The sequence below is a fragment of the Anaerobacillus alkalilacustris genome (assembly GCF_001866005.1).
GTDB lineage: Bacteria > Bacillota > Bacilli > Bacillales > Anaerobacillaceae > Anaerobacillus > Anaerobacillus alkalilacustris.
In genome coordinates, this window is record NZ_MLQR01000029.1 from 115,344 (window position 1) to 173,014 (window position 57,671).

At 35.3% G+C, this 57,671-nt stretch carries 44 protein-coding genes and 3 pseudogenes (2 of these 47 cut by a window edge); 1 reads left to right on the forward strand and 46 read right to left on the reverse strand.

Annotated features, from left to right (window positions below):
- The 19 genes from miaB to BKP37_RS11345 form a co-directional block, all read right to left on the reverse strand.
- Positions 1–305 carry the 5' portion of a tRNA (N6-isopentenyl adenosine(37)-C2)-methylthiotransferase MiaB gene (gene miaB / locus BKP37_RS11250; RefSeq protein ID WP_071309689.1) on the reverse strand. It extends 1,243 nt beyond the left edge of the window, so only the first 305 of its 1,548 coding nucleotides appear in the window; the start codon lies at positions 303–305; its stop codon lies off the left edge, out of view.
- 505 nt (positions 306–810) lie between these two features.
- The gene (locus BKP37_RS11255) at positions 811–1,677 is read right to left on the reverse strand and encodes a 2-oxoacid:ferredoxin oxidoreductase subunit beta (RefSeq protein WP_071309690.1); all 867 of its coding nucleotides are present in this window, start codon (positions 1,675–1,677) and stop codon (positions 811–813) included.
- The gene (locus tag BKP37_RS11260) at positions 1,678–3,417 is read right to left on the reverse strand and encodes a 2-oxoacid:acceptor oxidoreductase subunit alpha (RefSeq protein WP_139193112.1); all 1,740 of its coding nucleotides are present in this window, start codon (positions 3,415–3,417) and stop codon (positions 1,678–1,680) included.
- 840 nt (positions 3,418–4,257) lie between these two features.
- A complete protein-coding gene (locus tag BKP37_RS11265; protein ID WP_071309691.1) occupies positions 4,258–4,518 on the reverse strand; it encodes a stage V sporulation protein S in 261 nt (86 codons plus the stop codon).
- Positions 4,519–4,746: 228 nt separating this feature from the next.
- On the reverse strand, positions 4,747–5,541 hold the full coding sequence (locus BKP37_RS11270) for a TIGR00282 family metallophosphoesterase (protein WP_071309692.1): 795 nt from the start codon (positions 5,539–5,541) through the stop codon (positions 4,747–4,749).
- Positions 5,542–5,989: 448 nt separating this feature from the next.
- On the reverse strand, positions 5,990–7,555 hold the full coding sequence (gene rny, locus BKP37_RS11275; protein ID WP_071309693.1) for a ribonuclease Y: 1,566 nt from the start codon (positions 7,553–7,555) through the stop codon (positions 5,990–5,992).
- Between the two features lie 658 nt (positions 7,556–8,213).
- Positions 8,214–9,263, reverse strand: a complete 1,050-nt coding sequence (recA, locus tag BKP37_RS11285; RefSeq protein ID WP_071309695.1) for a recombinase RecA — start codon at positions 9,261–9,263, stop codon at positions 8,214–8,216.
- A 598-nt stretch (positions 9,264–9,861) separates the two neighbouring features.
- Positions 9,862–11,451 (reverse strand): DEAD/DEAH box helicase, encoded by a 1,590-nt coding sequence (locus BKP37_RS11290; RefSeq protein ID WP_071309696.1) that lies wholly within the window; start codon positions 11,449–11,451, stop codon positions 9,862–9,864.
- Positions 11,448–12,701, reverse strand: coding sequence for a competence/damage-inducible protein A (locus tag BKP37_RS11295; RefSeq protein ID WP_071309697.1), 1,254 nt, complete (start codon positions 12,699–12,701; stop codon positions 11,448–11,450). Before BKP37_RS11295 ends, BKP37_RS11290 begins: the two co-directional genes overlap by 4 nt.
- A gap of 14 nt (positions 12,702–12,715) precedes the next feature.
- Positions 12,716–13,294, reverse strand: a complete 579-nt coding sequence (pgsA, locus tag BKP37_RS11300) for a CDP-diacylglycerol--glycerol-3-phosphate 3-phosphatidyltransferase (RefSeq protein ID WP_071309698.1) — start codon at positions 13,292–13,294, stop codon at positions 12,716–12,718.
- 247 nt (positions 13,295–13,541) lie between these two features.
- On the reverse strand, positions 13,542–14,036 hold the full coding sequence (locus BKP37_RS11305; RefSeq protein ID WP_071309699.1) for a YajQ family cyclic di-GMP-binding protein: 495 nt from the start codon (positions 14,034–14,036) through the stop codon (positions 13,542–13,544).
- 430 nt (positions 14,037–14,466) lie between these two features.
- Entirely contained in the window at positions 14,467–15,351 is an 885-nt protein-coding gene (locus tag BKP37_RS20125; RefSeq protein ID WP_071309700.1) for a helix-turn-helix domain-containing protein, read from the reverse strand.
- 20 nt (positions 15,352–15,371) lie between these two features.
- On the reverse strand, positions 15,372–16,145 hold the full coding sequence (locus tag BKP37_RS11315; RefSeq protein ID WP_071309701.1) for a DUF3388 domain-containing protein: 774 nt from the start codon (positions 16,143–16,145) through the stop codon (positions 15,372–15,374).
- Between the two features lie 248 nt (positions 16,146–16,393).
- Positions 16,394–16,639 carry a DUF3243 domain-containing protein gene (locus BKP37_RS11320; protein WP_071309702.1) on the reverse strand — a complete coding sequence of 82 codons (246 nt, stop codon included), beginning with the start codon at positions 16,637–16,639 and terminating at the stop codon, positions 16,394–16,396.
- A gap of 94 nt (positions 16,640–16,733) precedes the next feature.
- Positions 16,734–17,447 carry an elongation factor P 5-aminopentanone reductase gene (ymfI, locus tag BKP37_RS11325; protein ID WP_071309703.1) on the reverse strand — a complete coding sequence of 238 codons (714 nt, stop codon included), beginning with the start codon at positions 17,445–17,447 and terminating at the stop codon, positions 16,734–16,736.
- Positions 17,448–17,472: 25 nt separating this feature from the next.
- Positions 17,473–18,756: an EF-P 5-aminopentanol modification-associated protein YfmH gene (gene yfmH, locus BKP37_RS11330; RefSeq protein WP_071309704.1), complete on the reverse strand. Its 1,284-nt coding sequence runs from the start codon at positions 18,754–18,756 to the stop codon at positions 17,473–17,475.
- Positions 18,757–20,046: an EF-P 5-aminopentanol modification-associated protein YfmF gene (yfmF, locus tag BKP37_RS11335; RefSeq protein WP_342707787.1), complete on the reverse strand. Its 1,290-nt coding sequence runs from the start codon at positions 20,044–20,046 to the stop codon at positions 18,757–18,759.
- Positions 20,047–20,241: 195 nt separating this feature from the next.
- Positions 20,242–20,958, reverse strand: a complete 717-nt coding sequence (locus BKP37_RS11340) for a GntR family transcriptional regulator (protein WP_071309705.1) — start codon at positions 20,956–20,958, stop codon at positions 20,242–20,244.
- 119 nt (positions 20,959–21,077) lie between these two features.
- Entirely contained in the window at positions 21,078–23,420 is a 2,343-nt protein-coding gene (locus tag BKP37_RS11345; protein ID WP_071309706.1) for a DNA translocase FtsK, read from the reverse strand.
- A gap of 47 nt (positions 23,421–23,467) precedes the next feature.
- On the opposite strand from BKP37_RS11345, the gene BKP37_RS20775 reads away from it, so the two are divergent.
- Positions 23,468–23,602 (forward strand): hypothetical protein, encoded by a 135-nt coding sequence (locus BKP37_RS20775; RefSeq protein WP_281243050.1) that lies wholly within the window; start codon positions 23,468–23,470, stop codon positions 23,600–23,602.
- Here BKP37_RS20775 and BKP37_RS11350 read toward each other — a convergent pair.
- The 27 genes and pseudogenes from BKP37_RS11350 to rseP form a co-directional block, all read right to left on the reverse strand.
- Positions 23,594–23,806 carry a YlzJ-like family protein gene (locus BKP37_RS11350; RefSeq protein WP_071309707.1) on the reverse strand — a complete coding sequence of 71 codons (213 nt, stop codon included), beginning with the start codon at positions 23,804–23,806 and terminating at the stop codon, positions 23,594–23,596. The genes BKP37_RS20775 and BKP37_RS11350 overlap by 9 nt on opposite strands.
- Positions 23,803–24,537 carry a ClpP family protease gene (locus BKP37_RS11355; protein WP_071309708.1) on the reverse strand — a complete coding sequence of 245 codons (735 nt, stop codon included), beginning with the start codon at positions 24,535–24,537 and terminating at the stop codon, positions 23,803–23,805. The genes BKP37_RS11350 and BKP37_RS11355 overlap by 4 nt, the downstream gene beginning before the upstream one ends.
- Before the next feature lie 909 nt (positions 24,538–25,446).
- Complete coding sequence (locus BKP37_RS11360; RefSeq protein WP_071309709.1) at positions 25,447–27,132, reverse strand: ribonuclease J; 1,686 nt, start codon at positions 27,130–27,132, stop codon at positions 25,447–25,449.
- A 284-nt stretch (positions 27,133–27,416) separates the two neighbouring features.
- The gene (dapA, locus tag BKP37_RS11365) at positions 27,417–28,301 is read right to left on the reverse strand and encodes a 4-hydroxy-tetrahydrodipicolinate synthase (RefSeq protein WP_071309710.1); all 885 of its coding nucleotides are present in this window, start codon (positions 28,299–28,301) and stop codon (positions 27,417–27,419) included.
- A 632-nt stretch (positions 28,302–28,933) separates the two neighbouring features.
- Positions 28,934–30,154: an aspartate kinase gene (dapG, locus tag BKP37_RS11370; protein WP_071309711.1), complete on the reverse strand. Its 1,221-nt coding sequence runs from the start codon at positions 30,152–30,154 to the stop codon at positions 28,934–28,936.
- A 211-nt stretch (positions 30,155–30,365) separates the two neighbouring features.
- Positions 30,366–31,409: an aspartate-semialdehyde dehydrogenase gene (asd, locus tag BKP37_RS11375; protein ID WP_071309936.1), complete on the reverse strand. Its 1,044-nt coding sequence runs from the start codon at positions 31,407–31,409 to the stop codon at positions 30,366–30,368.
- A gap of 323 nt (positions 31,410–31,732) precedes the next feature.
- Positions 31,733–32,329 carry a dipicolinate synthase subunit B gene (locus BKP37_RS11380; protein ID WP_071309712.1) on the reverse strand — a complete coding sequence of 199 codons (597 nt, stop codon included), beginning with the start codon at positions 32,327–32,329 and terminating at the stop codon, positions 31,733–31,735.
- Complete coding sequence (dpaA, locus tag BKP37_RS11385) at positions 32,326–33,228, reverse strand: dipicolinic acid synthetase subunit A (protein WP_071309713.1); 903 nt, start codon at positions 33,226–33,228, stop codon at positions 32,326–32,328. Before dpaA ends, BKP37_RS11380 begins: the two co-directional genes overlap by 4 nt.
- A 763-nt stretch (positions 33,229–33,991) precedes the next feature.
- The gene (locus tag BKP37_RS11390; protein WP_071309714.1) at positions 33,992–34,231 is read right to left on the reverse strand and encodes a YlmC/YmxH family sporulation protein; all 240 of its coding nucleotides are present in this window, start codon (positions 34,229–34,231) and stop codon (positions 33,992–33,994) included.
- A 189-nt stretch (positions 34,232–34,420) separates the two neighbouring features.
- Positions 34,421–35,656, reverse strand: a complete 1,236-nt coding sequence (locus tag BKP37_RS11395; RefSeq protein WP_071309715.1) for a M16 family metallopeptidase — start codon at positions 35,654–35,656, stop codon at positions 34,421–34,423.
- A 23-nt stretch (positions 35,657–35,679) separates the two neighbouring features.
- A complete protein-coding gene (locus BKP37_RS11400; protein ID WP_071309716.1) occupies positions 35,680–36,663 on the reverse strand; it encodes a polysaccharide deacetylase family protein in 984 nt (327 codons plus the stop codon).
- Positions 36,664–36,761: 98 nt separating this feature from the next.
- Positions 36,762–38,864: a polyribonucleotide nucleotidyltransferase gene (locus BKP37_RS11405; RefSeq protein WP_071309717.1), complete on the reverse strand. Its 2,103-nt coding sequence runs from the start codon at positions 38,862–38,864 to the stop codon at positions 36,762–36,764.
- 176 nt (positions 38,865–39,040) lie between these two features.
- Entirely contained in the window at positions 39,041–39,310 is a 270-nt protein-coding gene (gene rpsO / locus BKP37_RS11410; RefSeq protein WP_071309718.1) for a 30S ribosomal protein S15, read from the reverse strand.
- Between the two features lie 112 nt (positions 39,311–39,422).
- The gene (gene ribF / locus BKP37_RS11415) at positions 39,423–40,385 is read right to left on the reverse strand and encodes a bifunctional riboflavin kinase/FAD synthetase (protein ID WP_071309719.1); all 963 of its coding nucleotides are present in this window, start codon (positions 40,383–40,385) and stop codon (positions 39,423–39,425) included.
- A gap of 75 nt (positions 40,386–40,460) precedes the next feature.
- Entirely contained in the window at positions 40,461–41,381 is a 921-nt protein-coding gene (truB, locus tag BKP37_RS11420; RefSeq protein WP_071309720.1) for a tRNA pseudouridine(55) synthase TruB, read from the reverse strand.
- 81 nt (positions 41,382–41,462) lie between these two features.
- Complete coding sequence (gene rbfA / locus BKP37_RS11425; RefSeq protein ID WP_071309721.1) at positions 41,463–41,813, reverse strand: 30S ribosome-binding factor RbfA; 351 nt, start codon at positions 41,811–41,813, stop codon at positions 41,463–41,465.
- A gap of 188 nt (positions 41,814–42,001) precedes the next feature.
- Positions 42,002–42,280: a DUF503 domain-containing protein gene (locus BKP37_RS11430; RefSeq protein ID WP_071309722.1), complete on the reverse strand. Its 279-nt coding sequence runs from the start codon at positions 42,278–42,280 to the stop codon at positions 42,002–42,004.
- Complete coding sequence (gene infB / locus BKP37_RS11435) at positions 42,277–44,385, reverse strand: translation initiation factor IF-2 (protein ID WP_071309723.1); 2,109 nt, start codon at positions 44,383–44,385, stop codon at positions 42,277–42,279. The genes BKP37_RS11430 and infB overlap by 4 nt, the downstream gene beginning before the upstream one ends.
- A 56-nt stretch (positions 44,386–44,441) precedes the next feature.
- Complete coding sequence (locus BKP37_RS11440) at positions 44,442–44,741, reverse strand: YlxQ family RNA-binding protein (RefSeq protein ID WP_071309724.1); 300 nt, start codon at positions 44,739–44,741, stop codon at positions 44,442–44,444.
- Positions 44,738–45,013 carry an RNase P modulator RnpM gene (gene rnpM, locus BKP37_RS11445; protein ID WP_071309725.1) on the reverse strand — a complete coding sequence of 92 codons (276 nt, stop codon included), beginning with the start codon at positions 45,011–45,013 and terminating at the stop codon, positions 44,738–44,740. Before rnpM ends, BKP37_RS11440 begins: the two co-directional genes overlap by 4 nt.
- Positions 45,014–45,028: 15 nt before the next feature.
- Positions 45,029–46,135 carry a transcription termination factor NusA gene (nusA, locus tag BKP37_RS11450; RefSeq protein WP_071309726.1) on the reverse strand — a complete coding sequence of 369 codons (1,107 nt, stop codon included), beginning with the start codon at positions 46,133–46,135 and terminating at the stop codon, positions 45,029–45,031.
- Positions 46,136–46,202: 67 nt separating this feature from the next.
- Positions 46,203–46,673 (reverse strand): ribosome maturation factor RimP, encoded by a 471-nt coding sequence (gene rimP, locus BKP37_RS11455; RefSeq protein WP_071309727.1) that lies wholly within the window; start codon positions 46,671–46,673, stop codon positions 46,203–46,205.
- A gap of 347 nt (positions 46,674–47,020) precedes the next feature.
- Positions 47,021–48,424: pseudogene (locus BKP37_RS11460) on the reverse strand (PolC-type DNA polymerase III); the annotation flags it as partial.
- A gap of 112 nt (positions 48,425–48,536) precedes the next feature.
- A pseudogene (gene ltrA, locus BKP37_RS21025) lies at positions 48,537–50,348 on the reverse strand (group II intron reverse transcriptase/maturase).
- A 738-nt stretch (positions 50,349–51,086) separates the two neighbouring features.
- Positions 51,087–53,993, reverse strand: a pseudogene (locus tag BKP37_RS11470) (PolC-type DNA polymerase III); the annotation flags it as partial.
- A gap of 85 nt (positions 53,994–54,078) precedes the next feature.
- Positions 54,079–55,788 carry a proline--tRNA ligase gene (locus BKP37_RS11475; protein ID WP_071309728.1) on the reverse strand — a complete coding sequence of 570 codons (1,710 nt, stop codon included), beginning with the start codon at positions 55,786–55,788 and terminating at the stop codon, positions 54,079–54,081.
- A 643-nt stretch (positions 55,789–56,431) separates the two neighbouring features.
- Positions 56,432–57,671 carry the 3' portion of an RIP metalloprotease RseP gene (gene rseP, locus BKP37_RS11480; protein WP_071309729.1) on the reverse strand. The gene runs 17 nt beyond the window's last position, so 1,240 of the gene's 1,257 nt are visible here — the last part of the coding sequence; the start codon falls outside the window, past its right edge; it ends in the stop codon at positions 56,432–56,434.

Sequence of the window (57,671 nt, forward strand, 5' to 3'; positions counted from 1 at the left end):
GTTGGTTCGAATCCCATTTCAAGTAATATCCCCGCCATATTTTCCGAATCATGTTCATTCATTTGGCATCCATACGTACGAATGAGGAACTTTCTTCCTTCCCCTAGATTACGCATCTCTTCTGGAATATCAAAATCATAATGAACCTTCACATCTTCTTTTCCACGACGCTTAGCCTCTTTCAAATTAGGCTGTGTGAAAGTAGTTTGAAAATATTGACCGTAGTCTTTTTTCTGTCCGGATTTTTTGTCCGCAGAAGAAAGGTCTAGGTTAATTGTCATTTGCTTTTTCTGTTGTTCATTCATCGTACATTCTCCTCTTTTCTTAATTGATAGTAACAATATTCTAGTATAACGGGTTAAAACTTTAAACTCAATAGTTTTTGAAAACTGATAAAGCTGAACTTCAATCATTGGAGGAAGATGCCCTTCACTGATTATTAGTTTACTAAAACCACAGGCATAAGAATACTTCATTGATAAAAGTTATTTTACTTCGGACCTTTAGGGGCAGTTAATCCCCTACCTCACGTTTGGATTTTCTTACGTTTTGAGTTTGGTGTCCTACACTTAAGAGTGGGATAAATAACACCTTAAAGTGCTGTTCACTTTTTCACTCTACTAACACTATTGACTTTTGACAATGTGAATAAACATTAAAACCACTCCCATTTAGCTGAGCTCCCCTTCATCAATGTTATACACAGCAGACTTTTGGATTGACAAAATACAAACACTTAATTTTAATAAAGATACATAATAAAACACGCAAGAAAATAAATTTCTTTGCGTGTTTTATAGTAATATGACTTCACATAAATTCTGTTAGCAAATGATCGAACGTTTCTTTTTTTAGAGAAATATCTTGCTTGGCTAACGCACCCTCTCTAAAACCTGGAACTAACTCTTCGTAAGATGGTTTTTGTTTGTTTTGATATATTAGCCCAGTTACTAGTCCATTATATTCCATTAATGTATTTACTGCTTGAACGCGATTTGTTGGATCATAACCTTCAATTGTATCTAACTTTTTAATGTTCTGTTTGAACCATTCATACGTATTAATTTTATTAAATGTCACGCATGGGCTAAATACATTAATAAATGAAAAGCCTTTATGTTTTATACCTTGTTCAATAATTGATGTTAACTCCTTTAAATCACTTGAAAAGCTTTGGGCAACAAAACTTGCACCTGCAGAGATCGCTAGTTCCATTATTCCAATAGCAGATTCAATTGACCCTTCTGGTGTACTTTTTGTTTTAAATCCCATCTCACTTCTTGGTGATGTTTGCCCTTTAGTTAATCCATAGATTTGATTATCCATTACTATATACGTTATATCAATGTTTCTTCTAATTGCGTGAACCGTGTGGCCCATTCCAATAGCAAAGCCATCTCCATCTCCACCTGAAGCAATAACAGTTAATTCACGATTAGCCATCTTTACTCCTTGAGCAATCGGTAATGAACGACCATGAATACCATGGAACCCATATGAATTAATATAACCTGAAATACGACCAGAGCATCCAATCCCCGAAACTATTGCAAGATCTTCTGGTTGTAAGCCCACATTAGCTGCCGCTCTTTGAATTGAAGCTTGAACGGAAAAATCTCCACATCCAGGACACCAGTTTGGCTTTATATTATTGCGGAAGTCTTTAAATGTAGCCATTTATAACAACTCCTTGCATTGATTATAAATATCAGATGGTAAGAATGGATTTCCGTCATATTTTAATATATTTTCTAGATTACAATTACACATATTCATCTTAATGATGTTAGAAAGTTGTCCAGTAGCATTATTTTCAACTACAACAACTTTTTTTGCATTATTTATCAAAGGCCTAAGTTCATCAACTGGAAACGGATGAACTAATCGAATTTGTGCATGATTTACTTTTAATCCGTCAGCTTCTAATCGTGGCATAATTTCCTCGATCGTCCCTCTAGTAGAATTAAACCCAATAATTAACAAATCACATTCTTCATGTGAAGCATTTGAATAGATCGGCATATTGAATTTTTCATGAAGGGTATTGAGTTTAGACAATCGTTTATTCATTTGATAAGTTCGATTTTTAGGGTCTTCAGATGGTTTTCCTTGCTCATTATGTTCAACACCTGTTACATGATGAATTCCATTTTTCATACCAGGGATAACACGTGTTGAAATACCATCCTTAGTTACCTCATACCGCTTGAAATACTCACCATTTGTATCTGGTAATTCTGCATTTATGTCAAGTTTTCCCCTTCGAATTTTTAATCGACTATGATCTAGCGGTTCTACGGTTTGCTTACCTAAGGATAAAGCCAAATCTGTAAGAAGGATAACTGGACACTGATATTCTTCAGCAATGTTGAAAGCTTCTGCACTATCATAGAAAGCTTCTTCAACCGTACTAGGAGCAATAACGACCTTTGGAATTTCCCCGTGTGTCCCGAAAATCATCGCCATTAGATCTGATTGCTCCTGTTTGGTTGGAAGTCCTGTGCTTGGACCACCACGTTGGGTATTAATAATTACAAGCGGAGTTTCGGTTATTCCCGCCAAACCAATTGCTTCCATCATTAGTGACAAACCAGGTCCTGCAGATGCAGTCAAAGTTCGAACACCAGCATAGTTTGCTCCTATAGCCATCGTACAAGCTGCAATTTCATCTTCAGTTTGGATTACAGCCCCACCAAAAGTTGGTAATTTCTTTGTTAAGTATTCCATAATTTCAGATGCTGGCGTTATTGGATAGGCAGGCATAAATCTAGCTCCACCTGCTAACGCACCTAACGCAATAGCATGGTTACCTATCATAAACATGCGTTTTTTCCCATCAGCTTTAGCCATATGAAATGAATCAGTCTGACCGCTTATACCATTTACTAAAAATTCAGCTCCTCGTTTAATTGCTTCCATATTTCTCTCTACAACCGAACTACCTTTTCGAGAAAATATTTCTTCTACTACCTCACGGTAAGCTTCATATGAAAAGCCAAGTAATGCACTCGATGCCCCTACCGCTACCATATTTTTCATTAATGAAGTACCTAAATCACTAGCAATTTCAGTAAAAGGAACTGCATGCAATATTACTTTTGAACTATCCGGTACAGTTGGGTTAAATTTAGAATCAGCTATAACTATTCCACCATGTCTTAATTCGTGAAAATTTACGTCGATTGTCTCTTGATCAAACGCAACTAGTATATCTAATTCATCAGAAATAGAGTTAATGGCTTTCGTACTTACACGAATCTTATTGTTTGTATGTCCACCTTTAATACGGGAAGAAAAGTGACGATATCCATAAAGATAATATCCAAGTCTATTTAAAGCTATCGAAAAAATTTCACCTGTACTTTCAATACCTTCCCCTTGTTGCCCTCCAACTTTCCAAGAAAGTTGATTGATCATGTTCTCCACCCCTTTTGGTCAACGACAATGTCATGATACGGAAATGAATTGTGACAATTTTGTTAAAGTTCTGAACGATTACAATGATAGACCTAAAACAAGGAAAAATCAAGAAATTTCTCCCTTTAATTTCTCAGCTAAACAACGTTCAAAAATACGTTTATCACCAATATTTTGTACCCATCTAATTTTTAGTATATAGGGCTATTATCCGTTTATTACAACACAAAATATGTAAAGAAATATAAATTCCAATTTAACATTTAAGATTACTATGCAACAAACGTTATATATAGTCATGATAATCATTTTTATAACCTATAGAGCTTATTTAGAGTAGGTTTAGTGTTTTCTCCCCGTTATTGTGAACTTTACGAAACATCTTTACTAATACTTAAACTTTACTTTTTACTTTTGGATACACAATAAGATGATAAAATTCATTTAAAACACAAAGTGAACGCTCACACTATTTTTTAGTACATTTTAAGAGCCTTTACAAGAAAAGCGCAAGCGCCTCGGTCACGAGCGAAAGGCACTGGAAGGCCTTTGACAGAAGCCGCTCTTTGGCTTCCGAAAAGGACAGAAGTGACAGAGCTCGTAGGCTGCTTGCGCTAGACAGTTTCCAAGTTAGAAATTTATAAATTTTGAAACTGTAAAAAATATGAACTTTATTTATTCTTAACATAGTTAATATAGTTCACCTTTTTATATTTCAAATCCTACTAAAAAAGAAAAGTTTTAAAAACGAATTAACAACTCATTCCGACAATTATCACTAATTTTTGAAAATGATAACAAAAAGCCTGCTTGTTCAATAGAACAAACAGGATGATTGTTTTACCTAGGTTCTACAATTAACTTTATCGCTGTTCTTTCTTCTCCATCAATTTTAATGTCTGTAAAGGCCGGAATACAAATTAAGTCAATACCACTAGGTGCAACAAATCCTCTTGCTATAGCAATTGCCTTAACAGACTGGTTCAGTGCCCCTGCACCAATGGCTTGAATTTCTGCAGCGCCCCGTTCACGAATGACACCCGCAAGTGCACCCGCTACTGAATTTGGATTAGATTTTGCTGAAACTTTTAATACTTCCATTCCTTCGAACCTCCTTAATGATGCGAAACTGTGTTTTATCATTATTGGAATGATAATAGATCTGCTTCTTCAATTTTTAAATAGTTTCTGAAAACAAATAATGCCTTGTTTTGTATATATTCAAAAAACAGCATGATATTCCACATATTAAGAAGTTTAAATTAAAAGTTAGTGTTTTTATCAAAAAATTAAGTAAAAGTAAAACTGATATTGCTTATTAAGTGAGCTTTAATCAAAAAAAGGATGGTCTTCATTTATGATAATTGGTGTAATTGATTTTGCACCACCGGTATTTTGATCAACATCGATAATAACACCATTTAACTGTTCTCTACCTTTTGCCACTTCAAATCTTACTGGTAAGTTTGTTAAAAATTTATTCAAAACAGCTGTACGTTCCATCCCTAAAATGCCATCATAAGGACCTGTCATACCTACATCAGTCATATATGCTGTCTTATTTGGTAATATGCGATAATCGCCAGTTTGTACATGTGTATGAGTTCCGATTACCGCAGTTACTTTTCCATCCAAGTACCAACCCATCGCTTGTTTTTCACTAGTAGCTTCAGCGTGAAAGTCGACAAATATGATCGGTGTTTTCTTTTTTATTATACTAACTAACTCGTCTGCTTTTTTAAATGGGCAATCCAACGGAGGTAAAAATGTTCTCCCTTGTAGGCTTATGACTCCTACTTCTATTTGATTTACCTTTATAATTGTATAGCCATTTCCTGGGACTTCCTCTGGGAAATTCGCTGGTCGAACTAGGGTTGGGCAATGATCAATTACCTCAATTAATTCTCGTTGATCCCATGTATGGTTCCCTAGTGTTACAACTTGAGCTCCTAATCCTAATATTTGTTTATAAATTTTTTCTGTTATACCTTTTCCCGCTGCTGAATTTTCACCGTTTACGATGGTAACTGTTGGTTTATATTTTGATTTTAATTTTGGTAAGTAAGTTGTTAGCACTTCTCTTCCTGATGAACCAACTACGTCACCTATAAATAATATCCTCATTTTTTGCACCTCTATATGTATGTTTGTCTGAATTCTACCATAATGTCGTTTTAATGCCAATTAATGATGTGTATTTGATTATCTCGTTATCTCATTCAATCCCCATCGAATGAGATAGAGATTTTTGTTAGTGAGCTCATAATGCTCTTTTTCATTCACTGAAAGCTACTTACGTAGTGAATTGCTACTGAATTTCAACCAATCCAATATATATAATATCTTCGCTCGTTTCTTTTAATGAAAGACACAGGCTGTTTTTTTCAGTACCAGATTTTATAAAATTCTAACTTGGAAACTGTCTAGCTCCTGGCGTCTTGCGTTTTTCTTATTTGAATTTGCTATTAAATTATTACACAAGAATGAATTGATTTACAGATAACAAGTAAGATATTGTTTTATTATTATAATGTACTAATACGTAAAAAAATAAAGTGGCTGGTGGGCCACTTTATTTTGCATACTCAACTGCTCGCGTTTCACGAATAACGGTAACTTTAATGTGTCCTGGATAGTCGAGTTCTTCTTCAATTTTCTTCGTAATATCTCTTGCTAAACGATATGCTTCACTATCATCAACCATTTCTGGTTTAACCATAATTCTGACTTCACGTCCAGCTTGGATTGCATACGTTTTTTCAACACCATCAAAGGACTCAGAAATTTCTTCAAGTTTTTCTAAGCGACGAATATACGTCTCAAGTGTTTCACGTCTTGCTCCTGGGCGAGCCGCTGATAAAGCGTCTGCAGCTGCAACAAGGGTTGCAATAATAGATGTTGCTTCTGTGTCACCATGATGTGAAGCGATACTATTTATAACAACAGGATGCTCCTTATATTTAACTGCTAATTCGACTCCAATTTCCACATGACTTCCTTCTACTTCATGGTCAATTGCTTTACCTATATCATGGAGAAGACCTGCTCTTTTTGCCAGTTGAACATCTTCACCTAATTCAGCCGCCATAATACCTGCCAATTGAGCAACCTCTATAGAATGCTTAAGAACATTTTGTCCATAACTAGTTCTAAACTTAAGTCGTCCTAAAATCTTAATTAGATCAGGGTGTAGACCGTGTATCCCTATTTCAAACGTTGTTTGCTCCCCATAATCTCTAATCATTTCATCTACTTCACGTCTAGACTTATCTACCATCTCTTCTATACGCGCAGGGTGGATTCGACCATCTTGAACTAACTTCTCAAGAGCTGTACGGGCAATTTCCCTTCTTATCGGATCAAATCCTGATAAAATAACCGCTTCTGGTGTATCATCAATAATAAGATCAATACCAGTTAATGTTTCAAGAGCACGAATATTTCGACCTTCACGTCCAATAATTCTTCCTTTCATTTCATCATTTGGAAGATTTACAACTGACACTGTAGTCTCAGCAACGTGGTCAGCCGAACAACGTTGTATTGCAAGTGATACAATCTCTTTCGCTTTCTTGTCAGCTTCTTCTTTAGCCTTAGTAACTAAATCTTTTACCATTAAGGCCGTTTCGTGAGTTAACTCATCTTTTACGTCTTTCATAATGATTTCCCTAGCTTCTTCTCTAGTAAATCCAGAAATACGCTCAAGTTCAGCTTGCTGTTCCTGTAAGAGTCCCTCCACTTTGCTTTCCATCTCTTCAATCTGTCGTTGTTTTTTGGTGAGAGCTTCCTCTCTCTTTTCCAATGATTCCTCTTTTTTATCTAAGGTTTCACTCTTACGGTCAAGGATCTCTTCTTTTTGTACCAAACGATTCTCTTGTTTTTGAATCTCATTTCTTCGTTCACGAACATCTCGCTCAGCGTCTTGACGAAGTTTATGAATCTCATCCTTACCTTCAAGGACGGCTTCCTTCTTTACTCTTTCAGCCTCGCGCTTACTTTCTTCAATAATTTGTTTTGCTGCATGTTCCGCACTAGAAATTTTAGCTTCTGCAATGGATTTTCGAACAAGATATCCAACAACTGCACCAATGGCCACAGAGACAAGCAAAATGAAGATGAGTACAATAATGTTATCCAATACTTTCACCTCCTCTTGCTATCTAATTGTTGGTTTCATCATCATACATTATTTTCAGATCATTCTAATTGGTGTGCACATCCAGCACAGGATACTCTTCTTATACTTAATAAAGAGAAAAATTTCATAAAGTATAAAAAAAATAACCAATAATTAAATGTAAAATGCGGTATTCTCCACAATTGTATAATTGGATAATGTTATTGTCAAGCTTTGTCAATAATGGACTGTTCTATACATTATAATTTTTGTCTGTTTCATTGTGATTTACGAGATCAGAAAAAATACTTTTCTGTAAAATAGTATTAACAAAAAGTTAATTCGCCCAAATCTAGATGAGTAAGGAGACTCTATTGATTTTAGAAAAGTTTTATTATTTTTTTGAAATAAGAAAAGCGCAAGGCGCCCGCCTATCGGTGACAAACACTGGAAGACCTGCTCGTAGCGGTCGGTTTTTGACCGAAAGAGAAGGTCTGAAGTTATCGAGCCGATGGCGCCTGGAGCTAGAGAGTTTCCAAGTTAGAAATTTATAAATTCTGATTATATAAAAAATGACTTAAAAACTGAATCGCCGTTTTTTGAAAGTTTGTAACTTTAGGTGACAAAAAATTTACAACTTCCTCAATAAAACGATTCAATTTAAGTCATTTTTCAATCATCATTTTAAATCTAGTGGAAGATCAGCAAATTCATCATCTGTTGGCGCATCAACTTTGATCTCACCATTTAGTCCGTAGTGTTCACGAATTTTTGTTTCAATAGTTAGTGTAATGTCACTATTTTCTTTTAAGAATTGCTTGGCATTTTCTCTACCTTGTCCTAAGCGTTCGTCATTAAACGAGTACCAAGCACCACTTTTTTGGACAATATCAAGATCAGAACCAATATCTAAGATAGACCCTTCTCTAGATATCCCTTCACCATACATAATGTCAACGTCTGCTTGCTTAAATGGTGGGGCAACTTTATTTTTAACTACTTTTATTTTTGTTTTGTTACCAACCATATCGTTACCTTGCTTTAATACTTCAGCTCTACGTACTTCCAGTCGAACAGATGAATAGAATTTAAGGGCTCTTCCGCCAGGAGTTATTTCTGGATTACCAAACATTACTCCAACTTTTTCACGAATTTGGTTTATAAAGATAGCGATAGTCTTAGATTTATTAATAGCTCCAGAAAGCTTTCTTAGTGCTTGAGACATCAAACGCGCTTGAAGTCCTACGTGGCTATCTCCCATTTCCCCTTCAATCTCAGCCTTAGGGACAAGGGCTGCTACCGAGTCAATAATAAGAATATCAACAGCACCACTACGAACTAAAGCTTCTGCAATTTCTAATGCTTGCTCACCTGTGTCAGGTTGTGATAACAGTAGTTCATCTATATTAACACCTAAATTCTGAGCATATATTGGATCAAGAGCATGCTCTGCATCAATAAAAGCTGCTTGTCCGCCTTGTCGTTGCACTTCTGCAATCGCGTGTAGAGCTACAGTTGTTTTACCAGAAGATTCCGGACCATAAATTTCAATAATTCGGCCCTTTGGATAACCACCTACCCCAAGGGCGATGTCAACTGCTAATGAACCAGTAGAAATTGTAGACACTCTTTTTTCTGCTTGTTCCCCTAGTTTCATAATTGAACCTTTTCCGAATTGCTTTTCAATTTGTCGTAATGCCATATCTAAGGCCGCTCTACGATCACTCATGTTTCATCTCTCCTTATATGTAAATAAATTACAATTGTCTTTATTTGTTTATGGTGCATGTAAAAGCTATACCATTATCATAACTTGTTTTTTGAGATTTGCCAATAGTTTTAACGAACATTTATTCGGTTTTCTTAGTGTTTTTTGTTTCCACTAAATTTAGTTCAAATTTTGGTTACTTACTCAATAATGGTAACACTCAAGATAAACAATAGGGCTAACTCAATCTATCATAAAGTAATTTTTATGAAAAACACAAATGAAATGTTTGGATTTCATAATCTTTACGAAGCGAGTTAGCCCTATTAATTTTATTCATCGATAAACAAAGCTTCCACTCATGTTGGTATGAAGGAACCAACTCAATGATTAAAGTTAAGCTTATTTACCCCACTCTTAAGGGGCAGCAAGCCCCCCACTAGAAAACGTAAGAAAATCGGAAAGTGTAGGTGGGATTAACTGCCCCTTAAGGTCCGATATAGAAATAACTTTCATCAGTGAAAGCTGATGATTAGTTATTCTTATGCCTGTGGTATATGTTAAACTAACAAGCAGTGGGGGATGAAGGCCCCCCACTGCTTGTTAGTTCAGCTTTATATTAAAATTTCTTTTCTCTTTTTGGACGTGGTTTTGCAGGCTCAAGATTAACTCGAATTCCATTTAATCTCGAATAGCGAAGTGCTTCATAAACAAACGGTGCACTATCTTCTGGGACCTCTACAAAGGTGAAATTTTCAAAGATATCAATTCTTCCTATTGATTTTGGTAAAATTCCTACTAGTTCAGCAATTTCATCGACAATAATTTTAGGTGTTAGTTGAACATTTCTACCTACATTAATAAAAAAGCGAACCATGCCTTTTGCTGCACCTGTATCACCAAAATTATAACTATCATCTTCTACATTAAATTCACGATGGAAAGCTATATTCATAAGCGCGTTAACAACTTTTTCAGCTGGATATTCAGAAAGCATATCCTTAACTAAAGAATCAAAAAATGTAGGCTGATCATTTGTCTCAATGATTTTAACTACTTGTTGTTTCCATGATTCTTGTTGCTTTTCTACAACATCCTCAATCGTAGGAATTTCTTGAGAAGGTAATGTCATTTTAATTTCCATTTCAATAGAGCGCAAATGTTTCATTTCCCTTGGAGTGACTAAAGTTAATGCTAGACCTTTCCTCCCTGCACGACCGGTACGTCCAATACGATGCACGTAACTTTCAGGATCTTGCGGAATGTCATAGTTAATAACATGAGTCACATTATCCACATCAATACCACGAGCCGCAACATCTGTAGCAATTAAAAACTCAATGGTAGAATCACGGAATTTCTTCATGACACTATCTCGTTGCATTTGAGTTAAATCGCCATGAAGACCGTCCGCCATATATCCGCGTGCTTGTAAAGCTTCTGCAAGTTCAGCAACACCTTTTTTTGTACGACAAAAAATAATCCCAAGATCAATTTCTTCACTATCAATAATTCGACAAAGAGACTCTAATTTATTCTTTTCTAATACTTTAAAATAAACTTGGTTAATAGATGGTGCCGTCACGTCTCCTTTGCTAATAGAAACAACTTTAGGTTGATTCATATACTTACGAGACAATTTCATAATCTCATTTGGCATTGTTGCTGAAAAAAGCAACGTTTGACGTTCGTGATTCACTTCTTTTAAAATTGATTCAATATCCTCAACAAAGCCCATATCTAGCATTTCATCTGCTTCATCTAAAACGACAGTATGAACTCTCTCAAGTTTTAACGTTTTACGACGTAGATGGTCTAAAACTCGGCCAGGAGTCCCAATTACAACATGTACGCCTTGCTTTAAAGCACGAATTTGGTGACCAATCGATTGTCCACCGTAGATTGGTAATGTTCGTGTACGTTTAAACTTAGATAATTTTTGAAGTTCACCAGCAACCTGGATGGCCAATTCTCGTGTTGGAGTTAAAATAATTGCTTGCACATATGGTGCACTCGTAACTTTGTCTAATAACGGGATCCCAAATGCTGCTGTCTTTCCTGTGCCTGTTTGTGCTTGTCCAATGACATCCCCACCTTCTAATATGACAGGAATTACTTTTTCTTGAATTGGAGAAGGAGCTTCAAAGCCCATTTCCTTAATTGCTTTTTTTATATCAACTGAAATTTGAAAATCGTCAAAATACATCATTTTATATTGCCACCTTTAGAAAAATGTTTCATTAATGAATATAAACCATATTTAACAGACCTACTCTGAATTTGCTCTCTAGAGCCAGCAAGCTTTAATGGATAAGCAATTGTTTTTTTACCTATCACCGAAATACCTATATAAACTGTCCCTACCTCTTTATTTTCAAGTTTGTTAGGACCTGCTACACCGGTAAAGCTAATTCCTATAGTTGCGCCTGTAAGATCCCTTACATTATCAGCTAGAGCTTTCGCACACTCACTACTCACTGCACCAAATTCTTCCATAATTTCATCTGGCACCTTGAGAATAGATTGTTTACTATCATTGCTATAACAAACAATCCCCCCCTTAAAAATGGTTGAAGCTCCGCTTACTTTAGTTATTTCAGAAGAAAAAAGACCACCAGTTAAGCTTTCAGCAGCAGCAATCGTTATCCCCTCGTCTTTGAGCTGTTTTATTACTTCTTTTAATAAGGAGGTGTCATCATAACCGTAAAAAAACTCACCTACTTTAGCTAATATTTTTCCTTCTATTTCATCTAAAAGGACTGCACCTTCTTTTTCATTCTCATACTTCACTGTTAAGCGAATCGTCACTTCTCCATCCTTAGCTAGAGGTGCAATTGTAGGATTGGTTTGATTATCAATTAAATCTAAAAGTTCAGTTTCAAGTTGAGATTCACCGATATCAAAAAAATTTAACACGCGCGAACTAATTTTCGTAGTTTTTTCGAGTTGTGAAACAAGAAAAGAAAGCCCATAATTTATAAACATCGGCTCCATTTCCTTAGGCGGTCCAGGTAAAAGAACATAAGAAACGCCATTTTCTTTAAAAGCCATTCCTGGGGCCATTCCATAATCATTTGGCAGGATGGTACATCCTGAAATAACTAAAGCCTGTTTTCGATTATTTTCTGACATTACTCGGTTACGCCGTTTAAAATATTCTTCAATATTAAATAAAGCTTCTTTATCAGTTACTAAAGAACGTCCAACACACTCAGCAATCGTTTCTTTTGTAAGGTCATCTTTTGTTGGACCAAGTCCACCAGTAACTACAATTAAATTGGAGCGTTTTTGAGCTTGAGTAATAATTTCTATTAATCGAGCACGATTATCGCCAACAACACTATGATGATAAACATTCACTCCAATATTAGCTAATTGTTTAGAGAGAAATTGTGCATTGGTATTTGTAATTTGCCCTAACAAGAGTTCCGAACCAATAGCTATGATTTCTGCATTCAAAGCCAACACCCCAATTACTTAGATTTAAGGACAATGTGTTTATTTTTAACAAAATAATCCCAGCCCGAAATAATAGTTAAGATAGTAGCAATCCATACAACAATTGTCGTAAAAGGAAAACCAATCAACTCAAAAGGTAAGTTGTGAAGCATTAACGCTGAAACAGCAATAATCTGAAACACCGTTTTCCATTTCCCTAAATTGCTTGCAGCTATTACTTGTCCTTCAGCTGCTGCAACAAGCCTGATCCCAGTAACAGCAAACTCACGGCTAATAATAACTATTGCAATCCAAGCTGGTAATAACAATAATTCCACTAACGCAATTAGTGCTGCAGTCATTAACAATTTGTCAGCTAATGGATCTAAAAACTTCCCGAAATTTGTAACTAAGTTATATTTCCTTGCATAATACCCGTCTAACCAATCTGTACTAGCTGCAATAATGAAAAGTAAAGCACCAATGAAATGTGCTATAGGCAATTCAAAGCTCATGATAAGAAAGTGGCCTAGATCGATAGGAGCCAGGAAAAAAATCATAAATAAGGGAATAAGAATTATTCTTGAAATAGTAATTTTATTTGGTATGTTCACAAGTACCCTCCCTATTAGAAAAGCGTAAGTGCCAATCAACTATTGAATCGGCGTGTGCTAGCAACATCCATTCACACAACTCGAATCAGTTAAGTAAAACTTCGATAATACATGAAGCTCTATACGACACTTAGCGTCTTAATAAACGCATCACAAAGTGGAAGGCAATCTGCCTTCGCTTTTGTGAATGTTTTCGTCTGTAACTTTCCTAATTAAAATAATAATTAATCTTTATATGTAGTAAAAATCATCTCATATTCACAAATTGTACAGGAAAATCCAAGTCCAATTGTTTTATTAGTTGGATAATGGATTGAAGATCATCAATGCTTTTTGCAGTTACTCGAATCTGCTCATTTTGTATTTGAGCTTTAACTTTTAATTTAGAATCACGAATTGCTAGTGTAATTTTCTTTGCTCTGTCTGAACTAATTCCTGCTACAAGGGATATTACTTGTCTTACTGTTCCTCCAGAAGCTTTTTCAATTTTACCAAAGTCCATTGCTTTTTGAGATATGTCTCGTTTTATAAATTTTGTTTTTAAGATATCGATGACACTTTCTAATTTATAATCATCGTCTGAAATAATTGTTATTTGATTATCTCCTGTTCGTTCAATATTACTTTTAGAGCCTTTAAAATCATAACGGTTTTTGATTTCTTTTAACGCTTGTACAATTGCATTATCAACTTCTTGCATATTTACCTCTGATACAATGTCAAAAGAATGTTCCTTTGCCATATACATCATCCTTTCTCTAAAAAAACTCAAATTTTATTAACAGATAGTGTAAGCTAATTGTTTTGTTACTATTATTGTGTTTCTTCTCGTAGCGATAGAATTGCTTAATTCTAATAATCCTTCTACCCATTGACGTTAAAAAATTAGATTAATCATCCTATATTCAACTAAACATTTGTACAATTTTAAAACTAAATGTTTACACCGGAAGAAAAGTATTGTTTTAAACGATTCTTTTTTGTACAAGCATAGAATTAATTTTAACATATTACACCACCAATGTGTAATCTTACTCTAAAAACTATTATGTGGAATTTAACAGATTACTTAGGGTTCATTTACTCCTATAGTATCAAATTAATATTTTCTACTCTAAATTCGTTTGGTCAATACAAAAAGAGTCATATTTGATGACTCTTTTTACACGTCACTATTGTTCATTTTCTTCTTGAAAATGAAAGGTTACTTTCTGATGAGCGATATTGAGTGGGAACTCAAAAGGTTCATCGTTAATAAATAGTCTTACATTGTTGGATGCACCAAAGTTAAAATGAATAGAATCCTCTTCTGAAAAGTCAAATGATAACACTTTACCACTATCTTCAATAGAAGCATGAAATTTCTTCCCTTTAAGATTATCAATTTCTATATAACTTTTTCCATCAAGTTCAATATTAAACGTGAATTCATCTGCATTAAGTAACTGATAAACGGTTTCTTTTCCCTTTGTTTCAACGAAAACAAGCTCTTGCTCTGGTAAATCTTCTTCTATTTCTTCTATTTCTTCTATTTCTTCTATTTCTTCTTCTTCAAATAATTGAGTTTCTTCTTCCTCTTCTTCCGGCTTAAGTGCTTCTTCATCTTTTCCACCATCAACAGTTTCCTGACCTATATCCTTAGGAACCCCTTCATCAATTGCTGTATTCTTTTGAAGGAAATACCAGAAGCCAATTAATATTGAAATAATGAAAACTACAGCTACAACAGAAGGTAATACAGCTAAAAATCTACGAGCTTTTTTGTTACTTTTTGTTTTTTTAGATTGAACTCTTGGCGGAATTTCAGTTACTTGCTTATTGGAGGCTGGGAGTTCATTTGCATGCTCTTCAAAAAGCATTTCAGGGTCAATTCCAACAGCTTCTGAATAGCTTTTCACGAAGGCTCTGGCATAAAAATTCCCTGGCAACAAATGTAAGTTACCTTCCTCAATAGCTTGTAAGTAACGTTTTTGAATTTTTGTCATCTCTTGGAGCTGTTCCAACGTTAAATTCTTTTCTACCCTTGCATTCTTAAGTCGCATTCCTAATTCTGACAATGCTAACACCTACCAACTCTTTAACTTATATCAAATGAAGAAAAACCTGGGTCAATAGCTTCATATGTTATTTTTTCTTCGTGATTGTTCCTTAACTCTATTATGTAGTCAAAATCATCTAGTGTATACTCTGTCTCTCTAACAAAAATATCTGGATGCTCAATGACCTTGATTGAACATAAGCGCATTACTTCATTAACTAATAATCGATGTCTTTCTGTCGCACGCATTGTTGTAACGATCCCATCAATAATATAAATATTATTCTCTGAAAGTTCGTCATCAGCTAATTGACTCCTAATGGTCTGCCTAAGTAAGGTCGATGAAATAAATGACCACCGCTTATTAGCACAAACACTTGCTGCAACAATGGATTCTGTCTTACCGACTCGAGGCATTCCTCTAATACCTATTAGTTTATGACCTTCCATCTTAAAAAGTTCAGCCATAAAATCAACTAGTATTCCTAGTTCATCACGAACAAAGCGAAATATCTTCTTTTCATCTCCATCTCTTTCTATATATCGACCGTGTCTTACCGCTAACCTATCCCTAAGTTTAGGCTCTCTTACTTTCGTTATTGAAATATTATCCATCGTATTTAAAATTTTAGTAAGCCGTTCAATTTGATCATTATCTTCGCTCCGAATTAACATCCCTCGTCTCATATGATCCACACCATTAATCGTAATGATATTTATCGATAACATTCCAAGTAATGATGCGATATCACCTAATAATCCTGGACGATTTTTATGTATTTGGTATTCTAAGTACCATTCTTTTTTTGACATAGTTCAACTCCTTTCCCAAAAGTAATGGAAAATAAATAGTAAGAACTGATAATTTACTACATAAATATTTAATCAAATACACAAAGAATCTGCAGAGTATCTTTTTTATATCATAATTCATTTTTTTGCTGAATGAAAGTCATATTTATATGTTTATTGACTTAAATATAAAAGTAGCTCATTTATTTGCCATTTTTTATGAAAATAGGTGTTGCATTCAAGCAACACCTAACTCTTTTACACATATATTAACTTTTAACTAATTTAACCATCATATTTGCAATTGCGTGCTGTTCTTCTTCTGAAGCAACATTCCAAAGATCTGCTAACACTCGTTCTTGATCGTTTTTAGGTTCAACTTGCTTTGCTAAGTATTCTCCAACTTGATAAGCAACATCATTAATTACTCGATCATTCATGCCTTCGTGTTGAGCTTGTTGCAAACGATCTCCTAAGAAATCTTTCCATTGCTCCCAATTATCTAATACAGACATTTTTGTCCCTCCTTAGTTTGTATTCAATGTTATTTTGTCAAAAGAGAAACAAAAATATACAAGTCTCATTGTGTAATGTCCGGGATAAATAAAGCTAGTGCCAAGCGCCATTTATTCCAATTATTTGACCATTTATATACGAGGCTTTTTCTGAACTTAGGAATGTAACTAGATCAGCCACTTCCGTTGCATTACCTAACCTGCCCATAGGTATTTCATTACAAAGTTCGTCTATATCTTCCTTACTAAACTCATCTAGCATTTTTGTTGAAACAGCTCCCGGAGCAACCCCATTTACTCTTATTCCACTAGGAGCCACTTCTTTAGCGAGAGCTTTTACAAACGTATTTAATCCACCTTTAACTGTCGAATATAACACTTCGCATGAAGCACCAGTTATACCCCAGATAGAAGAAATAGCAACTATATTTCCACTTTTATTATTTATCATAGAAGGTAATAGAGCTTTAGTAAGTAAGAAAGGGCTCGTTATATTAAGAAATATCATAGCTTCGACCTCTTGATCTGTCATATCCGTCATTAAACCAACATAACTTTTTCCACTGTTTAACACAAGACAATCTATTGGAGTGTGAATGGCATCCACTATTTGCATTACTCCTTCTTTCGTGGATAAATCAGCTTTTACTTTCCAGACCTTTACGTTTTTTATCTCCGTTAATAATTCATCAATACTTTGTTCATTTTCATGATAATGTAAGTATAATTGATACCCTTCCTTGGCGAAACTGCGAGCTATTTCTCTACCGATTCCACCACTAGCACCTGTTATTAAAGCAAATTTCACTGTTCTCCTCAAACCTTTTTAATTTTTATTTTGGAAGCACTTGGCAAACCGTAAACATTTCTAAATCAAAATGCTCTTTCATTGTCTGTTCAAGTTGTTGAATAGATAATCCTTCTAATGTTTCAACGACATTAAACAAGTTCATGTTATTAAATTGATACCTTGTAAATTGATTAGCTATAAATTCTGGTGAATTTAGTGATCTCATGAATGCACCTATTTTTTTCTTTATACTCCGACGAAAAACTTCTTCATCTAAAGGCGTAGATAAAAATGATTGTATCATTTGTTGGAGGCGACTCACTAACATATCTGGATCTTTTGTATCACCACCAATAATTGAAAACCCAAAACCTTTTTCTGCTGAATAGTCAAATGAAAAAGAATCGTCAATTAATCCTTCATTATAAAGTTCCTCATAATTATTGGAACTCTGCCCTAGCATAATATCCAAAATTATATTAATAGAAAGTTCATGCTTTAACAATTCTTCCCCTTGTCTGTTAGGATTCTTTTCTTTAAAGCCAACTAGACATTTTGGCGTATGAACTGACATCTTCAAAGTTTCTTTCTTTTTTGCTACTGCAGCTGGTTCATCTTCAAAAATTCTCTTTATATTTTCCATTTCTTTAAAGGTTTTTTTCGATTGATTAGCTTGAACTAATTCAAATGTTTCATTTGGGTCAATAGGCCCAATTACAAATAAAACCATGTTCTTTGGATGATAGAACGTTTCGTAAGATTGATATAATAGATCTTTCGTAATTTTATCAATCGATGGTATTGTTCCGGCTATGTCAATTTTTACTGGGTGATTTTTGTACATATTTTCAATGATACCAAAATAAACCCTCCAGTCCGGGTTATCATCGTACATCGTTATTTCTTGGCCGATAATTCCCTTCTCCTTTTCTACACTTTCTTCAGTAAAGTACGGGTGTTGTACAAAATCAAGGAGTGTTTCAATATTTTTATCTACATCTGATGTACTAGAAAACAAATAGGCAGTTCTTGTAAAGCTTGTAAATGCATTTGCAGATGCTCCTTGTTTACTGAACAGTTGAAAGACATCCCCTTCTTCGTCCTCAAACATCTTGTGCTCTAAAAAGTGAGCGATACCATCAGGTACTTTTATTGGCACACTCTCACCAAGAGGAATAAAGTGGTTATCAATTGAACCATACTTCGTAGTAAACGTAGCATATGTTTTATTAAAGCCTTGTTTTGGTACAATATACACTTCTAGTCCGTTTTCTAATGTTTCGTGATATAACGTTTCATTTAGTTGTTCAAAAACAATTTTTTCCATCTAACTAGCCCCCTTTCCTTTTAGGAAATAAATTGTATCTAGCTGTATTTTTTTTCCTACATTTATAATGTCATCTCTCGTAACATTTTCAATACCGTTTAACCATTCATCAATGGTTCTTGATTTAGCCCCTACAGCATTGTGATATAGTAATTCAACAAAGCCTTTTGCTACATCAACAGTCTCAAGCAGTTGATTTTTAATTACTGCCTTAGTTTGTTTTATTTCTTCATCAGTAAAGTCACCACTTTGCATACTTTTAAGTTGCTCTTTTATTATTGTGACTGCTTGGTCATAGTTCTTAAATTCAATTCCAGACATAACCATTAATATTCCTTTATGACTTTCAAACCTAGAAGAAGCATAATAAGCAAGACTTGCTTTTTCACGTACGTTAATAAAAAGTTTCGAATGAGAAAATCCACCAAATAATCCGTTAAACATTTGCATTGCAAAATAATCATCGTCTTGATAAGTGGTATTTGTGCGAAAGCCAATATGTAGCTTTCCTTGCTTAACATCTTGTTCCTCTATTACTACATGTTCTTTTTTTATTTCTTCTTTGCTATTAGCAACCTTATTTTGTCCTTGTTTACCATTATTGGTAAATGTAAAATATTTACTTACCAACTCTTGAATGCTTTCACTTTTTACATCACCAACAACATATAAATCAAACCCATCGTTTGAAAGCATGGTAGTGTACTGGTGATAAAGATCCTCAGGAATTACATTGTCTATTTCATCTTCATAGCCCCACACATTTATACCATAAGGTTCTTCTTTACACATCTCTTCAGTTACACGCATATTTGCATAGCGAATTTTATCATCAAAAATAGACTGTATCCTCTGTTTTAAATTTCTCTTTTCATTTGTAACAATTGTACTTTGAAATACCCCTGACTCTTTAACTGGTTTAAGAAGAATTTCAGCCAATAACTTAAGAGCTTCCTCTAATAGCGGGGTTTTATCTTTTAAATAGTTCTCATTGACCACATCCATACGAAACGATAATATATGATTTTCTCCCTTTTTACTTACATCTACTGTAAGGGTAGCTCCATAAAGTTCATCTAAATAACTTCTAATTTCTTGTCTAGAAGAAAAGTTTTCTGTACCACTTTGTAGTACATATGGAAGTAACGTTCGTTTCGTAACTGTTTCTTTTGTAAGCGGTGACTTAATATGTAATACAATTGTATTCGTTTTATATTGCTTTGTTTCAATTACATGAAGGTCTAGGCCATTAGCTTTCATATCTTTCACCTTTGAAGTCGTCTCCAACAATTTCTCACTCCTTGTATTCCAGCTTATTAGTAAATCTACTTCATATTATAACCGATAAAAAAAAGAAAAATGTTAAAAAGAGATCCATGTAGGATCTCTTTTTTATAGTTTATCCTTCTTGAAGAGGTGATATGACCCAACTAGAAGGTTTTCTACTAATTTTATGTTAGTATCTTAAGAAATATAAAGTAAATGTTAAACTCGCTTTCTTAGCACATGAAATTTAAATTGATCTGCTCGAAAATAGTTAATAGAGTAAAGGATTGGTCGTTCTTGATCATCGTAGTGCATTTGTCTTAAGACGAGTAGTGCAGTTTGGGGCCCACGTAAAATTTCTGAAACTTCTTCATGGTACCCTATTGGTTCGATTTGTGTTATAGCGTAGGAAATTGATGTTCCTTCTTTTTCTAACCTTTCAAAAATGGATTGTTCATAAGAAAATTCGCGATTTCGTAAGTAAACTTTAGGAATTTTATCTAAACAATAAACCACAGGATCGTCATTTGCTGTACGAACCCGTTTGACTATCATGACTTCATCAAGATCTTCTATCTGGAACTTTTCAATATCATCTTCGGTCGCGGTAACTAATTCGGACGATACGAATATAGTACCTGGTTTTTTATTTCCACGTTTTATCATATCAGTAATACTAAATAACTCCTCTATACCGGATGAAAATATTGGCTTACTACAAATAAACGTTCCAACTCCATGACGCCTAGTAATAACATTTTCATCCTCAAGGATTCTTAGCGCTTCACGTAAAGTAGCTCTACTTACACCTAACTGTTTTGATAATTCAAACTCAGACGGTAAACGTTCACCAGCTTCATAGATCCCTTCTTCTATATCATTTTTAATTTTATCGATAACCTGTAAATATAATGGTCGATGATCAGACTTAATCACATACTTCCCTCCACTACCTATTTCAATTCCATATTCGTGTAAACTTATTTTGTGTTAAGAATTTTCATTTTTTAGGCTTCGAGATTCTAAACTATCAAGCTTAGATCTAAAGTTATGCTTTACCCCGATGATACATCACTCTCAGTTCTTTTAGAGACAAGAACCTCTCTAGGCTTACTTCCTTCATACGGACCAACAATGCCACGAGCTTCCATTTCGTCAATTAGTCTTGCAGCTCTAGTGTACCCGATTCTAAATCTACGTTGTAACATAGAAACAGAAGCTGTGTTCATTTCAGTAACTAAATCAACAGCAGACTCGTATAAATCATCGGCCACATCCTCTGAAGCTTGATCTTCTTCTTTTGGCATCATATCCTCTTGATATTGAGCTTTTTGTTGGGCGATCACAAAATTAACAATTTTTTCAACTTCATCATCAGAAAGAAAAGCTCCCTGCACACGAACAGGTTTTGATGCTCCAACAGGTAAAAAGAGCATGTCCCCTCTACCTAATAATTTTTCCGCACCACCCATATCAAGGATTGTCCTTGAATCAGTTTGTGAAGAAACCCCAAACGCAATTCTAGATGGGATATTTGCTTTAATAACACCAGTAATAACATCAACCGAAGGTCTTTGTGTCGCAATAATTAAGTGGATACCTGCAGCTCTAGCCATTTGTGCTAGCCTTGTTATACTATCTTCTACATCACTTGAAGCGACCATCATTAGATCAGCTAGCTCGTCTACAATGACAACAATGTACGGCAAAGTAGCTTGCTTAGCATCACTAGTTTCATTTTGATTTTTTATTAATGTATTATAGCCTTCAATATTTCTTGTGCCTGTATGAGCAAACAACTCATAACGGCGTTCCATTTCATTTACTACTTTTTTCAATGCTTGTGAAGCCTTTTTAGGTTCCGTAACAACAGGTGCTAATAAGTGGGGAATACCATTATAAACATTTAATTCTACCATTTTAGGGTCTATCATCATTAGTTTTACTTCGTGAGGTTTTGCTCTCATGAGAATACTTACAATAATCCCATTAATACAAACACTTTTCCCGCTCCCTGTGGCCCCTGCTACAAGAAGGTGAGGCATTTTATTAAGTTCTGCTAGAACTGGATCACCAGAAATATCTCTCCCAAGACCAATTAGTAGTTTTGATGCTTCAATTAATGTGGTTGTAGCATCTAAAACTTCTTTCAGTGTTACAATAGCCACTTCTTGGTTTGGTACTTCAATACCAATTGCAGATTTACCTGGAATTGGAGCTTCAATACGTATATCTTTAGCTGCTAAGGCTAATGCCAAATCGTCAGCAAGATTTACAATTTTACTTACCTTTACACCTATATTAGGATAGACTTCATACTTCGTAACTGCAGGTCCTAAATGAACTTTAGAAACTTTCGCCTTAACACCAAAGCTTTCTAACGTTTGTTCAAGTTTTTTTGCATTTGCAGAAATATGTTGTCTTTCCAAGAATTGATTATTTTTCTTTGGATTTTGTAATAACTCCAAAGATGGCACCAAGTAATTTTCATTTGTCTCTACAGATACAATAAGTGGTTCTTTAGATACACCAGTATTATGTACTTCAACCTCTTTTTCGTCAATTTCTGCTTCTGATCTCATTGGATGACTATCATTCTCTCTTTTATCTGAGTCAGTTTCATATGCTCTTTTTGAAAAGTCATAAATGATCGGTTCAGGTTGTAGATTTTGATCATTTCCTTCCCCTTGATTACTTATTCCTGTAACAATCACTGGTGATTTTTCCGATTGTTTCTGCTTTTTTTCTTGCCATTTATTATGAAATTGCTGCTTTACATTTATTAAATATGCCTTTATTTTATTAGTAACTGTCGAAAAAGTCGTCCCAAAATAAGTAAGAAAATTTAATATTAAATCAGTAAATGATTTTCCAGTTATTAATATTATCCCTGTAATAATAATAAATAAAGAAAAGACTACAGTACCACTAGCCGCAAATAAAAAGTGAGTGATGGCAAATCCAATAGCACCTACCATACCACCACCAAGGTCAGTAATAGATGTATCTCCCTTTACTTGTAACCAATATAATTCCCATGTATTTCGAATAACAGATCCATCAATAAATTCACCTTGTTTTGAAAAAAGGTCAAACAAGCGAATATGACTTAATAAAACGAATGAAAAAACTAATAAATAAATACCAACTAACCTCCTTGACATAAAGTTAGGAGACTTTCTTTTTATCATTAAATATAATGATATGAAAAATAAACCAATTGTTAATACCACATGCCATTCACCTAGAAAAAACCTAAATAGGTGAGTAAGTCCTTCCCCGACACTTCCTAAACTAGCAAAGGAAACAGAAGCTAATACTATTAGGAATAGACCAATTAGTTCAAATGTGAGTTGCTTTTTCCACTCTACTTTTTTTTGTTTTTTTCTTGTAGCCATTGTTTCACCTCTTAATTAACACTTTCTAAAAATTAGGATCAACTAGAATGAAAATCCTACCATTGTCTTGTATGAATGAAGAAGCAGCCGATGATACGGCTGCTTCTATGAAATCATTTCTTGAATATGATTATTATACCATAATCTCAAAAGTAAAAACTAGAGAAATGGAGTTAATATAGTGCAACCATCTTCCCAGGTGAATAATTTTCATTCAAAAACGCCATAGGATCTGTACTAAGTAAGCGAACGATCCTAAATTCATGGTTAGAAACTTGTTCAATTATTAACTGCCCTTCTTTAATATCTACGGTGATTTGTTTCGAAAACACTTCATCCTGATGAGGAAAAATTAATTCTTCTGGCATTGTCGTATAAAGAATCATTGCATAATCTCCCCTCCATCAACATTCCGATTTTTTTCAATTAGTTCGTTAAGCTTCGCTATCGCTTGACCAATACCACCAACCTCATTTATAATTCCATACTTGACCGCATCTGGGCCTACTACATTTGTTCCAATATCTCTTGTTAAGTTCCCTTTGGAAAACATCAATTCTTTAAATTTTTCTTCGGTAATTGTAGAATTATTCGTTACAAACTTAATAACTCGTTCTTGCATTTTATCCAAATACTCAAATGTCTGAGGTACACCTATCACTAAGCCAGTTAAACGAACCGGGTGAATCGTCATTGTAGCTGTTTCAGCAATATAGCTATAGTTCGAAGCCACTGCTATCGGAACACCAATGGAATGGCCCCCTCCTAATACTAATGTGACTGTAGGTTTTGACATCGTTGAGATCATTTCAGCAATCGCAAGTCCTGCTTCAACGTCCCCACCAACTGTATTTAATATAACCAACATACCTTCTAGTTTAGGATTTTGTTCAGCTGCAACAAGCTGTGGAATTATATGTTCGTACTTGGTTGTTTTATTTTGTGGTGGTAATTGCATATGACCTTCAATCTGACCAATAATTGTAACTACATGTATATTTGATTGTTCCATTTGGGCAACATTCGTTTGTCCTAATTGTTGAATTTTCTCTACAATACCTGATGGTTTTTGTTCCTTTTGTTCGTCTTGCTGAGTATCTGACATGCGTTCATTCATTTATTATCCTCCTCTAAATAAGCCTACTAATAGTATGAGATTATTTAGGTTATTTATGAATCTGTTTTCTTTTGGCAAGAAAAGCGCAAGCGCCTTGGTCACGAGCGATAGGCACTGGAAGGCCTTTGACAGAAGCCGCTCTTTGGCTTCCGAAAAGGTCTGAAGTGACCGAGCTCGTAGGCGCTGAAGCTAGACAGTTTTCAAGTTAGAAATTTTATACTTTCTTACCTTGTAAAAAAAAGATAAAATTCCTTTGGTCACCTATACAAGTAATTTTGCGCTCCCATTACATGAAGTCCGTTCTTTTAGTTTCATGTAGTAGAGCGAAATGACCTGGAGCAAGTAACACCGAAAAAAGAAACAGCTTTGTAACTTCAGATTTTTTCTTACTCTAGTTAGAAATTAAAATTGCTTTAAAAAAAATAAAAACTTGGCATAATCGCCAAGTTTTTATTTTTTTCAACTGAGTAAATTCCATCATTAGCAAGAAAAGCGCAAGCGCCTTGGTCACGAGCGAAAGGCACTGGAAGGGCTTTGACAGAAGCCGCTCTTTGGCTTCCTACGTGCTTTTAGCGTCTTCTAGTATGCTTCGTAGTAAGCTTCCTCGAAGCAGTGTTTTGTGCGACGAGTAACCGCAGGAGCAATTGTTTTCCGTGCGACGAGTAACCGCAGGAGCAAAGCTGCATGAAGCTATTCAGAGACGTTATTCATGTAGTTATTGCAGTCAATAGCTTGACTGAAGTGACCGAGCTCGTAGGCGCTGAAGCTAGACAGTTTTCAAGTTAGAAATAAATTTATAAATTCTGATACTGTAAAAAAAACGACCCACATAATTATACGAACGTTTCAATATAACTAAATATGAAATCTTATGGGCCTAGATCATAAATCATTAAACTAACGATTAATTTATACTTCCATAATAATAGGTAAAATCATTGGTCTGCGGCGAGTTTTCTCATACAGATATCGACTCAAGACATCTCGAACATTACTTTTTAAAGAGGACCATTCATTTACATTTTCATTCATGCATTTTGCTAATGTTTCTCCGACGAGCTTATTCGCTTCTTCAAGTAACTTTTCACTTTCCCTCACATATACAAATCCTCGTGAAATAATATCAGGACCAGAAATAATTCCATTATTTTCTTTGTTTAAGGTAACAACAACTACTAAAATTCCATCATTAGATAAGAGGCGTCGGTCTCTTAAAACGATATTTCCTACATCACCCACTCCGATGCCATCAATCAAAACATTTCCAGAGGTTACTTTCCCACTTGTTTTTCCTTCACCATTAATAAATTCGACAACCTCTCCTTTATCAATTAAAAAGATGTTATCATTTTTCACACCACAAGACTTCGCAAGACCCCGATGTGCATACTGCATTTTAAATTCTCCATGAATTGGAATGAAGTACTTTGGTTTCATTAGATTTAACATCAGCTTTAATTCTTCCTGACAACCATGCCCAGTTGTGTGAACATTTTTCTCACCAAAAACAACCTCAGCACCAGTACGATATAATAAATCAACAACTTTTGTTACCGCTTTTTCATTCCCTGGGATTGGTGTTGCAGAAATAATGATTGTATCGGTTGACTTTATACCGATTTGTTTATGAGCGCCTTTAGCCATCCTCGTAAGCGCAGACATTGGCTCGCCTTGACTTCCAGTCGTTAAGATTGTGATTTTGCTATCATCATATTTATTGATATCTTCTTCTTTTATTAGAATATCTTTGTCGATGTGTAAATACCCTAATTCCGTTGCTATAGAAACGATTTTTACCATACTTCGACCCGAGACTATTACTTTACGTTCCATGGCCTTTGATACATTAAATATTTGTTGAATTCTATGAACGTTTGATGCGAATGTTGCGACAATAATTCTACCGTTTGACTGATAAAAAACATCTGCAATTCCTTGTCCAACTACACTTTCAGAAATAGATACCCCTGGCCTTTCAGCATTGGTACTGTCAGAAAGAAGGCATAATACCCCTTTTTCACCAATACTAGCCATTTTCCCAATTTCTGCAATTACTCCATCTACTGGGTTTTGATCAAACTTAAAGTCACCCGTATGAACGATTGAGCCTTGTTTTGTTTCGATGCATACGCCAACAGAATCTGGAATACTGTGATTAGTCCTAAAGAATGTTACTGTTGTCGTACCAACTATTAGTTTCGAATTATTGTCAATAAGTCTCAAATCAGCGGATTTTTCTAAACCATTTTCGGACAGCTTTGCTTTAACGATACCTAGAGTCAATTTCGTGCCATAAATCGGGACACTAATCTTCTGTAGTATATACGGAAGAGCACCAATGTGATCTTCATGACCATGTGTCAACATAATTCCTCTTACACGATCCTCGTTTTCTAACAAATAGGAAATATCAGGTATAACAACATCAATACCTAACATATCATCGTCAGGAAACATTAATCCTGCATCAACAACTATTAGGTCATTGTCTACCTCAACTACATACATGTTTTTTCCAATTTCCCCTACGCCGCCCAGAGAAAAAACACGTATTTTATCTAAATCTTGCTTTATCAATGTTCTTGTTCCTCCCATATTAAATTTCCATCAATATTCAAAATACACTTATTATTTTTAAGACCCGAACTAATCACTTGTTTGTAGTATAACTTATCTTATAATTGGAACACAAGAATATTTATGTAATACTGGAAAAATAATTATATAAATCAAATTAGGAATTATATGCAGCAATTGAATAGCCACAAAAATTATGAAGAAAAAAGAGGAAGGTAAAACGAGAAAAGGAACCATTATATCTATAAAATAATACGGTTCCTTTTTGGAGATGAATTGATGAAAGATTTTTGAAAAGATTTTTATTTCAATACTTTTGCTAAATCTTCTCGCTCAATTTCAGAGAGCGGAACAAGTGGTAAGCGAACACCACCAACATCTATTCCTTTAAGCGCTAGTGCTGCTTTAACTGGGCATGGATTTGGAGCTTTGAACAATGCTTTAACTATTGGGAGAAGCTGTTGATGTAGTTTAGCTGCCTCTTTCAGATGGCCAGAATTAAATGCTGTTATCATTTGCTTAAACTCTTTTCCCACCACATGTGAAGCAACTGAAACGACACCATTTCCCCCTACAGCAAGTAAAGGAAGAGTTAGGCTATCATCTCCACTATATACGAGAAAATCATCAGGTGTTTCTGATATGATGGCAGTAACTTGATCTAAATTTCCACTCGCCTCTTTAATAGCGACAATATTATCTATTTTTGATAATTCTACAACTAATTCAGACGTCATGTTTACAACTGAACGGCTAGGTATATTGTAGAGCATGACTGGTAAAGTAGTGGCATTTGCGATTGTTTTAAAATGTTCATACATACCTTTTTGAGATGGCTTGTTATAATATGGAGCTACAAGCATAACACCATCAACTCCAACACTCTCAGCCTTTTTTGTAAGCTCTATAGAAGTAAAGGTATTATTACTCCCTGTCCCTGCAATCACAGGTATTCGACCTGCTACAACTTTAACTGTATGCTCAAATAATGAAACCTTCTCATCAAAACTAAGAGTTGGCGATTCACCAGTCGTACCTGCAACCACTAAACAATCTGTCCCAGTATTGATTAAGTGTTCAATTAACTTAGTCGTTTTTGAAAAATCAACTCGGTTATTATGATCAAAAGGTGTTACCATAGCAGTAATTACTTGCCCAAAATTCACGTTATTCAACCCCTTTGTCATTCACATAATTCAAGACTCATTTAAGAAAAGCGCAAGGCGCCCGCCTATCGGCGACAAACACTGGAAGGTCGGCAAGTAGCGGTCTGCTCTTTGACCGCAACTATGTGCTTCTGCGTCTTCTAGCATAGCTTCGTAGCAAGCTTCCTCGAAGCAAAGCTGCATGAAGCTATTCAGAGACGTTATTCAAGTAGTTATTGAAGTCAGTAGCTTGACTGAAGTGACCGAGCTCGTAGGCTGCTGGAGCTAGACAGTTTCCAAGTTAGTAATTTATAAATTCTGATACTGCAAGAAAAGCGCAAGCGCCTTGGTCACGAGCAGCTGCTCCTGTGCCACTCCGTTTGCTCAAGAGCAAAGCCCCTCTATGGCTTCCGCGTGCTTCTGCGTCTAACTGCACTGCTTCGAAGTAGGCTTCCTCGAAGCAGTGTTTTGTGCGACGAGTAATCCCAGGAACAAAGTAGCATGAAGTATCTTCGGAGAAGGATCCAAGAAGTCATTGAAGCGACTGAGATCGTAGGCGCTGAAGCTAGACAGTTTCCAAGTTAGAAATTTTATACTTTCTTACCTTGGCACAAAAACTTCACTACGACGTAGTATTATTCAAATTTTTTTTGATTATCTAAAAATATTTCAGATTAATTTTGATCTAGTTTAAATATTCGGTGCAGCGCATTAACAGCTTTTACCTTATCTTCTTCTTTTACTAATACCCAGATTGTTGTATGTGAGTCTGCCGATTGTAAAATACTGATATTTTCTTCTGCGAGACTGCCGACTATTTTAGCCGTAACCCCAGGAACACCTGTCATCCCAGCACCAATCACAGAAACTTTAGCAAGTTTTCTTGTTACGATAGGTTCATATCCCATACCTCTAAGAAGTTCAATTGCTTTATCTGTATTTTCATCCATAACAGTGTAAACTACACCCATAAGATTAATATTTATAAAATCAACACTAATTCCTTCGTTCGCCATCGCTTTAAAAACTTGCGATTGAAGATTGTAATCTCCTTCTTTTGCTAAAACTTTGATTTGTGAAACATTTGAAACATAGGCGATACCAGTAACTAGTCTTTCTTCAACATCCATTCCACCACGTTGCTTATTCTCTGCAGTAACTAACGTCCCTTCTAAATCGGAAAAAGTAGAACGAATTTTAATTGGTAGCTTGGCATTCATTGCAATTTCCACCGCACGTGGATGGATAACCTTCGCACCTTGGTAGGCCATATTACAAACCTCATTGTATGTTACAGTATGAATAGATTTTGCTTCAGATACAATCCTAGGGTCTGCAGTCATTAATCCTTCAACATCTGTAAAAATATCAACCCATTCCGCTTGTACTGCAGCGCCCAGTGCGGTTGCTGAAGTATCACTTCCACCACGCCCTAACGTTGTTAACTCACCGTTAGGAGACATACCTTGAAATCCTGTTACAACAACACAATCATGATTTTCAAGTTTTTCTAATAAATATTCACATTTCATTTCAATAATTTTAGCGTTTGAGAAATCTTCATTAGTTCTAAAGCCTGCTTGCGCTCCAGTCATAGCCATTGTTTTTAATTTTAGACTTCCTAGTAAGTTACAAAAGACGACAGATGATATCAATTCTCCACAAGACATCAATAGATCTTTCTCACGTTTCTTCACAAATGTTCCGGTCTCATTAGTAATTAAATTAAGGAGTGTATCTGTTGCATATGGATCACCTTTTCGCCCAATGGCTGAGACAACCACTACTACTTTGTATCCTTCTTTAACAGCGGTAAGAACGTGTTTTGCAGCTAATGACCTTGTTTCTTCATTTTTCAATGATGTTCCACCGAATTTTTGAACAATAATTTTCATTTCATAGTACACCTCTTTATAAGAGTATTATCTTTTATGAAAATAGCTTTAAAACTCTATTCAACGTATTTTATTGGCTTATTGTGTAATAAAAGTAAAGGCTGACTAAAAAGATGAAAGCTCCTAAAGATAAACTACGTTTATCAATCATTGTACTTGATGATGGGCTATCTCACTTTTTACGTCAGCCTTCATGATTTTTTGATTACATTTATTTTAGTAAACCAAGCTTAACTAAGCTTTCAGCAATTTGAACTGAATTCCAAGCTGCTCCTTTTAATAAGTTATCCGAGACAACCCACATATGGAATCCTTTTTGATTATCTAAATCTTGGCGAATTCTCCCTATAAATACATCATTTTTTCCAACAGAATTAATAGCCATTGGATAAACTTGGTTTTCTGGGTCATCTTCTAAGACTACACCTGGCGCTCCTTTTAATAAGGCTTTTATTTCGGCAACCGTTAAACCTTCTTTTTCAACTTCTATAAATAGAGATTCAGAATGTCCTGTTTCTACCGGAATTCTTACACATGTAGCCGCTACATGTAAATCTGGCATATCCATGATTTTTTTCGTTTCATTAATCATTTTCATTTCTTCAAATGTAAATCCGTTATCTTCGAATTTATCAATTTGTGGAATAGCATTAAATGCAATTTGATAATGTTTTTTATCACTACCACACGGTAAAATTTCCGGAGTAAATTCTTTTTCTTCTAAAATAGATGCTGTTTGGTCCTTCATTTCCTTAATTGCGTTTGCACCAGCACCACTAACTGCTTGATACGTTGATACAATAACTTTTTTCAGACCATATTTTTTACGAATTGGTTCTAATCCAACAACCATCTGAATAGTTGAGCAATTTGGATTAGCAATAATGCCATTATGGTTATGCAAAGCCTCTTCGTTTACTTCAGGAACAACTAGCGGTGTATTAGGGTCCATACGGAATGCACTTGTATTGTCTACACAAATCGCTCCTCTTTTAACTGCTTCTGGTGCTAATGCTTTTGAAACCGAACCTCCAGCACTAAATAAGGCGATTTGTACACCTTCGAAACTTTCAGGAGTAGCTTCTTGAATAACTACTTCTTCACCTTTAAAAATAACTTTTTTCCCTGCTGATCGTTTTGATGAAAGTAATGTTAGTTTTGAGATAGGATAGTTACGTTCTTCCAATGTTTTTAACATTTGTTGCCCTACTGCACCAGTTGCTCCTACTACTGCTACGTGAAAACCTGTTTTCATTGCCATGATGATAGACTCCCTTCTAAATTTAAAAGTGATTTTTTAATTGTTTAAACCTTAGAGCAATACTTTTTTGTTTACCTATACTATCATTTAAATATATTAATAATAGTATAGGATAGGCCTTCTTTTTAATATTTTTTCACTACTAATGAAAAAATGTGGATATAGAATAGCGTACTTCAAGAAAAAATACGATATTATATATCAACTAAAGCCTTAGTATTAAATCTAACATCCATACATATGGGTTATATCTTATCATACTCTTTAGCAATTGAAAACGGGTCAACGACCTTACACTAAGACTCTCGTAAGGTAGATTAAGAATCTTTGTATCTCTCAACAAGGACTGGTTGTACTTGCTTTCCTTTAAGTGCTGCTTCTATAGTATCTTGCAGTGAACTCATTCTAGCTACTAATGAATTCGGCTTTTTAAAAGGATCGTCTTGCCCATATGGTATAAAATAAATATTTTTAGTAGCCATTAATTTCATGATATTCATCCCGTTTAATCCTAGGGCATCATTAGTAGATATACCTAAAACTACAGGTTTTAAGTTTCTTAATGTCGCTTTAGCAGCCATTAGAACTGGTGAATCTGTAAGAGCGTTAGCTAGCTTACTTGCGGAGTTCCCAGTTAACGGCGCGATTACCATACAATCTAATGGAGTTTTTGGACCAAAAGGTTCTGCTTTTACAATGGTATCTACAATTTCCTCATTTGTAATTTGTTTTATTTGTGCCAACCAATCTGCGCTGTCTCCAAATTTCGTATCCGTTGTCTTTACTACATGCGTAACAAATGGCGTTACCTTTGCGCCGGCATCAACCAATTTTTTCATCTCGGGAAGAACAGCACTATACGTACAGTGTGATCCTGTTAATCCAAAACCTATATGCTTGCCTTTTAATGTCATGATTGATCCTCCTCAATATTGTTTTGTTCTTCAATGAGCAACTTTGAAAGAACATTTGCGATAATTTGCCCTGCTGTTTTTGGGGCAACAATACCTGGCAGACCTGGTGCAAGCATTGCTTTAATACCTCTTTTTTCTGCATAACGAAAATCTGTACCACCCGGTTTAGAAGCTAAATCTATAATGAGTGATCGTGTAGGCATTTTCGAAATTATCTTGGCTGTTAATACCATAGCAGGAATTGTATTAATACATACATCAATATTCTCTACTTTCGATTCAAGCTTTGATAACTCTATTGGCTCAAACCCCATTTCATAAATACGAGCTAATAGATTACTTTGGTTTGCAGCCACTTTCACATTTGCACCAAGAGCATGAAATGCCCTTGCGACTGTCATGCCTACTCTACCAAAGCCTAATACAACAACGTTAGAACGATGAATAGTAATATCAGTGTTTTGAATTACCATCATTAACGTTCCTTCCATCGTTGGGATGGAATTGTAAATAGCTACATCATTTCTCTCAAATAGTTCTAACAGCTTTCTATCCGCGTCTTTAACAATTTTTTTTAGATATTGATTACTTATTCCAGAAAATACAGTACAATACTCAGGCGTTGCTTTTAAATGATCTACTTTTAATACAATTTTTTCGTTTGAAAAAATTGTTTCAATTTCACCTTCTATGCTAGTTCCACTAACTGGTAAGACAATTGCTCCAACTGTACGAAAGTCAACATGTTCTAGTTGAACTTTTGTAGCTCCAACAAAACCTTCGTCTAACTGATCAAAACCTATTAGTGAAATTTTTGCATCAAGCTCAATCAATTTGCGAATCACTTCAAGCTGTCTAGCATCGCCACCAATAACCGCAACATGTTTCCCTGTTAACATTGTTTCTCCCCTTTCTCACTGTTGTGCGTTTTAAATCGTTACACAGGGGAATACTTCCTTATAATTAATTCAAAATCATATTATGTAACATTCACCTATTTGGTGAATAGGAAGGTACTTAACTATTCATTTTATTTTGGACTGTTTAATCGCGACGATAAAATACAAAAAGAGTATAACTTCTTCTCTAAAGGCGCAGTATGTGTCATACATTAATAAAGCCGAACTTCCATCAGTAGGTCTTACTGCCCATTATGAGTGGGATAAATAGGCTCACTAATATAACAAGCAAGAAGAGCGCAAGCGCCTTGGTCACGAGCGAAAGGCACTGGAAGGCCTTTGACAGAAGCCGCTCTTTGGCTTCCGCGTGCTTCTGCGTCTAACAGCACTGCTTCGAAGTAGTCTTCCTCGAAGCAAAGTAGCATGGAGTATATTCAAGAAGTAATCCAAGAAGACAGAAGTCAGTAACTTGACTGAAGTGACCGAGATCGTAGGCTGCTTGCGCTAGACAGTTTCAAGTTAGAAATTTATAAATTCTGATTATAACAAAAAGGGTGTGAAATCATCATCGATTTCACACCCTTTTGTTGCCATTTCATTTTCAATCTTAATTAATCAAACTGATTTGTACTTAAGGGTCATAGACCCACCTCTAAGCGTAGCGTAGGTGGGAACTTCCATTCAGGTGGAGTTGAGACTCCATCTGAATTTCCGATGTTTTAGCGAAGCTAGAACGAGCTCTCTACTTAGTTTATAGTTACCTTTATTTCTTATCAACATCAATTATTATCATATCGGTACCAATTTTTATGATTTGGCGCCAGTGAACAGTTACTTCTTTTTCTTTTTTCCCTAAACCAAACCACTTCATAGAAGGGATAATAAAAGATTCAATTTTACCAGTTTCCTCATCAATTACAAGATCAGTCTGCCCTAAGATACCAAGCCTCTCACCTTTATCATAATCAATAATCTCTTTCCCACTTATCTCACTTAATCTCATAATAATCTCATCCTTCCTTTACTAATAATTCCTTCTATATTATTATCATATTCAAGATATTATTAGAGATAGTACTATTAAAAAACCTTTAGACAGGAATTGTCTAAAGGTTTTTAAGATAAACTCCAACCAGTGTAGAATTCCTTCTCCTTCGGTGGTTGTTCTCTAAAATGACTATTTAAAAATAATTTAAACCCCTGTCGGTAGTTTCCCTTGTGGGCTTATTAAAGATAACGAATACGGCTGGCTAAAAAGGTTTTTGCTTAGTTTATTTACGTTAGTTATCGATACTCGATTTATTTCATCAATAATTTCATCTAGAGATCGATGCCTTTTAAGCAGTAACTCATTTTTCCCATTTCTGCTCATACGGCTATTCGTGCTTTCTAAACTAAGCATTAAATTCCCTTTTAATTGTTCTTTACCTTTGGTTAATTCTTTTTCAGTAATACCTTGATTCTTGATACTGTTTAACGTCTCCATCATCGTGTCAAATAGCTCATCTAATTGATTAGGGGCCGTCCCACTATATACTGTTAACATTCCGTTATCATGGTAAGAAGAATGGTAAGAAAATACAGAATATGCTAATCCTTTTTTCTCCCTTACTTCCTGAAATAATCTGCTACTCATACTTCCACCTAAAATATTATTTAATAGCACAAGGCTATAAATATCCTGATGTCCAATCGGAAGACCATCGAACCCTAAGCAAAGGTGCGCTTGTTCTGTTTCTTTTTTCCTAACTAGTTTTTCTGCTAAGAAACTAGGTGTAACGTACTCACGCTCTACACCACTTTTCTTAACATCTTTAAAAATCGCTTCGACTTTTCCAATAAAATCTTCATCAACATTTCCAGCAATAGAAATTACAACATTTTCAGCGGTGTACTGCTGGGCCATATAATCTCTTAATGTACGTTCAGAAAAGGATTTTAACGTTTGTTGAGTACCTAATATTGGATAGCCCAAAGAGTGAGTTCCAAAACTTGCTTGCGCTAACAAATCGTGTACAATATCGTCTGGAGCGTCCTCGTACATCTTAATTTCTTCAAGTACTACATTTTTTTCTTTTTCTAATTCTTTCTCCTCAAAAAGAGAATGAAAGTACATATCAGAAAGTACATCGAGAGCAATACTAGCATGATCGTCTAAAACTTTTGCATAGTAACAAGTATATTCCTTAGATGTAAATGCATTTACTTGACCACCAATTCCATCAAATGCCTCGGCAATTTCTTTGGCAGAACGTGTTTTTGTACCTTTAAAAAACATATGCTCTAAAAAATGGGATACACCATTATCTTCTGTTGTTTCAAAACGAGAGCCTGTTCCAATCCAAATACCTATTGAAACGGACCTAACCGTTGGTATTTTTTCTAGAACTATTCTTACACCATTGGGAGTTTCAAACTTTTGTATCAATCTTTTTTCCTCCTAAAATTGTTTCAATATCCCTCAGTAAAGCCTCCATTAGAAATTCGTTCTTCACTAAGTAGATTTGAAACAGTACTAATTTGATATCCTTTTGCTTTTAACCCAGTAATTAATTGTTCTAACCCACCTGTAGCACTTGCTGTTGGATGCATTAAAATCATAGAGCCAGGCTCTACTTTTTGTATTACACGTTGTGCCATGGCACTTGGTTCAGGGTTACGCCAATCGACTGTATCAACTGTCCATAATATGGTATACATATCCATACTTCTTGCTATGTCAACTACATCTTGTCGGTAGCTCCCACTGGGAGGGGCAAACCATTTCGGCTTTACTTCTAATGTGGCATAAATAACTTCGTTTGTCTTTTTTATTTCTTCTCTAATTCTTGCATTAGTCATTTTTTTCATATCAGGATGTGAATATGCATGATTCCCTATTTCATGCCCCTCATCAATAATCATTTTAGCTAATGTTGGATTTTTTTTCGTCCATGATCCATCTAGGAAAAAGGTAGATTTAACATTATGTGCATTCATAATTTTTAGCATTTGTGGTAAATAGTCATTTCCCCATGCTACATTAACTAATAGAGTGACCATTTTTTTTTCAGGATTTCCGCGGTAAATTGGAGCTGAAGGTAGATCACTCAAATGAATAGTTGGAGGAACTTGTTTATAAACTAACCTATTTTCTAAAAATTCTCCGTCCTTTCTCATTTTCTCATAAGAAGCCTCAATATCAATCTCTAACCCATTAAGTCCAGGAATTGCTTTCCACACCCTATCAACGACCGCATCAATAGGTGGTACGTTTCTTTCATCGGCGTACTGTTTTAATTCTATAAATAGTGGATCATTAAATGTAGCAACCGATCGACTATCCGCTTTGATTTCTTTTATGTAATTCGTTGAATATGGATTTTGAATGGAGCCAATTGATAAAACAATTATAATAAAAAATGTACAAATTTGTAAAATAAACTTCTTTACCATTAAATGTCCCCCCCTGTACTAAAAAATATGCACTGTTTGGACGAGGTAGAACAAATGGAATAGAGAAAAGAGACTGGTTTATTTCCCAGCCTCTAATGTTAACTTTCTTGCTTTTGTTCTTTTAATATTGCCTTACGTGACAAATTCACTCTGCCTTGGTTATCAACTTCTGTTACTTTTACAAGAATTTCATCACCTATTTGAACAACATCTTCAACTTTATTCACTCGCTCTTCAGCAAGTTGAGAAATGTGAACAAGTCCATCTTTGCCTTTAAACAACTCAACAAACGCTCCAAATTTTTCGATACGTTTTACAGTACCTAAATAAGTTTGGCCGACTTCTACTTCACGTACAATATCTTCAATGATTTGTTTTGCTTTTGCATTCATATCCTGATTTGTCGATGCAATAAATACTGTACCATCTTGTTCAATGTCAATTTTCACGCCAGTTTCTTCAATAATCTTATTAATGACTTTACCACTTGGCCCGATCACATCTCTAATTTTATCTGGGTTAATACTCATCATTAATATTTTTGGTGCGTATTCAGAAAGCTCAGCCTTCGGTTCATTAATTGCCTCAAGCATATTATCAAGAATTTGAAGACGACCTTGCCTTGCTTGTTCTAAAGCTTCTTGTAAAATTTCACGATTAATACCGGAAATCTTTATATCCATCTGTATAGCAGTAACCCCTTCATTTGTTCCGGCTACTTTAAAGTCCATATCACCTAAGTGATCTTCCATACCTTGAATATCCGTTAATACTGTATAGTCTTCACCATCAGAAATTAATCCCATTGCAATCCCAGCTACTGGTGATTTAATCGGGACTCCCGCAGCCATCATTGCCAATGTGCTAGCACATATACTTGCTTGTGAAGTAGAACCATTTGATTCTAAGACTTCAGAAACAAGACGAATGGTATAAGGGAAAGTTTTTTCAGAAGGAATGATTGGTTCTAGAGCTCGCTCACCAAGGGCGCCATGTCCAATCTCTCTTCGTCCTGGGCCTCTAATAGGACCAGTTTCACCAACACTAAATAATGGGAAGTTATAGTGATGCATAAAACGTTTAGTTTCCTCAATTCCTAACCCATCAAGAATTTGGACATCTCCTAATGCTCCAAGTGTACAAATGCTTAAGGCTTGTGTTTGACCTCGCGTAAAAAGTCCAGAACCATGTGTTCTAGGTAAAATATCAATTTTAGAAGATAAAGGACGAATTTCATCTTTAGCTCTACCATCAGGTCGAATCTTTTCTTTCGTGATTAATCGTCTCACTTCTTCTTTTACTATTTTGTGAAGAACTTCTTTTACTTCTTCTAAATTTATATTTTCATTTTCTTCAAAATGAGCGACTGCTTTTTCCATAACTACATCAATAGCAGCTTGTCTCGCATGTTTCTCCTGAACTTGAACGGCCTCTCTTAATTCCGATTCAGCTAATTCACGGACAGATGTATTTAAATCTGCATCAATTTCATGAAGGATGACATCCATTTTTTCAATGTTGCCTAGTTTTGCAACTATTTCTTCTTGGAAAGCAACAAGACGCTTAATCTCCTCATGCCCATACATAATCGCTTCTAACATAACTTCTTCCGATACTTCTTCTGCCCCAGCTTCAACCATGTTAATAGCATCTTTTGTACCCGCAACAACAAGGTGGATGTCACTTTTTTCCAATTGTTCAGTGGTAGGGTTAACCATAAACTCACCGTCAATACGACCTACTGTTACCCCAGCAATTGGACCATCAAAAGGAATGTCTGAAATACATAATGCTAGTGATGATCCGACCATAGCTGCCATTTCAGAAGAACAGTTTTGATCAATACTCATAACAATACTAACTACTTGTACCTCATTACGGAATCCCTCTGGGAAGAGTGGTCGGATCGGACGATCAATTAAGCGGCTTGTTAAAATTGCATTTTCACTTGGACGGCCTTCTCGTTTTATAAAACCTCCAGGAATTTTACCAGCAGCATAAAGCCGTTCTTCATAGTTCACTGTAAGTGGAAAGAAATTTAGTGGCTTAGGTGATTTAGAAGCAGTAACAGTACAAAGTACTGCTGTTTCACCATATCTAACCATTACTGCACCATTTGCCTGTTTGGCAAACTCGCCAATTTCAAACGATAATTCGCGACCTGCCCAATTCATCGAAAACTTTTGTGTTTCTTGTCCCATTTTTACGAGTAACTCCTCTCGTTTTCAAAAATTTAATTATTAATTACTTAGCCCTTATTATTTCCTTAAATATGTAAATTCAAAAGCCTTTTAACAAAGATTTATTATGCAGTAATTAAGAACTTTTTCCAATAAATAAAACTAAGAAAAAAGCGGGACGAATCCCGCTTTCTCTACTATCGGCGTAAACCGAGCTTATCAACTAAGTTACGATAACGCGATACATCCTTATTACGTAAATACGTAAGTAAGTTACGACGTTGTCCAACCATTTTTAAAAGACCACGACGTGAGTGATGATCCTTTTTGTGAGTACGTAAATGACCGTTTAACGTATTGATTTGCTCCGTTAGGATAGCGATCTGAACCTCTGGAGAACCAGTGTCAGTATCGTGAACTTTAAACGTTTCAATGATTTCATTTTTACGCTCTTGAGTTAATGCCATCCTAATTCACCTCCTTATTATTTATCCCCTAATCCCTAGCAAACGTCGGTGACTCGATTTTGCCAAGGAAAGGTTTTGTACAAACGTACATATATTAGAATACATTGTTTTGTCATGAATTGCAAGAACACAAATTTAATTTGGTTAAAATATGCTTAGCTACTGCTTTATCTGTTTCAATTTGGTTAATAAGGTCTTGAATTGTTGGAAACTTTAGCTCACTCCTGATCCGTTTTATCCATTTAATACGTACATCCTTATCGTAAATCATGTCATTAAAATCAAATAAATGAATTTCAACAGCAAGGTACGTTTTTTTATTTCCATGGAATGTTGGTTTATATCCTATATTACAAACTCCTTCATAATTACGACCGTCTACTTTCATACATACAGCGTAAACACCTGTTGCAGGTAATAGGTACCCGTCTGTTTCAACATTTGCTGTTGGAAAACCAATGAGGCGTCCGCGCTTTTCACCATGGACAACCTTACCTAAAACTTCATAATACCTCCCTAAATATTCAGGAACCTGAGAAACTTCTCCATTAGCTAATAATTTTCTAATATAAGTAGAACTCACCTTTTCTAAATCTTTTTCTACCTTCTGAATTGTTGTTTGAGAAAAAGATTTTCTAGAATGAAAAGGAAGAGTTTCCATCGTTCCTTTTCCTAGCTTGCCATAAGAATAGTCGAATCCAGCCACAACATGCTTTACATTTAATTCTATTAAATACTTATCTACAAACTGTTGTGGTGTTAGATTAGCAAATTCTTTGGTGAAATCTACTATGTATAAAACATCTACACCTAATTTTCTTATAAGCTCAATTTTCTCTGGCAATGGACTTAAGTAAAGCATTTCTCCCTCTTGTTTCCTAAGTACTTCTTTCGGGTGAGGGCTAAATGTCATAACTGCACTTTGCATTTGCTTTTCATGAGCAATTTCTTTTGCTGTAAGAATTACTCTTTGATGCCCTAGATGAACACCATCAAAAAAACCTAATGCTATGACTGTTGGTTTACAATTTTCCATTTTTAATTGATGAGGATGTGACAGTACAATTGTTTCCAACATTTCCACCTCAATATAGTAATATGTTAATTGATCAAACTCTTACATTTATAACTTTTTTATGCAACAATTATCTTATACTTGATCGTTTTTCAATACCTTTTCTGGCTTCATTAACCCTTGTTTAGTGGGATGCTTTATATAGATGGCTAAGCATTCTCCATTTTTATTATAAATGGTAAAACGATTTTCATCTATCTCTATAGGAATAGGTAATACCATTCCATTCATGACTTTTAGTGCTGTTGCATCATTTATAACGATCCGTTTTAAAAATGAAAGTGCATCATCAATTTTCAGTAGTGAAGCTTGAAGTTCATTATTTGTAAATTTATTTTCTATTTCTTCAAAAGTAAGGCAGTGCTCTAATTGAAAGGGACCTGATGCAGTCCGAACAAGTGCCGACATATGAGCAGGATAACCAAGTTTTTTTCCTATATCCACTGCTAGTGTTCGCACGTACGTTCCTTTACTACAATGGACGCGAAAAGAAAATTTTACTTTATTTCCATCAATAAGTAACGGTTCTGTTAACAAAGTTAATTCATGTATGTTTACATGTCGTACTGGACGCTCAACTGTCTTTCCCTCTCGTGCGTATTCATAGAGCTTTTTCCCCTTAACCTTTACCGCAGAATACATTGGAGGAATCTGTTCTATTTCACCCGTAAAAGATTGTAATACTTCGTTTATTTCTTGGCAAGAAAATAACCTTTCAACAACTTTTTCCTCAAGCTTTTCACCTGTAAAATCTTCTGTAGTTGTCGAAAAGCCAATGGTAACCTCACCCTCATATGTTTTCGAATAATCAGACATATATTGTGCAACTTTAGTGGCTCTCCCAATACAAATAGGAAGTACCCCAGTAACCTCTGGATCTAATGTTCCGGTATGACCGATTTTTCTCGTCTTTAATATTCTTCTTAATTTAGCTACACAATCGTGAGAGGTCATCCCTTTCGGTTTATGTAAAGCTAATATTCCTTGTAGTTCCATATTTTTCACCACTTCAATCAATTTTATATAATTATATACAGAGGAAAGAGGATAGCAAACTACTATCCCCTTTGTCCATTATTATTGATCGTTCTGACGATTAATTTCTCCAAGTAAAGATTCGATCTTATTGCCATAATCGATTGACTCGTCAAACTTGAAAAGAAGTTCAGGTGTTTTTCTTAGCCTAATTCTCTTCCCAATTTCCGAACGAATAAAACCAGTTGCTTTAGAAAGACCTTGTAAAGTAGCTTCTTTTTGCTCATCATTCCCAAGAACTGTAATATAGATTTTTGCTTGTTGTAGATCTCCGGTAACTTCCACTCCTGTAACAGTAACAAATCCAATTCTTGGATCCTTTAGTTCCCTTTGAAGAATGTCAGTCATTTCCTTTTTAATTTGCTCTGCAACACGATTCGGACGAACACTCATTTATATCACCTCAATAGAACACCTTGTGCTTTTCGCATTATATAACCAAAGCTTTAGTTTATCTTAAAAGATAAGAATTTATAAAATTCTGAGATTGAAAAATTGTCTGGATCCAGCTACTTGCGCTCGTGACCGGGTCGCTTTCGCCTTATTAACAATCCTCTAGCATAATTAGACTTCTTGAACTATTAAAACCATTCAAAGTTTGTGATGGTTCGCTCAATTTCAGGAGTTGAATCAATCATAGCTAAAGCTTTATTTAATTCTTTTTCAGCTACTACCTTATCACTTGCAACAGTAACGATAGAAATTTCTGCACGTTGCCATAAGTTTTGATAACCAGTTTCTGATACTGCTATATTTAGCCTTTGCTTTAAACGGCTTATTATACTTTTAAGTACGGATCGTTTCTGTTTCAGTGACTGCACATCATAAATGACACATTCACATGTTACAGATCCAATCATGAACGTTTAATTTCCTCCATGACATATGCCTCAATAATATCGCCTTCTTTAATATCATTGAATCTTTCAAGAGTAATTCCACACTCATAGTTAGTTGCAACTTCTTTAACATCATCTTTAAAGCGTTTAAGTGCATCAATTTTCCCTTCATAAATAACAATACCATCACGAATTAGACGAACTGTTGAATCACGAGTAACTTTTCCTTCAGTAACATAACAACCGGCAATCGTTCCTACTTTTGAGACTTTAAACGTTGTACGAACTTCAACCTGCCCAATTACTTTTTCTTCAAATTCTGGATCAAGCATACCCTTCATTGCAGCTTCAATTTCGTCAATCGCATTATAAATAACCCGATGTAATCTAATATCTACTTTTTCACTATCAGCTGTACGTTTTGCATTTACGTCAGGACGTACATTAAAGCCAATTACAATTGCATTTGAAGCACTTGCTAAAATAATATCGGATTCAGTAATAGCACCTACACCCGTATGGATAATGTTAACTTTTACACCTTCAACATCAATTTTCTCTAGTGAACCTTTCATTGCTTCTACAGAACCTTGAACGTCGCCTTTAATAATGACATTAATTTCTTTGATGTCACCTTGTTGGATCTGGTTAAATAAGTCATCTAAGCTTACTCTACTATTTTCAGAACGCTCAGCTTCACGCTGTTTCACCGCACGAGCTTCACCAACTGAACGAGCTGTTTTCTCGTCTTTAAAAACTAAAAATTGATCTCCAGCTCGCGGAACATCACTAAGACCTGTAATTTCTACAGGTGCTGAAGGTCCTGCTGTTTTAACACGTCGTCCAATATCATTTACCATTGCACGGACACGTCCAAACGTGTTTCCAACAACAATAGGATCACCCACGTGCAATGTTCCTGATTGAACAAGTAATGTTGCTACGGCTCCTCGACCTTTGTCCAATTCTGCTTCAACTACAGTTCCACGTGCGTAAGCTTTTGGATTCGCTTTATATTCTTCAACTTCAGCGACTAATAGAATCATTTCTAACAACTCATCAATACCTTCGCCTTTAAGTGCAGAAACAGGAACAAAAATTGTATCTCCACCCCAAGCTTCAGCTACTAAGCCATGTTCTGTTAACTCTTGCATCACGCGATCAGGGTTTGCAGCTTCCTTATCCATTTTATTAACAGCAACGATAATAGGAACTTTTGCTGCTTTTGCATGATTAATTGCTTCAACTGTTTGCGGCATCACTCCATCGTCGGCTGCAACAACTAATATAGTAATATCAGTTACTTGTGCTCCACGAGCTCGCATTGTTGTAAATGCAGCATGTCCTGGAGTGTCTAGAAAAGTAATTTTCTTATCATTAACTTCTACTTGATAAGCACCTATGTGTTGAGTGATCCCACCAGCTTCACCTGCTGTTACTTTTGTGTGGCGAATCGAATCTAGAAGAGTTGTTTTTCCATGATCGACATGCCCCATAATAGTAACAACTGGTGGTCTTTCCTTTATATCCTTTGGATCGTCATCTTCTTCATAGCGCTCAAAATCCGTTACTTCTAAAATGATTTCTTCTTCTACTTCAACACCATAATCACTAGCTATTAATTCAATTGAATCTTTATCTATCTCTTGGTTAATGGTAGCCATAACCCCAAGAAACATTAATTTTTTAATAAGCTCTGATGGTTCTTTATGAAGCTTCTTAGCTAATTCTCCAACTGTAATGGATCCAGAATAAGTAATTTTAGTAGGCATAGTTTTCACATTTTCTTTCTTATCTACTTGAAATGATTTTTGGTTATTTTTATTGTTACGTTTTTTATCATTTCTTTTCGATTGATTATTTTTTATAGCTTGGTCATTTTTCTTATTATTGTTTTCGGAAGGGCTTTTTTCGTTGCTTCCTTTTCCCTCTTTTGTATGAGAATTAGAAACACTTTTTTCACCTTCGTTTTCTACTGGCTCAACTTCTAACTTTTTCATAGCTTCTTCAGTAATTACTGACATATGGTTAGTTACCTCGATATTTAACGTTTTTAATTTTTCAATTATTTCTTTACTAGAAATGTTCTTCTCTTTTGCATATTCATATACTCGCATCTTTTTCATTTGCTTTCCTCCCTTGTGAACATGGTCTTGTTCATCCAGCATTTCAACAAGTTTATTTAAAGAATTGAAAGGAGCTTAGTGGCAAATCCTTCGTCAATTACACCCACTACAACACGTTCATGTTTTCCAATTGCTGAACCTAGCATCTCTCTATTACCTGTAAATTTTAAAGGGACATTATAAAAATTACATTTATCTTGAATTTTCTTTTTTGTTGATAAAGAGGCGTCATCTGCCACTATCACAAGATAAACATTTTTCTTCCGTATACCTTTTATTACAAGTTCTTCCCCAGTAACTAGTTTTCTAGCCCTTGTAGCAAGACCTAGAAGGGAAAACCATTGTGGCTGCTTCATTGAGAATCTCCTTTAATTCGATCTTTGATAAGTTGGTCATATATTTCACTGCTTACTTTTACATTTAAGTGTCGGGAAAAAACATCTTTCCTTTTTGCCTCTTCAAAACATTCTTGACTATTACTTACATAAGCACCTCTACCGGACTTTTTACCTGTAGAGTCAATAACGACTTCGCCTGCAGGAGTACGTACGATCCTAATTAATTCTTTTTTAGGCTTCATCTCATTTGTAACAACACATTTACGAAGTGGAATTTTGCGTTTTTTCATAGCCGATCCACCCTTTTACTCTAGCTCTTCAAAGCTTTCTTCTTGTTGATTAACCTCTTCACTTTCATTTGGATTATACAATCCAAGACTTTCTGCATCAGATTGACTCTTTATGTCAATTTTCCAACCTGTTAATTTAGCCGCTAGTCGAGCATTTTGCCCTCTTTTTCCGATAGCTAAAGATAATTGATAATCAGGAACAATAACTTGAGTCATTTTCTCCTCTTCATCTACTTTTACTTGCAGAACTTTAGCAGGACTTAATGCGTTTGCTACATATTCAACCGGGTCTTCACACCAACGAACAATGTCAATTTTCTCACCTTTAAGTTCATTAACAATGGTTTGAACTCTCTGACCCTTAGGACCAACACAAGAACCAACAGGATCAACTTCTGGGTTTTCAGCATGGACTGAAATTTTCGAACGATCTCCAGCTTCACGGGCAACAGATTTAATCTCAACCGTACCATCAAAAATTTCTGGGACTTCTAATTCAAAAAGTCTTTTTAATAATCCAGGATGAGTCCTTGAAATTAAAATTTGAGGACCCTTTGTTGTTTTTTCAACTTTTGTTATGTAGGCCTTAATGCGATCGTTGTGCTTATAAGTTTCATTAGGCATTTGTTCAGTTAATGGTAGTAGGGCTTCAACTTTACCTAAGTCTACATAAATAAAACGACTATCTTGTCGTTGAACAATTCCTGTCATAATATCTTCTTCACGGTCAATAAAGTCTGCATAAATTATTCCTCTTTCAGCTTCACGAACTCGCTGAGTAACAACTTGTTTTGCAGTTTGAGCTGCAATACGGCCGAAATCTTTTGGCGTCACTTCAATTTCTACAATATCATCAACTTCATATTGTGGATTGATTGCTTTAGCAGCTCCTTCTGAGATTTCTAATCTAGAGTCAAATACTTCTTCAACCACTTGCTTTCTAGCAAAAACACGAATACTACCATTTTCTCGGTTTATGTCAACACGTACATTTTGTGCCTGGTTAAAGTTTCGTTTATAACCGGAAATTAGCGCTGCTTCAATAGCTTCAATAATAATCTCTTTGCTAATTCCCTTATCTTTTTCTAACGTCGTTAACGCATCCATAAAATCACTATTCATGGAGCATTTCTCCCCCTTTCGATTTTAAGAAAAGTGCTTGGTATCTTAAGTGTAGAACTTATTTAACTTAAAAAACAACAGCCAGTCTTGCACTAGCAACTTTTTCATAAGGAATTATCACATTAATTGTTCTCGTTTTTTGTTTAGTGGAAATAGTTAAGTCTTTTCCATCAAATGTTACTAACTTACCTTCAAATGCCTTTTCTCCTTGAATTGGTTCATATGTAGTTACATAAATATTCTTTCCTATCGCTTTTTCAACATCCTTCTCTTTCTTAAGTGGGCGTTCAGCTCCAGGAGATGATACTTCAAGGAAATATGCTTGAGTTATTGGGTCTTTTTCGTCTAGTAGTTCACTCAATCGTTCACTTACTGTTCCGCAGTCTTCAATATCTACACCATTTTCAGAGTCAATAAACACACGCAAAAACCAATTTTTTCCTTCTTTTTTGAATTCAACATCGACTAGCTCTAGTTGCATTTCATTTAGAATAGGCAAAACTAATTGTTCTACAATACCAGTTACATTCTTACTCATTGTTGTCCCTCCTTACAAGTAAACTTATTGGGCAAATAATTATGGTAGTTCTTCAAACTAAATCAAATTTACTGATTAATAAGATAGAATAAGGCTTTAATTATTTTTATTATGCCCAATCAAAAAAACATCAATATATGTCGATTAATAACGAACATTTTCATAATAAAAAAAGAAGTTAGTTTGACTTATATTTTCACCATTTTTTTATGTAGGTCTTCTTACAGTAAAACGAAAGAGTGGGTTTCCCCACTCTTTTTGTGTGCACCTATTCTAAGTATTACCTCAAAAATATAACATAAACCCTAAATTTATGCAAGGTGGTTAGAGTTATGATGTATTCCCCGTTAGAAAAGTGACAATTGATTTGATTCTGGTAAACCTTCTAGACAACCGTGCTCATCTAAATTTTCTAAAACTGTCTTTGTAATTTTGCTCCGCTGTTGGAGATCTTCTTTCGAAAGAAATTCACCACTTTCTCGTGCTTTTACGATGTTTATCGCAGCATTCGTTCCAACCCCTGTCATTGCATTAAAAGGAGGTATTAGTGTTTTATCTTCTACTAAAAACTCTGTAGCACTCGAACGATAAAGATCTACCTTTTTAAACGAAAATCCTCTTTCACACATTTCTAATGCAAGTTCAAGAACTGTGAGTAAACTCTTCTCCTTTGGTGACGCATCTAATCCCTTTGCAGCAATTTCTTCAATTTTCACACGAATTGAAGCTGATCCTCTTACCATCGAATCTAAATCAAAGTCATCAGCTCTAACAGTAAAATAAGCTGCGTAAAATAAAATTGGGTGGTGAACTTTAAAATAGGCAATTCGAACCGCCATTAATACATAAGCAGCGGCGTGCGCCTTCGGGAACATATATTTTATCTTCAAACAAGATCCTATATACCAATCAGGAACATTGTTTTTCTTCATTTCTTCAATCCATTCTTCACTTAAACCTTTACCTTTACGTACGCTCTCCATAATTTTAAAAGCTAAAGAAGGTTCTAACCCTTTATAAATTAAATAAACCATAATATCATCACGACAACCAATTACTTCTTTTAGGACACATGTCCCGTCTTGAATTAATTCATTTGCGTTATTTAACCAAACATCTGTCCCATGTGATAATCCAGAGATTTGGACAAGTTCGCTAAATGTAGAAGGCTTTGTTTCTTCAAGCATCTGTCTAACAAATTTGGTTCCAAACTCTGGTATACCATACGTGCCAGTTTTACACATAATTTGCTCTTCTGAAACTCCGAGAGATTCAGTTCCACTAAATAATTTAAATACTTCATGGTCATCAGTTGGAATTGTCTTCGGATCAATACCACTTAAATCTTGTAGCATACGTATTACGGTTGGGTCATCGTGTCCAAGAATATCTAATTTTAATAAATTATCATGAATAGAGTGAAAATCAAAGTGTGTTGTTTTCCATTCTGATGTTTTATCGTCAGCTGGAAATTGGATTGGACAAAAATCAAAAATTTCCATATAGTCTGGAACAACAATAATTCCACCAGGGTGTTGACCGGTCGTTCGTTTCACTCCTGTACATCCAGATACAAGACGATCAATCTCAGCTCCTCGCATTTGCAAGTTAAAATCACTTTGATATCCCTTCACATATCCGTATGCTGTTTTTTCAGCAACAGTACCGATTGTACCTGCGCGATAAACATAATCAACACCGAACAGTTCTTTTGTATAATTATGAGCCCTTGGCTGGTAATCTCCAGAAAAATATGATGATAGGTAAGCATTTGAAGTTATCTCCAGCTTTTCCCCCATCTCACACCGTACGTGACCCTTTCAGTGTCATACGGCGTTCCATCGTTAACATTGTCGAAGTTATTCAGCTAAGTTTTGGATTTCCTACTTCCGTGCTTAACTGATTTAGTTTTTTAACTGCTTTTAAATCAAAAGTCTCAAGTATTGCTTTGTACTTTGGATTTGTTGTTGGATTATTATTATGGATTAGCATATGGTAATCTTTTTTGATAATTATTAGATTATCATAATCATCAGTTCCACCTTGGGCAGTTGGTTTTTTGTGGTGACATATTGCATTGAACGGAGTTAATCTTTCACCCGTTATTCCACAACAACCTTTTTGGGCAACGTATCTACTTAGACGATTATCTTCGTATTTTACGCTTTTGGATTTATAGGTACCTTTTCTAAACATTTCTATTTCAGTAACGGATACGATTTTTATCTCTTTATGAATGGCTTTTCGGTCATTCGCATTATAGATTGTAAATTCTGGTTTTCGTTGACCGCGTATATCATGTTTAACTGCTTCCATCGGATATACTAATATGCCATTACTTTTAAATCTAGGACATCGGTAACCAGTGTAAAATTTTTCAATCACTTTGTTTTTCTCTTGAGTCATGTTGAAAATGTTTCTGTACAAAAGTGATTTAATATTTTTGTGTACTTTATGCCTTATATCGTTAAAGTCTTGAGATACTCTTGTAGCTATCTTGTAATAGTTCTGCATCCCAAGGATATTGGCGTTGTACATCATAATTTTTCCTGGTGTTGGACTTTTTCTTATCTTAATCAGTTTATGCCTAATTACTTCTTCTACCTTATTTTTGGATTTAGGACTCATTTTAGAGTTTACTATATATCCTGTTTTTCCAGTTCCCTTTTTAACTGCTCTGAACCGTACTCCTAAGAAGTCGGTACCGTTTTTGCGGAGGTTTGTGATTTTGCTTTTTTCTTTACTTGTTTCTAAACCAAGTCTTTATTGTAACCACTTTTCAACAGCTATTTTGATTTTCTTGGCATTATTATAAGAATTCGTAAAGATTTTAAAATCGTCCGCGTATCTTACAAGGTACATTGGTTTCAGTTTCGTCTTTTTAAGAGCATCTGTTTTGTTTCTTTTTAATTTATAAGGTATTCTCGTAGGTTTTGTTTCCCATTGATTTGATATCCACCAGTCAAACTCGTTCAAAACAACATTTGCGAGTAGGGGCGATAGTATTCCGCCCTGTGGTGTACCCTTATCTGGTACTCCAATTCCTTTGATTTCCGCTTTCAGCATTTTCTTAATAATTGATAATACTTTTTTGTCCCGTATACCAATGGTCCATAGTTGTTTGAGAAGCTTGGTGTGATTAACATTGTCGAAAAATCCTTTTATATCTATATCTACCACATAGTGATTGAAGCTGTGATTAACTAAATGATAGCATCTAGCTAAAGCGTCATGGGTACTTCTCTTGGGTCTAAATCCAAAGCTATTTGAGTTAAACTTGCCTTCCACAATAGGTTCGAGGATTTGCAAAAACATTTGCTGAATTAACCTGTCCTCTATCGTTGGAATTCCAAGTGGTCTCATATCACCGTTTGGTTTAGGTATCAGTACCCTTTTTACAGAATGCGGTTCATAGTTAATAAGTCTTTTTCTTGTTATTGCCACAAGCTTTTTAATATCCATACTTTGTAGATGTTTGATGGTATGTCCATTTGTGCCTTTTGTTTTGCTTCCAGTGTTACTTTTGATATTTCGATATGCTAGTCTAATGTTCTCTTCCGATATGATAAAGTCATAAAGGTTTTTAAAGTATCTACCATTTTCACTTTCTTCATAAAGACTATCCAACTGGTCTTGCATACCAAAGTATTCGTTGTTTCTCAACTTTTGTATCATTAAGTCAGTCAACTAATCACTTCCTTTCGAAAGTTTTCGTTTCTTTAAGTCTTACTAGAACCTGACTTTTATAGGTTTGTTTCGACGTTAACGACTAATGCCCTTCCCTCAAGAATGTTTTATCCTCCGACTTATTGGTTATTCAGTCATCATAGGCAATCTTGTAAGCGGTACTACGGCATCACTGCCACTTCCATAAATCTATGTTATAGCTGTTGCTTTTCCATAGAAACACTTTTAGCGAAGTGCAACCTTCTGATGTGTTGGAAGCTTCTCACGTTCCACTATTTCTATCTGTACATAATCTACTTAGGTTCCCCCTAAATCCCGTTGAGCTTGACTGTGCCTGTAACACAGTATGGATTTTCATAACCAAACGTTTACTCATCCACACTCAAAATTCCTAATAGGAACCCATACCATTTCTGATATGTGACATTTACGAGAAGTCAGTCGAGGGTTCGTCCCAGTTATTCTACTGATACTAACCATATAGATTTTATAGACACCAGACCTATCGTTCACAGAAACTTTATAGCTCCCTTTCCTCAGCCGTACTGTTAGGGTGACCTTCAGCCTACTTTAGCGGGCTTCAGACAAAAGTTGATTTTGCAATACTCCTTATGCCTGCCGCAGCTTCAGTGAGTGTGTTTCAGGGCGTTACTCCGTCATTCCACACTTCGAAATAGCAGTTCTCCTAGCATAATAGCTAGTGGCTAATCTTTTCAATTAGCAACGTGACGCACTGAGATCGATATCAGGAACTTTATCCCCTTTGAAACCAAGGAATGTTTCGAAAGGAATATCATGTCCATCTTTTACGTATTTCGTACCGCACTCTGGGCAATCTTTATCTGGTAGGTCAAATCCAGAACCTACAGAACCATCATCAAAAAAGTGAGAGTGATGACAACTTGGACATACGTAATGTGGTGGTAATGGATTTACTTCCGTAATTTCTGTCATCGTTGCAACTAAAGAAGAACCTACCGATCCACGTGAACCAACAAGATAACCGTCATCTAAAGACTTTTTTACAAGTTTATGAGAGATTAAATAAATAACAGCAAACCCATGACCGATAATACTCTTTAATTCTTTTTCAAGTCTTGCCTCAACGATTTCCGGCAAATTCTCTCCATAAATACTTCTTGCACGTCCATAGCTCATCTGCCTTATTTCTTCCTCAGCACCTTCAATTTTAGGTGTATATAAATCATCTGGAATTGGCTTTAAAACTTCTATATCATCAGCAATTTTTTGAGTATTTGTTACGACAACCTCTTTTGCTTTTTCCTTACTTAAAAATTGAAAACACTCCAACATTTCGTCAGTTGTACGAAAATGAACTTCCGGTAGTTTTTGTTTATTTAATGGGTTCGCCCCACCTTGGCTAGCAATTAAAATTTTCCGATAAATACCGTCATTGGGATGTAAATAATGAACATTTCCAGTTGCAACAACAGGTATATTTAATTTTTCACCTAAAGAAACAATATTTTTGATAATTTCTTTTAATGCCAATTCATCACGAACTAGCTCTTTTTCAATTAAGTGATAATAATTCGAAGGTGGTTGAACTTCAAGGTAGTCATAAAATTTAGCGGTCTTTTCTACTTCATCACTAGACTTTTGCATCATCGCTTCAAAAACTTCGCCTTTATCACAACCAGAACCAACTATAATTCCCTCTCGATGCTTCTCTAATAAAGATCTTGGGATCCTAGGCGTCCTATGGAAAAACTCAAGATGCGAATAAGAAACAAGTTTGTATAGATTCTTTAATCCTACTTGGGTTTTTGCTAGTAGAATACAATGAGAAGGTCTTAAGCGATGGAAGTCCCCTTTACCCATATTGTCATTTAAACGATCATGGTACAATATTTCTTTTTCGATACAATCCTTAAGCAATTTCCATAATAAATAGCCGGTTGCTTCTGCGTCATAAATTGCACGGTGGTGACTAACTAACTCAATATCAAACTTTTTACAAAGATTATTCAGTCGATGATTTTTCAATTCTGGATAAAGGAACCTAGCCAATTCTAGTGTATCAATGACCGGATTTTCACAATCACTGAAACCTATTTTTCGAAACCCGGCATTAATAAATCCCATATCGAAACTTGCATTATGAGCAACTAAAATATCGTCGTTAATCCATTCTTTGAAGTCTTTTAGAACATCTCCAATCTCTGGAGCACCAACTAACATATCATCGGTAATTCCTGTTAAGTCAATGATCGTATTCGTTAACTTTTCATGAGGATCTGCAAATGATTCAAATCGATCGATAATTTCACCATTTTTAATTTTTACAGCGGCAAGTTCTATAATCGTATTATAGACAGCGGATAACCCTGTGGTTTCAACGTCAAATACTACATAAGTTTCCTCACTTAGTAATCTTTTTTGCGTGTTATACGCAATAGGCACACCATCATCAACTAAGTTTGCTTCAACTCCATATAATATTTTAATCCCATGTTTTTTTCCAGAACCATAGGCTTCTGGAAATGATTGAACGATGCCGTGGTCTGTAATGGCAATAGCTTTATGGCCCCATTTACTTGCTTGCTCTACTAAACGACTACATGAAGTGACTGCATCCATTTGACTCATTGGAGTGTGGAGGTGTAATTCTACTCGCTTTTCATCATCTGGAGCTAAATCTTGTTTTTGGACGGGCTTTACTTCATTAATGTCTTTAGCAATCATTACTAAATCGCGGACAAACGTATCATGTTGAACTCCGCCTCGAACCTTAACCCAAATACCTTTTTTTACTGCTTGGAGAAGAGGCACATCTTCTTTATCATTTGAAAATATTTTTACAAGTATTGAGTCAGTATAATCTGTGATCTTAAATGTTAAAAGCGTTCGCCCACTTCTTAATTCACGTGTCTCCGCATCAAATACATACCCTTGAATTGCAATCTTCTTTTCTTCATCTTGGATAGTTTCAATCGGTACGATATCATCCTTAATTTGATAACCTATTGTCAATGCTTCACTTGACTGAATCATTTTCTCTGCTCTTTTTTCTTGTTTTTGCTTTTCAATCATAGCTGCAACCATTTTCGAATGATCTTCTTGTTCTTTTTGTTCCACAAACTGTTGGAACTCCTTCTTCGATTCTTTAACAACTGTTTCTACTAGATAGTTCGGAAAACCAAGTTTTAAAAAAGATTCTTTAATAGGCTCTTTCAGCTTTCTACTTAAAGCGATAGCCTCTGTTTCATTTCTTACATTAATCGATAATTTATTCCCTTCAATAACTGGGGTTTGCCCTTTTAGAAATTGAATAATTGATGGGGAAAAACCTTCTAAGCATTCTACTAGATATGGCCAATAACTCAAAACAACTTTATTGTCAACTTTTGTATTAGTATAACGAATAGTAAACGATACCGATGCTATATGACTAAAAGCTTGTCCTATTCGATCATGAAAAAGTTGAAAGACATGAAAGGGTAATATTCTTTCAAATTCGAAATCAAACTGCCATTTTTTTTCATTTTTAAAAATTGAAAGCTTATGGATAACGCCATTATTTAAAAACTGTTGTGTAAGGTCTTCAGGAAATAATATTTGCTGGAGGAGTAATTGGAACCGTTCCATGCGTATTCGTCTATCTTCGTTCATTATGATCCCCCTTCTTTATTTTTGTTTACATAGTAAATGGTACCCCCACCAAGCAAGGTACCATTTATGTTATTCTTGAAACTTTTTAACCTTGTCGTTTAATGTAATCTTCTAATGTAGATAGAAGTTGGTCAGTGGGAACTTCTATAACCTCATCAGATTTACGAATTTTCACTTCAACAATTCCTTCTGTTGCCTTCTTCCCAACTGTAATCCGTACAGGTAAACCGATAAGGTCAGCATCGGTAAATTTTACACCTGGTCTTTCAGCACGATCATCAAATAGTACATCGTAACCTTCTTGCTTTAGTTGTTTATATAAGTTTTCTGACAACTCTTTTTGTTCGACATTTTTCGAGTTAACCGTAATTAGATGAAGATCAAATGGAGCTACAGATGTTGGCCATACAATTCCTTTTTCATCATGATTTTGCTCAATAATTGCCGCAACTGTACGCGAAATACCAATTCCGTAACAACCCATAATCATTGGCTTTGATTTGCCGTTTTCATCTAGGAAATTAGCACCCATCGCCTCACTATAACGAGTACCTAATTTAAAAACATGCCCAACTTCAATACCTTCAGCAAACCGAATTATACCTTTGCCATCAGGAGAAGGATCTCCTTCTTTAATAAAACGTAAATCAAGATATTGTTTCACAGAAAAATCTCTGTCCGGGTTTACATTTTTAAAGTGTTTGTCCTTCTCGTTAGCACCACAAACACCATTACTAATAAATTCTACAGCAGTATCAGCTAACACATCAACATCTGTAGTTACGTTGACAGGACCAATAAACCCAAGTTCACAATTCATGAATTTAATTGTTTGATCTGCAGTAGCAAGTTCCACCTTTTTCGCCTCATAAAAATGCTTAATTTTCACATCATTGACTTCATGATCACCACGTACTAAAACTAGTACAGGCTTTTCATCAACGATAAATAGGACTGCCTTGATTAACTTTTCTTTACTAATAGATAAAGAAGTTTCTAGTTCTTCAATGGTTTTTAGATCTGGGGTATCAAATCTTTCTAACTCTAATAAATCTTCGCCACTTTTCTCATATTGTGCAACCACAGGTGCTATTTCAATATTTGCTGCATAGTTGCTTTCACTTGAATAAGCAATTGTATCTTCACCGATGCTTGAAAGTACCATAAATTCGTGAGTGTCTTTACCACCTATTGCACCAGAATCAGCAACGACTGCTCGAAAATCTAGCCCACATCTAGTAAAAATGTTTGTATATGCTTCATACATTTTTGTATAACTTTTATCAAGACCTTCTTGATTTATATCAAAAGAATAAGCATCTTTCATTATAAATTCTCGAGACCTTAACACTCCGAAGCGCGGTCTTCTTTCATCTCTGAATTTTGTTTGAATTTGATATAAATTCATCGGTAACTTTTTGTATGATTTTACATCATCTCTAACAATAGTGGTTATTACCTCTTCATGTGTTGGTCCTAAAGCAAACTCACGATTATGTCTATCGTTAAAACGCATTAACTCAGGACCATATGCATCCCAACGTCCACTCTCTTGCCAAAGTTCTGCTGGTTGAATGGCTGGCATAAGAAGTTCTTGTGCACCTGCTTCATCCATTTCTTGTCGAACTATATTTTCAACCTTTTGCAAGGCTCGCATCCCTAGCGGTAAAAAAGAGTATAAACCAGATGCAGTTTGTCTAATTAATCCAGCACGTAACATCAACTGGTGGCTAGTAACTTCTGCATCAGATGGCACGTCCCTTAAAGTTGGACTTAAAAAATGATTTTGCCTCATAGAAACACCTCTATTATTTTTTCAATTAAATTAATTTCATAATTTTATTAATCGAGCAACATCAAACTATATCTAGCTGTTAATGTAGTTATTCAACTATATATAACATTTTAGTCTCAGATATCTGTATTATGAAATTCTAAATTAACAACTAAAATATTTGATACTATTACAAGAAAAGCGTAAGGCGCCCGCCTATCGGCGACAAACACTGGAAGGTCGGCAAGTAGCGGTCTGCTCTTTGACCGCAATTAACGAACTGAAGTGATCGAGCCGATGGCGCCTGAAGCTAGACAGTTTCCAAGTTAGAAATTTTATAAATTCTGATTATATAAGAAAAGCGCAAGCGCTTGGTCACGTGCGAAAGGACTGAAGTAGTGACCGAGCTCGTAGGCTGCTTGCGCTAGACAATTTCCAAGTTAGAAATTTTATACTTTCTTACCTTGTTACAATAAGCGCGAGCGCCTCAAACCGGCGAAAGACCTATAACAAGAAACACGCTACATGGCTTCATGTAATAGGGGTAAGGACCTAAAGCGGGTATACGCTAAAGCTCGGCACTTTCCGCCTTTAGAAAGTTATAATTCCTTTTTAGTAAAGCACTAAATAGTTTCTAGGTTTATAATAGTGACTATTTTAATTTTTACAAGAAGAACTTATTAATATCATTCCAAGTAACTACTAACATTAGCAACATCAGAAGTGCAAAGCCAACGAAATGAACAATACCTTCTTTTTGTGGGTCAATTGGTTTTCCACGGACAGCTTCTAAACCAATGAAAATCAACCTCCCACCGTCTAATGCAGGCAGAGGTAATAAATTAATAATACCTAAGTTAACACTCAATATCGCAGCCCATTGCATTAATACTAAAATCCCCATCTCGGCAGCTTGACCAGTATAATTATATATTCCAACTGGCCCAGATAAATGGTCGAGTGTGAATTGGCCTGTAATTAACATCCCTAAACTCTCAATTATAAGTACAATGTATTCATATGTTTGAGTTAAACCAAACATAATTGATCCAAAAAGAGCAAATTCAGTAGGCGGATAAACCCCTATAAAACCATCTTTTTGTTCGTTAACACCTATTCGTTCATCTGGAACAATGGCCACACTAAATACTTCACCGTTGCGATTGATCATAAATGTAAGTTCTTGATTCGGACTTTTTTGTATCACACTTGTTAGATCATCCCATGTTTCAAGTGGCTTACCGTCAATCGCTACTACTAAGTCACCTTTTTGAAGTCCTGCTTCAATAGCTGCTCCATCCGGAATTACATCGCCTACAATCGGTTTATTTACAGGCATTCCTTGAATTAAGGAAAAAGCCATTAAAATTACTGCAGCTAACGCAAAATTCATAAAAGGTCCTGCAAAAATAGCAATCGCCCTTTGTGACAAAGTTTTAGAACCAAATTGTCTATTATGTGGTGCAATTTGTGTGCGTTGTTCATCATAAATATAATCTGCTTTTGGATCTACATAATATGTTCGAAACTCATTATCTTCGTCATAACCTTGAATGAATAATTGATGTTCTAAATCAATCTTTTCTACAGTAATAACCCTTGCATTAGGATGTTTCGATTTATTATTAATAACAATATCCTTCACTTTTCCTGTTGGTGTAAAAACTAAACCAATTTGATAGCCTGGTTTGATTTCGATCATCTCTGGATCTTCTCCAGCCATTCTCACAAACCCACCTAACGGTAATAAGCGAATAGTATAAACCGTCTCATCCTTTTTAAATGAAAAAAGTTTAGGACCAAAACCAATTGCAAACTCTCTACATAGAATACCTGCTCTTTTAGCGAAAATTAAGTGTCCAAGTTCATGAATGAATACTAACAACCCAAAAATAATAATAATG

What these genes read in the sequence shown, in the direction of transcription:
- BKP37_RS11255 (WP_071309690.1), bottom strand. Translation starts at nt 1,677, where the DNA reads ATGGCTACATTTAAAGACTTCCGCAATAATATAAAGCCAAACTGGTGT.
- BKP37_RS11260 (WP_139193112.1), bottom strand. Translation starts at nt 3,417, where the DNA reads ATGATCAATCAACTTTCTTGGAAAGTTGGAGGGCAACAAGGGGAAGGT.
- BKP37_RS11265 (WP_071309691.1), bottom strand. Translation starts at nt 4,518, where the DNA reads ATGGAAGTATTAAAAGTTTCAGCAAAATCTAATCCAAATTCAGTAGCG.
- BKP37_RS11270 (WP_071309692.1), bottom strand. Translation starts at nt 5,541, where the DNA reads ATGAGGATATTATTTATAGGTGACGTAGTTGGTTCATCAGGAAGAGAA.
- recA (WP_071309695.1), bottom strand. Translation starts at nt 9,263, where the DNA reads ATGAGTGATCGTAGAGCGGCCTTAGATATGGCATTACGACAAATTGAA.
- BKP37_RS11290 (WP_071309696.1), bottom strand. Translation starts at nt 11,451, where the DNA reads ATGATGTATTTTGACGATTTTCAAATTTCAGTTGATATAAAAAAAGCA.
- BKP37_RS11305 (WP_071309699.1), bottom strand. Translation starts at nt 14,036, where the DNA reads ATGGCAAAGGAACATTCTTTTGACATTGTATCAGAGGTAAATATGCAA.
- BKP37_RS11315 (WP_071309701.1), bottom strand. Translation starts at nt 16,145, where the DNA reads ATGTCAAAAAAAGAATGGTACTTAGAATACCAAATACATAAAAATCGT.
- BKP37_RS11320 (WP_071309702.1), bottom strand. Translation starts at nt 16,639, where the DNA reads ATGTCTGTATTAGATAATTGGGAGCAATGGAAAGATTTCTTAGGAGAT.
- yfmH (WP_071309704.1), bottom strand. Translation starts at nt 18,756, where the DNA reads ATGGAAAAAATTGTTTTTGAACAACTAAATGAAACGTTATATCACGAA.
- BKP37_RS11345 (WP_071309706.1), bottom strand. Translation starts at nt 23,420, where the DNA reads ATGGCTACAAGAAAAAAACAAAAAAAAGTAGAGTGGAAAAAGCAACTC.
- BKP37_RS20775 (WP_281243050.1), top strand. Translation starts at nt 23,468, where the DNA reads ATGAAAATCCTACCATTGTCTTGTATGAATGAAGAAGCAGCCGATGAT.
- BKP37_RS11350 (WP_071309707.1), bottom strand. Translation starts at nt 23,806, where the DNA reads ATGATTCTTTATACGACAATGCCAGAAGAATTAATTTTTCCTCATCAG.
- BKP37_RS11355 (WP_071309708.1), bottom strand. Translation starts at nt 24,537, where the DNA reads ATGAATGAACGCATGTCAGATACTCAGCAAGACGAACAAAAGGAACAA.
- BKP37_RS11360 (WP_071309709.1), bottom strand. Translation starts at nt 27,132, where the DNA reads ATGGGAGGAACAAGAACATTGATAAAGCAAGATTTAGATAAAATACGT.
- dapA (WP_071309710.1), bottom strand. Translation starts at nt 28,301, where the DNA reads ATGACAAAGGGGTTGAATAACGTGAATTTTGGGCAAGTAATTACTGCT.
- dapG (WP_071309711.1), bottom strand. Translation starts at nt 30,154, where the DNA reads ATGAAAATTATTGTTCAAAAATTCGGTGGAACATCATTGAAAAATGAA.
- asd (WP_071309936.1), bottom strand. Translation starts at nt 31,409, where the DNA reads ATGAAAACAGGTTTTCACGTAGCAGTAGTAGGAGCAACTGGTGCAGTA.
- BKP37_RS11380 (WP_071309712.1), bottom strand. Translation starts at nt 32,329, where the DNA reads ATGACATTAAAAGGCAAGCATATAGGTTTTGGATTAACAGGATCACAC.
- dpaA (WP_071309713.1), bottom strand. Translation starts at nt 33,228, where the DNA reads ATGTTAACAGGGAAACATGTTGCGGTTATTGGTGGCGATGCTAGACAG.
- BKP37_RS11390 (WP_071309714.1), bottom strand. Translation starts at nt 34,231, where the DNA reads ATGAGATTAAGTGAGATAAGTGGGAAAGAGATTATTGATTATGATAAA.
- BKP37_RS11400 (WP_071309716.1), bottom strand. Translation starts at nt 36,663, where the DNA reads ATGGTAAAGAAGTTTATTTTACAAATTTGTACATTTTTTATTATAATT.
- BKP37_RS11405 (WP_071309717.1), bottom strand. Translation starts at nt 38,864, where the DNA reads ATGGGACAAGAAACACAAAAGTTTTCGATGAATTGGGCAGGTCGCGAA.
- rpsO (WP_071309718.1), bottom strand. Translation starts at nt 39,310, where the DNA reads ATGGCATTAACTCAAGAGCGTAAAAATGAAATCATTGAAACGTTTAAA.
- truB (WP_071309720.1), bottom strand. Translation starts at nt 41,381, where the DNA reads ATGGAACTACAAGGAATATTAGCTTTACATAAACCGAAAGGGATGACC.
- rbfA (WP_071309721.1), bottom strand. Translation starts at nt 41,813, where the DNA reads ATGAGTGTTCGTCCGAATCGTGTTGCAGAGCAAATTAAAAAGGAAATG.
- BKP37_RS11430 (WP_071309722.1), bottom strand. Translation starts at nt 42,280, where the DNA reads ATGATTGGATCTGTAACATGTGAATGTGTCATTTATGATGTGCAGTCA.
- infB (WP_071309723.1), bottom strand. Translation starts at nt 44,385, where the DNA reads ATGAAAAAGATGCGAGTATATGAATATGCAAAAGAGAAGAACATTTCT.
- BKP37_RS11440 (WP_071309724.1), bottom strand. Translation starts at nt 44,741, where the DNA reads ATGAAGCAGCCACAATGGTTTTCCCTTCTAGGTCTTGCTACAAGGGCT.
- rnpM (WP_071309725.1), bottom strand. Translation starts at nt 45,013, where the DNA reads ATGAAAAAACGCAAAATTCCACTTCGTAAATGTGTTGTTACAAATGAG.
- nusA (WP_071309726.1), bottom strand. Translation starts at nt 46,135, where the DNA reads ATGAATAGTGATTTTATGGATGCGTTAACGACGTTAGAAAAAGATAAG.
- rimP (WP_071309727.1), bottom strand. Translation starts at nt 46,673, where the DNA reads ATGAGTAAGAATGTAACTGGTATTGTAGAACAATTAGTTTTGCCTATT.
- BKP37_RS11475 (WP_071309728.1), bottom strand. Translation starts at nt 55,788, where the DNA reads ATGAGGCAAAATCATTTTTTAAGTCCAACTTTAAGGGACGTGCCATCT.